Below are 56,915 nucleotides of genomic sequence, written 5' to 3'. Positions count from 1 at the left end.
GGGCGTCGGCTGGCTCTCGCGGTGGCGGGGGCGGGCGTCGTGGCGTCGCTGGCCGCGCCCACCGCGTACACGCTGAGCACCGTGCAGGAGGGGCACAGCGGTTCCATCGTCACGGCCGGTCCGTCCGGCGCGAGCATGATGGGCGGCCCGGGCGGTGGCCGGGGCGGTGGCCCCGGGGGCGGCGGCTTCCCCGGCGGCGGAACCGCGCCCGGGCAGGGCCAGGGGCAGGGGCAGGGCGGTCCCGGCACCGGCGGCTTCCCCGGCGGTGCACCGGGCCAGAACGGCCAGACGGCCCCGAACGGCCAGACGGCCCCGAACGGCCAGACCGCCCCGAACGGCCAGACCGCCCCGAACGGCCAGGCCGCCCCGAACGGTCGGGCCGGCGAGGGCGCCCGCATGGGTGGCGGTGGCACGGTCGGCGGCATGGGCGGTCTGCTCAACGGCGCCCAGGTCGGCTCCGAGGCAAAGAAGCTGCTGGAGGCCGACGCCGACCGGTACACCTGGGTGGCGGCCGCGATCGGCTCCCAGAACGCCGCGAGCTACCAGCTCAGCACCGGCGACCCGGTGATGGCGATCGGCGGCTTCAACGGCACGGACCCGTCGCCGACCCTGGCCCAGTTCAAGAAGTACGTGGCGGACGGCAGGATCCACTACTTCATCGGAGGCGGCGGCATGGGCGGTGACTCCGGTACCTCGTCGCAGATCACGTCGTGGGTCGAGGCCGGCTTCAAGGAGGTCACGGTCGGCTCGGCCACCTTCTACGACCTCACGCAGCCGACGGCCTGACCGCGGGAAAGACCGTGCTGTACAGCGTATAAGAAGCCTTATACGCTGTACAGCATGACGACGTCCTCCCGGGCACAGGAAACCGCGCCCACGGTCCAGGGCCATCCGCAGCGCTGGCTGATCCTCGGTGTCATCAGCCTCGCCCAGCTGACCGTGGTGCTGGACAACACCGTGCTGAACGTGGCCATCCCCTCCCTCACCAGCGAACTGGGCGCGGCGACCGCGGACATCCAGTGGATGATCAACGCCTACTCGCTGGTCCAGTCGGGCCTGCTGCTCACCGCGGGCAGCGCGGCCGACCGCTACGGCCGCAAGAAGATGCTGGCCACGGGCCTCGCCCTGTTCGGCCTGGGCTCGCTGGCGGCGGGGCTGGCGGAGACCACCGGGCAGTTGATCGCGGCGCGGGCCGGGATGGGTGTCGGCGGCGCGCTGCTGCTGACCACCACGCTCGCCGTGGTCATGCAGATCTTCGCGCCCGCGGAGCACGCGAAGGCGATCGGCATCTGGAGCGCGGTCAGCGCGCTCGGCTTCGCGTGCGGGCCGCTGATCGGCGGCTTCATGCTGGACCACTTCTGGTGGGGTGCCATCTTCCTGATCAACCTGCCCGTCGTGGCGCTGGGCCTGCTCGCGGTCGTGACCCTGGTCCCCGAGTCGAAGAACCGGCAGGGCGACCGTCCCGACCTGGTCGGCGCCGTACTCTCCACGATCGGCATGGCCGCACTGGTCTACGCGATCATCTCCGGCCCCGAGTACGGCTGGACGTCGGGCAGGGTGTCGGCCACGGCGGCCGTCGCGGTGGGTGTCCTCGCGCTCTTCGCGTACTGGGAGAGCCGTATCCCGTACCCCATGCTCGACCTGGCCTTCTTCCGCAACCAGCGGTTCACGGGCGCGGTGGCCGGGCTGGTGCTGATCACCTTCGGCATGGGCGGCGCGCTGTTCCTGCTCACCCAGCACCTGCAGTTCGTGCTCGGGTACGGCCCGCTGGAGGCGGGGCTGGCGACCGCGCCGCTGGCACTGACCGTGGTGCTGCTGAACTTCTCCGGGGTGGCGGCGAAATGGCTGGCCGGGCTGGGTACGCCGGTAGCGGTGCTGCTGAGCATGGTGCTGATGTCGGCGGGCCTGGTGGTCATCGCCACGCTCACCGGTGAGGGCTACGCCGGCACGCTGCTGGGCCTGCTGCTGATCGGCGTGGGCTGCGCGCTCGGCAACCCGGCCATGGCACACGCGATCATGAGCGCGATTCCGCCGGCCAGGGCGGGGGTCGGCGCGGGCATCAACGGTACGTTGGCGGAGTTCGGCAACGGGCTGGGCGTGGCCGTGCTGGGCGCGGTGCTGAACTCGCGGTTCGCGGCGCTCGTGCCGGTGGCGGCGGCGTCGTTGCCGGCGGCGCTGGCCTCGGCGGAGGGGGAGGCGGAGCGGGACCGGGTGATCGACGCGTTCTCCTCCGGACTGGAGCGCAGTCAGCTGGTGGGAGCGGTGGCCGTGCTGCTCGGCGGTGCTGTCGCGGCGGTGCTGCTGCGGCGGGCGGAGAAGGAGAGCGCCCGCGGGGCGGGCGCGGGTGGGCCGGCCGGCGTGTGACGAGCGAGGAGAATGTGCGCATGGCGAACGCAGGGCGGCAGGGGCCGCGGGCCAGTGTCTGGCTGGCGGGCGAGGGGCGTCGTGGCGGGCGGCGCGGCGGGCAGCCGTCCGGGCTGGACCGGGATCGGATCACCGAGGTCACCGTCCGGCTGCTGGACGCCGAGGGCCTGGCCAAGTTCTCCATGCGCCGCCTGGCCGCCGAGCTGGACGTCACCGCGATGTCCGTCTACTGGTACGTCGACACCAAGGACGAGCTGCTCGAACTCGCCCTGGACGCGGTCTTCGGCGAGCTGCGCCCCGTCCCCGAGGACGGCGAGGACTGGCGCGGGCAGCTGCGCGCGCTGGCCCGGCAGAACCGCACGCTGCTGGTGCGGCACCCCTGGCTGTCCCAGCTGACCGGCACCTACCTGAACATCGGGCCCCACTCGCTGGCCTTCTCCCGGGCGGTGCAGGGCGTCATGCGCCGCAGCGGCCTGCCCGCGCACCGCGTGACCGGCGCCATCGCCGCCGTCTTCCAGTTCGTCTACGGGTACGGCACCGTCGAGGGCCACCTCCTCGCCCGGGCCGCGGGCACCGGTATGAGCCCGGACGAGTACTTCCAGGACTCCATGAGCGCGGTGGCCGAGTCGCCGGACACCGCGGGCGTCATCCAGGAGTCCCGGGACATCGTGGCGGCCCGCGGTGGCGACACGGTCGGGGAGATGCTGGACCGGGACTTCGAGTTCGCGCTCGACCTGCTCGTGGCGGGCATCGAGGCGATGGTCGAACGAGGGTGACGGCCGTGGCCCACGCCGTGACGCCGTGGCCCACGCCGTGACCGGGCCCGCCGCCTCCGTGGTCAGTCGCCCGACGCCTGCCGCGCCGGGAAACCCCCCGTCGCCACCGGACCCCACTTCTCGGGTGTCACCCGAATGATCGACTTTCCCTGCTCCACCATGGCCCGCCGGTACTCGTCCCAGTCCGGGTGCTCGCCGGCGATGTTGCGGTAGTACTCCACGAGCGGCTCCACGGCCGCAGGCGCGTCGATGACCTCGGCCGTGCCGTCGATCTGGACCCAGGGGCCGTTCCACTCGTCGCTGAGCACGATGAGGCTGACCCGTGCGTCACGCCGCGCGTTGCGCGTCTTGGCCCGCTCCGGGTAGGTGGAGACCACGATCCGTCCGGAGTCGTCGACCCCGCAGGTCAGCGGCGATCCCTGCGGGCTGCCGTCGGCCCGCCGGGTCAGCAGGATCGCCCGGTGCCGGGGGCGTACGAAGTCCAGCAACCCGTCCAGCGAGACCCGGGTGTTCGTCGCGATGTTCGGTGCCATGCGGCCAGCCTAGGCCGCGCTCCCGCTCCCCGCCCCGCCGCCGGGTCCGCCCGTCGTACCGCTCCGCGGGCGCAGCGCCTCCGTGAGGCTGTCGTACACCGGCACGTCCCGGCGCAGGCCGGACAGTTCCAGGACGCGGCTCGGTACGCCCTGCGGGGCGGCCACCACCCGTAGCCGGGCCCGGCCGGGCAGGCGGCGGCGCACCTGGTCGAGGAGGCGTACGCCCTGGGAGTCCATGAAACGGGTCGAGGTCAGGTCCAGCACGAGAAAGCGCAGGTCGTCCGAGCGGTGGTCCACCGCGGTCATGATCAGGGGCAGCAGCCCCTCGGCGTTGCAGAAGTCGATCTCGGGGGGCAGTGCGAGCACGGCGTAGCCGGGCGGGTCGCACGGCTCGCACGGTTGGGGGAGGAAGGTCACGTCACTCACCTGACAGACGTCCGACGGCTTCCGGTCGAAGGCCGCTTCCTGACCCGTCTCCCATTTCACCACGCCGGTGACGGGGCGCGGAAGGAGCCGGCCCGGTCCTTCGGCCGGGCGTCACCGGCACGCAATCAAGCAGCTAAAGTGCTGTTCGTCCTGTGCTCGCAGTCGGGAATGTGCTGCGGAGCTCTCCTGCGCACGGCCGTTTGGCCGCGCATGCCGAAGAGGTTCGTGGTGGCTACGTCCGAATTTACTGATTTGCCATGTTTTCCGGCTGGCTTCGAGCTGGCCGAGGCCCTGACGGCAGCAGCCCGGCAACTGCACGGGACAGGCACTCCGGACGACACCCTGAGCACCGCGGTCGCGCTGGCCGTGCGCCTGCTGCCCGGCGCGGAGCACGCGGGCATCTCGGAGATCCAGCGCGGCAGCCGGCTGCGCACACTCGCCTGCACCGACGACGTCGTACGGTTCGCCGGCGAGCCCCGGGCCGGGGCGCGCGAGCCGCACCCGGACTGGGAACACCTGTGGACCACCCCCGTGGTCCGGATAGACGACAGCGAGGCCGACGGCGGCGGCAACGCCCTGTGCGGCCTCGGTCTCCGTTCCGCGCTGTCGCTGCGACTGCGCGCCGACCGGCGCCGCCTGACCGTGCTCACGGCGTACGCCCGCAAGCCACAGGCCTTCGACGAGGACGCCACCCGCATCGGCCGGCTGTTCACCGCGCACGTCTCCTTCGCCCTGGACTCGGCGACCGTGCGCGAGCAGCTCACCGAGGCCATGCGCACCCGGGACCTGATCGGCCAGGCCACCGGCATCCTCATGGAACGGCTGGCCATCGACGCGGCCGGTGCCTTCGACTCCCTGGTGAAGGCCTCCCAGCGGGAGAACGTGAAACTGCGCGACCTCGCCCGCCGCATCGTCGACGCGAACACCGGTGCGGGAGGCCGAGGCGTGAGCGAGCGGTGACGGGATATCCGTACGGTCATGACCTCGGAGATCCCTGACACGCTCGACCGTGCGATAGCGCGCAGCCAGGGCCTCGACACCCTCCTGCGCGACCTGACCGACCGCGCGGTCGCCCAGGTGCCCGGCGCCGCCGCCTGCTCGGTCACGGTGCGCCGCGCCGACCGGCTGATGACCCTGGCCGGCAGCACCGGCCTGCCCAGCGGTCTGGACCTGCGGCAGTACGAGAACGGCTCCGGCCCGTGCGTGGACGCCGCCGAGACGCAGAGCGCCCGGTACGCACCCGACCTGGCCACGGAGACCCGCTGGCCCGCGTACACGGAGTACGCGCTGGCCACCGGCGTGCGCTGCGTGCTGGCGCTGCCGCTGGCCGTCGAGGGCGAGACGGGTGCCGCGCTCAACCTCTACGGCACCGAGCCCGACGCGCTGGCCCAGGGACTCGACGCGGCCCGCAGCTTCGCGGAGCGCGCCTCGCACGCCGTGAACGAGGCCCTGCGCCTGGAGCGGCGGCAGGCCTGTGCCGCCGATGTGCGTACCGCCCTGCTCTCCCGCAGCGTCATCGACCAGGCGGTCGGCATGCTCATGGCCCGGGAGCGGATCGACGCCCACCGGGCCCTGGAGCGGCTGCGCCGGGCCTCGCAGCACCGGAACGTCAAGCTCCGGGACCTGTGCGGCGAGCTGGTGGCCCGGGCGTCCGGCGGCGCCTCACGCGTCCGACGGTGACTCAGGCGGCCGGCAGTGACTCCCCCTGGACCGCCTGGATGTCCAGCTCGACCCTGAGCGTCGTGCCGATGGCGGCGATGCCGGCCTGGAGGACCTGGTTGTAGTTCATGGCGAAGTCCTCCCGGCGCAGCTCCGTCGTCGCGCGGAACGCCGCCCGGGTGCCGCCCCACGGGTCGGCGCCGGTGCCCAGGTAGGCCAGGTCCAGGTCGACCGGGCGGACGACGCCGTGCAGGCCCAGCTCGCCGTGGACGGTCCAGCGGTCCGGGCCGGCCTCCGTGACGCCGGTGGAGCGGTAGGTGATCTCCGGGTACCGCTCGACGTCCAGGAAGTCGGCGGAGCGCAGGTGGGTGTCGCGCATGCCGTTGCCGGTGTCGACGGAGGCCGCCCGGATCACCGCCTCCACCCGGGACTTGGTGACGTCGTCCGGCGCGATCTCGACCGTGCCGGCGAACTCCGTGAACCGGCCGTGCACGCTGGAGATGCCCAGGTGCTGGGCGACGGCGGCCACGCTGGAGTGCGCCGGGTCGACGGTCCACGGCCCGGGCGGCGGCAGTTCGGTGCCGCCCTGGCGGGCCAGCGTCACGGTGCCGACCTCGGCCCGGCCGCTCGCGGTGACGATCGCGCTGGACGCGGCGGGCGCGTAGCCGACGGCGGTGACGATGACGGTGTACGCCCCCGGCGTCAGCGGTGTGGTGTCCCGCACGGTGCCCTCGGTGTCCGCCTCGGCGCGCAGCACCTGCGTGCCGGTCATGTCGGTCACCGTGACGACCGCGTGCGACACGGCCCATCCGTCCCGCGTTCGGATCCTCGCGGTCAGTCCCATCCCGTTTTCTCCCTGCAAAGGCTCAGAAAGTGGTCGTGAAGAAGGTCGTGGAGAAGTTCGTGAAGAACGTCGTGAAGCAGTTCGTGAAGAAACCGGCCCGTGGTGGGCGGGCGCACCTCCGCTCAGAGCGCGCTCGCCACCACGGGCCGGGGTCTCGCTACTCGCCCGGGTGGGCGAGCTCGATGTCGTGGCCGTCGGCACCCGGGCCGGCGACCGTCAGGGACGTCGCCACCGGCGGGTAGCCGGTCGCGATGACGGTGTACTCACCGGCGTCCAGGTCGGTGAAGGCGTACGCCCCGTCCGTGCCGGTGGTGGCCGTGCCGGCCACGTTGCCCGCCGCGTCGACGAGCGTGACGCGGGCGTCGGCCAGCGGACCGTGCGGGGCCCGCACGATGCCCTGGACCTGCGCCCCGGCCTGCAGGTCGACCTCGACCCGGGTGACCCCGGTGCCGCCGACCTCGACGGGCAGGGCGCGCGGCCGGTAGCCGGCGGCGTTGACCGCGACGGTCACCGTGCCCGGGACCAGCTCGGCGAAGGAGAAGTCGCCCGCCTCACCGGTGGCGGCGGTGGCCAGCAGGTCCCCGCGCACGTCGGTCACGATCACCATCGCGTCCTTGACCGGCAGCCCGTTCTCCACGGCCCGGACCAGGCCGGTCAGCCCGCTGGTGCCGCTGAGCAGGATGTCGTAGGCGACCGGCTCGTCGTTCACGACGATCGTCGACGCCTGCGGCTGGAAGCCGTCGGCGGAGGCGATCAGGACGTACGATCCCGCGCCCGGCACGTCGACCGCGTAGGAGCCGTCGGCCTGGGCGACCGACCGGCCCAGCTGCCGGCCCGCCAGCGAGATCAGCGTGACGGCGGCCTGCGGGACCGGCGCCGACTCGGCGCCGCGGACGAAGCCGCGGACCGCGATGCCACCGGAGACGGGTGCCCCCGGCGTACCGGAGCCGGTCGCCGTGGCGACGGCGGCGAGCCGCTGCGTGGTCTCGGTCCGCGTACCCGGGTCGGTGACCGGGCCGGTCGCCGTCACACCGGCCGGGACCGGCTCCGGCGCGACGCGGGTGGCCTCGGCCGGGGCCGGGGCGGCCGGGGAGGCGGTCCCGGCGGTGGCCTCCGCGGCCTGGGCCAGGGCGCCCGAGGTACGCAGCGGGACCTCCTTGATGAACAGCGTCACCAGGAAACCGAGCAGCGCGATCGGCGCGACGTACAGGAAGATGTCGGCGATGCCGTGCCCGTAGGCGCTCTCCAGCCATTCGCGGATGCCGGGGGGCAGCAGGTCCATGTCGGGGATCGCACCGCTGCCGGAGGCCTTGGCGGCCGCCGCCTGCTCCTGCGGGCTGAGCCGGCCGATGGTGTCCTGGGAGTAGTGGCTGATCCGGGACGACATCACGGAGCCGAGCACCGAGACGCCGACCGCGCCGCCGAGGGACCGGAAGAAGGTCACGACGGAGGAGGCCGCGCCCAGGTCGCTGGGGGCCACCTGGTTCTGCGTGCACAGGACCAGGTTCTGCATCATCATGCCGACGCCGAGACCCATCAGTGCCATGAAGATGGCGATGTGCCAGTACGGGGTGTCGTACCGCATGGTGCTGAGCAGGCCCAGGCCCGCCGTCAGCAGCACACCGCCGGCCAGCAGCCAGCCCTTCCACTTGCCGGTCTTGGTGATGATCTGACCGGAGACCGTGGACGAGACGAACAGGCCGCCGATCATCGGGATGGTCATGACGCCCGACATGGTCGGGGACTTGTCCCGGGCCAGCTGGAAGTACTGGCTGAAGTAGACGGTGCCCGCGAACATCGCGATACCGACGAACAGCGAGGCCAGCGAGGCCAGCGTGATGGTGCGGTTCCTGAACAGGCGCAGCGGGATGATCGGCTCGCTGGCCTTCGACTCGACGAAGAGGAAGATCAGCGTCAGCACGATCGCGCCGCCGACCATGGCGCCGGTCTGCCAGGACATCCAGGAGTACTTGTCGTCCGCGAAGGTGACCCAGACGAGCAGCAGGCTCACGGCCGCGGTGACGAAGAAGGCGCCGGCCCAGTCGACCTTGACCTTCCGCTTGACGACGGGCAGGTGCAGCGTCTTCTGCAGCACGATCAGCGCGAGGATCGCGAAGGGCACGCCGACGTAGAGGCACCAGCGCCAGCCGAGCCAGCTGGTGTCCGTGATGACACCGCCGAGCAGCGGACCGCCGACGGTCGCGACGGCGAAGGTCGCGCCCAGGTAGCCGGAGTAGCGCCCGCGCTCACGCGGGGAGATCATCGCGGCCATGATGATCTGCGCCAGCGCGGCCAGACCGCCGGCGCCCAGGCCCTGGATGCCTCGCGCGGTGATCAGCATGCCGGGGTTCTGTGACAGACCGGCTATGACGGAGCCGATGACATAGACGATCAGGGCTATCTGGACCAGGGCCTTCTTGCTGACCAGGTCCGCGAGCTTGCCCCACAGGGGGGTGGAGGCGGTCATCGTCAGCAGCGAGGCCGTGACGACCCAGGTGTAGGCGCTCTGGCCGCCGCCGAGGTCCCCGATGATCTCGGGCAGGGCGTTGGTGACGATGGTCGAGGACAGGATGGCGCAGAACATGCCGAGCAGCAGCCCGGACAGCGCCTCCATGATCTGCCGGTGCGTCATCGGAGCGTCTCCGGTGGAGCCTCCCCCGTGCTTGGCATGAGCCCGCACACCGGCTGGTGTGGTCGTTGCCATGGACTTCCTTTGCTTACGTGGTGGTCGCGGGTGTACGGGTGGACTGTTCGTCCCCGGACGGTGCGGGTGGCCGGGGAGCGGGTCCCCGGCAGTCGTCGAAGCTGGCCCTGAGGCGGGCCATGAGCAGGGAGAGCTGGCCGACCTCGTCGTCGGACCAGTCGCTCAGCCGGTGGGCGAGCATCTGGCTCGTCCGCTCGCCGATGTCGTCGAGCCGGCCCTGACCCTCGGGCGTCAGGCGCAGGATGCGCGAGCGCTTGTCCGCGGGGTCGGGGGACCGTTCGATCCAGCCTCGCTCGGCGACGTGGGCGACGTGGCGGCTGGTCACCGACATGTCCACGGCGAGCAGCTCCGCGAGCTTGCTCATGCGCATGTCCCCGTGGCGGCCGAGCAGCGTCAGTACGGCGGCGGATCCGCTCGGGCAGTCGGACGGCAGCAGCCGGCCCATCTCCCGCTTCACGGCACCGAAGGCGCTGAACTGGCGGACCAGCTCCTCGTACTGAGCCTTCTCGGCCATACGCACCTCCCGTTTCGTTGCTTAGGGCAACCATAGGATCGGTTGGTTGCTACAGGCAAATAAAAACGGTCATCACGGCATAAAAAGTTGGCAAAGGCAAGTATTGCGATAGTAAACGTGCAGGTGGCGGGTGGTGGGCGGGCGGCCGGCGGGGGTGGCAGGCGCGTGGCGGGCGCGTGGGACGGGCGGGCGGCGGGTGTGCGGGAGCAGGCGGCGGGTGTGCGGGACGGGCGGGCGGCGGGTGTGCGAGACGTGTGCGGCGGGCGGGGTCAAAGGGTCTCGGGAGCCCCGCACTTGGGCCGCATCGGCGGATTCGCTAGTGTCTCGGCCCATGGCTAACAACCAGGGCCCCCAGGGCAATAACGACCCCGCAGGCAGCACCCAGATGTTCCGCGCGTTCGTCGACGACGCCCCCCAGGCCCGTCAGGCGGCTCCCGCCGCCTCCGCCGGGCCCCGCATCGGCCTGATCGTCGGCATCGTGGTCGCCGTGGTGATCGTCGCGGCCGTGGCCTGGCTGGCGCTGAAGTAGCACCGGTGCCGGAGAGGGACCCGGCGCCGCACGGACACGGCACACACGGCACATACGGCACACGACGTCGAACCGCCGCGGCACCCCCGAGGTGCCGCGGCGGTCGCCGGCCCGTCCCGCGCCGGACTCAGTCGGAGATGAGGCCCTCGCGCAGCTGCGCCAGGGTCCGGGTCAGCAGGCGGGAGACGTGCATCTGCGAGATGCCGACCTCCTCGCCGATCTGCGACTGGGTCATGTTGGCGAAGAAGCGCAGCATGATGATCCGCCGCTCCCGGGGCGGCAGCTTGGCCAGCAGCGGCTTCAGGGACTCGCGGTACTCCACGCCCTCCAGCGCCGTGTCCTCGTAGCCCAGGCGGTCCGCCAGGGAGCCCTCGCCGCCGTCGTCCTCCGGGGCCGGGGAGTCCAGCGAGGAGGCGGTGTAGGCGTTGCCGACCGCGAGGCCGTCCACGACGTCCTCCTCGGACACGCCCAGCACCGTGGCCAGCTCGCCGACCGTCGGGGAGCGGTCCAGCTTCTGGGAGAGCTCGTCGGTGGCCTTCGTCAGGGCCAGGCGCAGTTCCTGGAGCCGGCGCGGGACGCGCACCGACCACGAGGTGTCGCGGAAGAACCGCTTGATCTCGCCGACCACCGTCGGCATGGCGAACGTCGGGAACTCCACGCCCCGCTCGCAGTCGAAGCGGTCGATCGCCTTGATCAGGCCGATGGTGCCGACCTGGACGATGTCCTCCATCGGCTCGTTGCGGGAGCGGAAGCGGGCGGCGGCGTAGCGCACCAGCGGGAGGTTGAGCTCGATCAGGGTGTCCCGGACGTAGGCGCGTTCCGGACTGTCCTTGTCGAGGGCGGCGAGCCGCAGGAACAGGGAGCGGGACAGGGTGCGGGTGTCGATGGCCTCCGTGGCCGGAAGGGCCTGGGCCGGCACGGCGTCGAGGGTCGGTACGGCTTCGATGGCCTGTGCGTCATCGACGGGGCCGAGCGCCTCGAGCGTGTCGGGCGCGGTCTCGCTCTCGGCGAGCGTGAGCACCTTCGAGCTGCCCTGGTCTGCGGACATGCCACCCCCTTTGGGTCGCGGGACGGTCACGGCGCACGCTCCCACGCCGGGAACGCAGCCTCCACCTGAATACCGGAGCCGGAGCTCCGGCAAACGCGTCTCCGGCAGAATGTCACATGTCGGCAACGCGCTGTAGTGACATGTCGACATCCGAGACGCGAAAACCCCCTGGAAACAGAGGGTCTGACGGGCTTTCGGCTCGATTCCACCCGCAACGGCCCTGGTGAGCGATTCGCTCGCACCGGTGACATCTGGCTCGCGCATTCGATATGTGCGGAGGCCGTGTACGGAGACTACGTGTCGATCCGGTTCGCGGACCTCAATCGCTGGAAACTACGCGCCAGTAGCCGCGACACGTGCATCTGGGAGACGCCGAGTTCCGCACTGATCTGCGACTGGGTGAGGTTGCTGTAGTAGCGCAGCAGCAGAATGCGCTGTTCGCGTTCCGGGAGCTGGACGAGCAGGTGCCGGACCAGGTCGCGGTGCTCGACCCCGTCGAGGGCGGGGTCCTCGTAGCCGAGCCGGTCGAGCAGCCCGGGCAGCCCGTCGCCCTCCTGCGCGGCCTCCAGTGAGGTGGCGTGGTACGACCGTCCCGCCTCGATGCAGGACAGCACCTCCTCCTCGGTGATGCGCAGCCGCTCGGCGATCTCGGCGGTCGTGGGGGAGCGCCCGAAGGCGGTCGTCAGGTCCTCGGTCGCGCTGTTGACCTGCACCCACAGCTCGTGCAGCCGGCGCGGTACGTGCACCGTGCGGACGTTGTCGCGGAAGTACCGCTTGATCTCGCCGACGACGGTCGGCATCGCGAACGTCGGGAACTGCACGCCCCGCTCCGGGTCGAAGCGGTCGATGGCGTTGATGAGCCCGATGGTGCCGACCTGGACGACGTCCTCCATCGGCTCGTTGCGGGACCGGAAGCGGGCGGCGGCGTAGCGCACCAGTGGGAGGTTGGCCTCGATGAGCGTCGCTCGTACCCGGTCGTGCTCCGGTGTGCCCGGCGTGAGGCCCTTCAGCTCACCGAAGAGCACCTGGGTCAGGGCCCTGGTGTCGGCGCCCCGGCTGCGCTGCGGCGCGGCTTCCCGCTCGGGGGGGTCCTGGGGCTCCTGGAGCTGGGGGGCCGGTGTGGCCTGTGCGGGCTGTGTGACCGATGTGGCGTGTGCGGTCGGGGTGACGTCTGCGGCTTGGTCCTGTGCGGCCTGGGAGGCCTGTGCGGCTTGTGAGGCCTGCGGGGCCGGTGTGGCCTGTGTGGGCGGTGCGGGCGGTGCTTGAGGCGCAGTACTGGCCGGCACGGTCAACTCCACCTCGTGATCGGTCAACTCTTCCGTAACTCATCCGTCAAAAGCGGTCATAGCATCACAAGACATGTGCACTGTGTGCAAGCACCGCATAACCTCGTGTTGAGTGAACGCGGGAGTGGACGCGAAGCGGCCCCGCACCGTGCGCGGTGCGGGGCCGGAGCACTGCCGCCGGGCTAGAACTCGTAGTCGGCGATCACCCAGGTGGCGAACTCACGCCAGAGCGCGACGCCCTCCTGGTGCGCGGGGTGGTCGACGTAGCGCTTGAGGGCGTCGGTGTCGTCCACGGCCGAGTTGATGGCGAAGTCGTAGGCGATGGGCCGGTCGCTGATGTTCCAGGCGCACTCCCACAAACGCAGCTCCTCGATCCGGCCGCCGAGCGCCCGGAAGGCCTCGACACCCTTCACGACGCGCGGGTCGTCGCGGTCCACACCCTCGTTCAGCTTGAACAGCACCAGGTGGCGGATCATCACTCTCCTCCGTTGGCGGCCCAGGTCATGAAGTCGCCGACGGCTGCCGCCGCGTCGGAGATGCCCTGGAAACCGATCTGGACGTAGTCGGCGGCCTTCGCCGGATCCGTGATGATCACATAGAGCACGAAGACCACGAGCACATAGACGGCGATCTTCTTCGCGTTCACCGCCACTGCGGCCTCCCCTGCTGCCGGTTCCTCCAGGCCTTCTGCGCCGGCGGCGAGTGTAACCTTTCTGCGTTTCTCCCCTCGCGGGCCCTCAGGGACGCCCGGCCGGCAGCGCGATCGGAGCGATCCGCGGGGCCACCAGTTCGCGGTAGCAGGCCGTGCGCAGCGCCACCGACTCGTCCAGCCGGCCGGTGTTGAAGAAGATCTCCTCGTGCTCGAAGAGCGCCGGGTCGGCCACCACCTCCAGCTCCGGGTCGAAACTCAGCGGCATGATCGACCCGCTCACGCACCCCGTCAGCTGTTCGGCCACCTCCCGGACCGCGAAGGACGCCTCCTCGCCCGCGTACAGCGCGCTGAGCGCGGCCCGGTCCACCCGGCGGTCGCCGGGGACCACCGCGATCACGTACCGGCGCCGCTTGCGGCTCAGCGCCACCCTCATGACCAGGCTCTTCGCCGCCTGCTCCAGGCGGTGGCCGCGCAGGGTGCTGGCCAGGTCGGTGCGGCCCTGCGGCGGGTGGCTGAGGAGCCGGTAGTGGGCGCCGCCCTCGACGAGGAGGTCGAGCAGACGGGCGCGGCTGTCCACGGTCGCGGGCGTGGAGGACATGGCGATCCTTTCCTGACGGTGGAGCCGTCCGGCGGGACGGCTCCTTCGGGAGGACTGCGCGGTCGGCGGTGCTCAGCGGTCGCGGAGCTCCAGCGTGCAGCACTTGACGCTGCCGCCCGCCTTGAGCAGCTCGGTGAGCTCGACGCCGATGGGCTCGAAGCCGCGGGCGCGCAGTTGGGCCTGGAGGCCCTTGGCCGCGGTCGGCAGCAGTACGTGCCGGCCGTCGGAGAAGGCGTTGAGCCCGAACGCGGCGGCGTCCTCGGCGCTCGCGATCACGGCATCCGGGAACAGGGACCGCAGGGCGGCCCGGCTGCCCGGCGTGAAGGCCTCGGGGTAGTACATGATCTCGTCGTCGGACAGCACCGCGAGCGCCGTGTCCAGGTGGTAGTGCCTCGGGTTGACCAGCGTCAGCGAGGTGACGGGCAGCCCGAAGAACTCCTGCGCCTCGGCGTGCGCGCGGATGTCGGTGCGGAAACCGGTGCCGGCCAGGATCCGCCGGCCGACGGTGAGGAGGTCGCCCTCGCCCTCGTTGATGTGCTCCGGCCAGAGGAGTTCCTGGTAGCCGTGCTCCTCGAACCAGCGCAGGTACGCGGGGCCCTCGGCGGTGCGCTCGGCATGCCGGAACCGGGCACCGAAGACCTTGCCGTCGATGACGGTGGCCCCGTTGGCGGCGAAGACCATGTCGGGCAGGCCCTCGATCGGGCTGATCTCCTCGACACTGTGGCCGAGTTCCAGGTAGAGGTCCCGCACCCGCTCCCACTGACGCAGTGCGAGGGCGGTGTCGGTGCCGTGGGAGGGGTTCATCCACGGGTTGATCGAGTAGGTGACGTCGTAGTGCCGCGGGCGGCACATCAGCAGCCTGCGCCGGACGGCCGTCCGGACGGGCCGCGCGGCCGGGTCCGGGACGCGGTAGGTGGAACCGGTGGGCGAGATGGTGTCGGTGACCGGCACGGGTGCTCCTTGGGTGCTCATGGGTGGTGAGGGGCGGGCGGGCTCGGGGGTGGCGAGGAGGCGCGCCCGGCGGGCCGTGGGGGTGGACGGACGGCCGGGAGGGGCGGAGGGCGCGGCGGGCCGGTCGCGTACGGGAATCCCGCCGCGGGGCGCTCTTGCTAGGGGATGGGGGTCTGCTCGCGTACGGAGCCCTTGCCCGGTACGGAGCTTGTTTCCGGAGCTGAGACGTTGTCCGGTGCTGAGCCGTTGTCCGGTGCTGAGCCGTTGTCCGGTGTGGAGACGTTGTCCGGTGCTGAGCCGCTGACCGGTGCCGGGTCTGCGGTCTGTGCGGGGTCCTCGCCCGGTGCGGGGTCCCCGGCTGCGTGAGGAACCGCTTCCGCGTCCCCCTCCGTGGTGTCGCCCGCCGGTTCGTCCGACGGGCGCAGGCCGGCCAGGGCCATGGCGGCGGCGACCACGCCGAGCACTCCGCAGGCCACCCAGACGCCGTCGCCGTAGTGGGTCCACATCAGCATGCCGAGGGCCGGGCCGATGGCCGAGCCGAGGCCGAAGACCGCCTGGGAGGCGGCGATGTAGCGGCCGCGGACCTTCTCCCCGGCCTTCGCCGGGTGCGCCCACAGGGTCGGGCCGCTGACCATCAGGCCGCCGACGCTGACCGCGGTGCAGAGCAGGATCACCGCGGGCGCGCTGCCGGGCAGGCCGTACCCGGCGATGCCGAGGCAGTAGAAGAACGTGCCCACCGCCGCCGCCGTGCTCGCCCGCCACCGGCTGATCCGCGCGGTCACCGCCAGCTCGAAGCTGATCAGCAGCACCGAGGACAGGGTGAGCACCGTGCTGTAGAGGGCGGTGGAGCGGCCCGCGTCGTCCAGGTCGACCGGCAGCACCGCGAAGAACTGGGCGTAGACCAGCGCGCTGAGCAGCATGGAACCGAGGTAGAGCAGGAAGCGGTGGTCGCGGACCATCACCCCGTACGCCGATCGCTGCGCCTGACGGGAGGCGGCGTCGGCGCGCTCTTCCGGCGCCTTCGCCGCCGGGCGGGGCAGCAGGAACGCGGCGAGCACCGAGTACGCCAGGGCGGTCGCGCCGTCCACCCAGAACAGCAGGTTCCAGTCGATGTGGATGAGCGCGGCGGCGAGCAGCGGGCCGGCCGCGGCGCCGGTGTTCATGGCGATCCGCATCATCGAGAAGCCCATGACCCGGTACTCGTCCGGCATCAGCTCGCTCAGCAGCGCCGAGGCCGCCGGGCGGTAGGACTGCGTCATCAGGCCGAGCAGGACGACCAGGACGAGCAGGAACGGGTACCGCCCGGGTTCGGCCAGCCAGGGGATCAGGAAGACCAGGACGGCGGAACCGCCCATCGCGGTGACGATGGTGTTGCGGCTGCCGAGCCGGGAGGTCAGCTCCCCGCCGAGGACGGTGCCGAGCACCGCGCCGACCCCGTACGCGCCGAGCAGGAAGCCGGCCTTGTCGACGCCGTAGCCGCGGTGCGTCAGGTACAGCACCAGGAAGGTCTGGACGAAGGCGCCGAGCTGGTTGAGCAGCACGCCGCCGAGGAGGTACTGGACCGAGCGCGGTGTCGCGCGCAACGCGTCGAGGACGCCCGGGGTGGCGTCGGCCCTGGGTTTGGACGGACTCATGTGCGTCACCTTCGTTGGGGGGATGGGTAACGGGTCGGGAACCCGGTCGGGAGCCTGGTCAGGAACCGACGGCCTGGTCGAAGGAGAAGACACCCTCGGGGTCGTACTTCTGCTTGACCTGCACCAGACGGGCGTAGTTGGCGCCGTAGTACGCCTCGCGCCAGTCCGTCAGTTCCGGGTCGACGAAGTTCTGGTAGGCGGAGCCGGTGACGTGGGGGGCCATGGCGGCGTGCAGGCCGTTCAGCCAGTCGAGGTTCGCGGCGACGCGGTCGGGGCCGTCGTCATCGGTCCAGGAGGTGTCCATGGAGACCAGGAACAGCGTGTCCCGGTGGACGAACGCGGTGGCGTCGGGGGCCACGCGGTTGATGGCGCCGCCCCAGGAGAACAGGCCCGCCCCGCCGCCGTCCGGGTTGTGGCTGCCCGGCCAGCGCTCGACCCAGGACAGGAGGGTGTCGACGCCGTCGCCTCGGAGCGGTTCGCGGATGTAGTTGGAGCGCAGCGCGAACTGGTCGCCGGAGGTGGCGTGCACCATGTACTTGTTGGCCTCCCAGAACGTGCGCTCGGTGACGTCCCGGGTGGCCGGGGCGGCGGCGGACAGGACCGGGTCGAGAATCTCCAGGCAGGCGTCGGCCGGGCCGAAGAACTGCCCCTGCAGGGTGACTTCGGCGTTGTCACGGATCGCGCCGAGGCCGGTGCCGTGCGTCCACACGCCGAGGCGGGCCGCGAAGTCGTCCGGGGCCTGCCGCACCATGCGCTGGCCGGCGTCCAGGACGGCCGCCGCGTCCGCCCACTTCCAGGTCAGGCTGAAGGTGGTGACGTCCGGGACCGGATGGGCCTGGAAGGTCAGGGAGACGTTGATGCCGAAGTTGCCGCCGCCGCCGCCCTTGCAGGCCCAGAACAGGTCTGGGTTCTCCCGCTCGTTGCAGACGGCCAGGGTGCCGTCGGCGAGGACCACGGTGGTCTCCACCAGGGCGTCGGCGGTCAGGCCGTAGCGGCGGGCGGCGAACGCGGCACCGCCGCCGAGGGCGAGCCCCGCGACGCCGACGGTGGGGCTGGTGCCGGTGGAGAACACCATCTCGTGGGGCTGCATCGCGTCGTAGACGTGGCTGATCTTGGCGCCGCCGCCGGCCACGACCAGGCCGGTGGAGCCGTCGGCGCGGGTCTCGGTGAGCCGGCTGAGGTCGATGACCAGGCCGTCGCCGACGGAGTAGCCGGCGAAGCTGTGACCGCCGTTGCGGGCGACGACCGGGACGCCCTCCTCGCGGGCCCAGAGCAGGGCCCGCCGGACGTCCGCGGTGTGCGCCGCGGTGAGCACGGCCGCCGGGGCGCGGTCGCGGTAGCGGGTGTTGAAGAGCTTGGAGCCGACGCGGAAGCCGGCGCTGCCGGGCAGGAACACGCGCCCGTCGACCGCGCGGGCCAGTGCGGCGTAGTCGACGCCGTCCACGGTCACCGCACCTCTTCCAGGTACGAGACGCCGCTGTCGGCGTGGGCGCCGTAGCGCTCCCAGCGCTCGTGCAGCCGTATCCGGCCGTCGGCGAGGAGCTCCGGGGTGTTCACGCTGTGGCCGGAGACCACCCGGCCGTCGCCGAGGACCATGCTGTACGAGAAGCTGATCACCCCGTCCGTGTCACGGGTGCCCGCGAGGGAGCCGCGCCTGACGTCGCCGCCGGCGAACTCGGCCCAGACCAGGTCGTCCTGCTGCCGGTACAGCGCGGCGGGGGCGTCGTCGGCCGGATCGGCGAGGACCTTCCGGAATCGTTTGCCGTCGTAATTGATCACACCGGTCATGGAAGCGTCGGGGCGGGTTGTCCGAAAGGACCCGGCCGGACGGCCAATCAACCGGGCGCGGCGGCCTGCGGTTCTTCCCCCGCGGACCGCGCCGGCGCCGGACACGGACGCCGGCCGGCGGTGTCGGCCACGGCCGGCTCCGTCCGGTTCCGCACCGCCGTCCTGCCGTCCTGCCGTCCTGCCGTCTCGCTGTCTCGCCGTCCTGCCGCCGCGCCGTTTCGCCGAGCTGTCGTCCCGCCGAGCCGTCGGCCGCAGTCGGCGCCGGACACGACCACCGCCCGGCGGTGTCGGCCACGGCCGGCTGTCCGGTTCCGCACCGCCGTCCGGGGCGTGGTGCTGGTGGGGAAGGGGCGGGTCCTGCGCCCGTCCCGTCCCGCCCGTCCCGTTGATTGTCCGTTCCGGACAGGCCTTTCGGGCAACCCCCGAGCCCCGTGGAATCGAACTGTCATCGGGCCACCGGAACTCAGGAGGCGAACAACGCGTGGACGACAACGACGCCAGGGACGGCGTGATCCTGCTCATCGGCTGCGGTTTGCGGACGTACCGCGAGTATCTGCTGGCCGGTGCCGCGCGGACCCGCCCGGTGTGGCTCTTCACGCCCGCCGAGCCGGACTGGCAGGAGCCGTACCTGACCGGGCACACGGTGGTGGACGTCATGGACCGCGAGGCCGTGCTGGCGGCGGCGCGGGAGCTGGCCGGGCGCGTCACCGTGCGCGGAGTGCTCAGCTGGGACGAGACCCTGATCGTGACGACCGCGCACGTCGCCGAGGCGCTCGGCCTGCCCGGTGCGGGCGTGGACGGGGTGGAGGGCTGCCGGGACAAGTTCCGCAGCCGCCGGCTGCTCGCCGAGGCGGGGGTGGACCAGCCCCGGTACGCCTGGGCGGACACCGCCGAGGAGGCCCTCGCCGCGGCGGAGGAGATCGGCTACCCGGTGGTGATCAAGCCGCGCGGCATGGGCGCCAGCATCGGCGTCGTGTTCGCCGCCGACGCCGGTGAAGTGGTCGAGGCGTTCCGGACCGCCGACGAGGCCAGCCGGATCGGCGCGGTCTCCTACCGGGGCGGCGCGCTGGTCGAGGAGTTCCTGGACGGTCCCGAGATCAGCGTCGACGCGGCCGTCGTGGCCGGCGAGTACCACCCGATGTTCGTGGCCCGCAAGCAGGTCGGCCACCACCCGTACTTCGAGGAGACCGGCCACCACGTCGACGCCGCCGACCCGTTGCGCACCGACTCCGGACTGCTGGGGATGCTGCGTGCCGCGCACCGCGCCATCGGCTACGGCCACGGTGTCACCCACACCGAGGTCAAGCTCACCGCCCGCGGCCCGGTCATCGTCGAGATCAACGGGCGGCTCGGCGGCGACCTCATCCCGCGCATCGGCCAGCTGGCCACCGGCATCGACCCGGCCCGCGCCGCCGTCCTCGCCGCCTGCGGCGAGCTTTCCGGCCTCACCGACACCGTCCACCGCACCGTCGGCATCCGCTTCGGCTACCCGCCCGAGGACTGCACCGTCCGCTCGGTCACCCCGCCGGCCCACGCCGAGGGGCTGCTCGGCGCCGTGGCGATCGCCGAGCCCGGCACCGAGCTGCGGCTGCCGCCGAACGGCTACATCGCCCGCCACACGTACGTCATCTGCGAGGGCGCCGACCCGGCACAGACCGCGGCCCGGCTCGACGCGGCGACCGCCCTCGTCGTCCTCGACCACGAGCCGCTGAACGTGCCCGTACCGGCCTGACCGGGCGCGGCGACGCACTCCGCGACCGGCCCGGCCGGGCGCGGCGACGCGCTCGCGCCCGGTCCCGGACCGTACCGTGTCCCACTTTCTCTGGAGTACTTCCATGGCACACCGCACCGTCGAACTGCTCGCCGTCGGCGCCGGCCCGGCGAACCTCGCCCTCGCGGTCGCGCTCGAGGAGCTGGCCCCCGAGCTCGCGGGCCGCACCCTCGTCGTCGAGCGCGAGGAGAACGTCGTATGGCAGCGGGGCATGCTCCTGCCCGACGCCCTGAGCCAGGTGTCCTTCCTCAAGGACCTGGTCACGATGCGCAACCCGCGCAGCGAGTTCTCGTTCCTCAACTTCCTGCACAGTCGCGGCCGGCTCGACGCCTTCGTCAACCTGGGCAGCTTCGTGCCGTACCGCAGCGAGATATCCGAGTACCTCCAGTGGGTCGCGGACTCGCTGGAGCGGGTGCGCGTCGAGTACGGCGGCGGGGTCACCGACCTCACCCCGGTGCACGGCCCCGACGGCGAGGTCACCGGCTGGACGGCAGGGCTCGCGAACGGCGACACCGTCGGCTGCCGCTACCTGGTGATCGGCGCCGGCCGTGAGGCGCACGTACCGGAGGTCTTCCAGGGGCTGCCGGCCGAGCGGGTCATCCACTCCACCGAGTACACCCGGCGCATCGCGGAGCTGGACGCGGACCGGCCGCTGCGGGTCGCCGTCGTCGGCGGGGCGCAGAGCGCGGCCGAGCTGTTCGGCGCGGCCCTGCGGGACCTGCCCGACTGCCGGCCCACCATGATCATGCGCTCCATCGGGCTCAACGGCTACGAGAGCAGCAAGTTCACCAACGAGCTGTTCTACTCGTCCTTCGTCGACGACTTCTACGAGGCCACGCCCGAGGCCCGCCGCCAGCTCCTCGCGGAGATGCACCGCGCCAACTACGGCGGACTCGCACCGGCCACCCTGGACGGGCTGTACCGGCAGTTCTACCAGGACCGCCGGCACGGCACCGACCGGCTCGACATGATCACCATGGCCGACGTCACCGGCACCGCAACGGACGGCGACGACATCGTCCTCACGCTCGCCGACCGCCGCACGGGCACCACCCGGGAGCTGCGGACCGACCTGGTCCTGCTCGGCACCGGGTTCGAGCGCCGGATGCCCCGCATGGTCCGCGACCTCGGCGACGCGCTCGGCCTGGACAGCATCGACGTCACCCGCCGCTACCGCGTGGAGCTGGGCCGCCCGAGCACCGGCGCCCTCTACCTCCAGGGGGTCAACGAGGCGACGCACGGCATCGCCGACTCCCTGCTCAGCGTCCTGTCCGCCCGCTCGGCGGAGATCACCGAGGACATCCTCAAGCACCGCGCCGACCACCCGGCCGACGACGGCGCGGACGACCGCGAACCGGCCCTGGCCGCCGCGTGAGCGTTCCGCGGACCGGCCCTGGCCGCCGCGTGAGCGTTCCGCGGACCGGCCCCGGCCGCCGCGTGACCGACCCGCGCCCTACAGCGTGACCCGCCCCGTGATCCGACCCGCGCAGAGAGACGACACGTCACCCATGTTCCTCAAGCACCTCGACCGCTCCCACCTCACCCACGAGAACGGCCTCGACGCCCAGCGCCTGCTGCCCTGGCCCCAGCTGAACGCCCCCTTCGAGGGCTCCTGGTGCGTGATCCGCCCCGGCACCGCGTCCACCGCCCACGCCCACCACGAGTACGAGATCTTCATCGCCCTGCGCGGCGAGGCGTTCCTGGAGTCCGAGGGCGAGCGCGTCCCGTTCAACGCCGGGGACATCGTGCACTTCCCGCCGCACCGCGAACACCGCGTCGTCAACGAGTCCGACGCCGACTTCGAGATGTACAGCGTCTGGTGGGACGCCGACATGGCCGAGCGCTTCACCGCCCGGCACACCGAGGGGGTCCACGCATGAGCCAGGTGACGGACCAGCGCCGTACGGTCATCATCGGACCGCCCCCCACGCCCAACGGCGACCTGCACGTGGGCCACATCGCCGGCCCCTACATGGCCGCCGACGTGCACGCCCGCTACCTGCGGGCGACCGGGCAGCCGGTGCTGTACACGACGGGCACCGACGACAGTCAGACCTACGTCGTCTCCAGCGCCGCGAAGCTGGGCACCACGCCCGAGGCGCTGGCCGACCAGTCCTGGCACGACATCCGCCGGACCCTGGAGCTGATGGGCGTCTCCGTCGACGGCTTCGCCCCGTTCGACGACGGGTACCGGGCGATGGCGCTCGACTTCCTCACCCGCCTCCACGAGGCCGGCCGGTTCCGGCTGCGCACGGTGCGGCTGCCGTACGTCGAGGCCACCGGCGAGTTCCTGATGGAGGGCCTGGTCAGCGGCGGCTGCCCGGTCTGCCTGGCCGTCAGCCGGGGCGGCCTGTGCGAGGGCTGCGGGCACCCGAACAACTTCACCGAGCTGACCGACCCGCGCTCCACGGTCGACCCGGCGGCCGAGGTCACCTACCGCGAGGCCGAGATCCTGGTGCTGCCGCTCGAGGAGTACCGCGAGCAGCTCACCGCCTTCCACGAGGCCAAGCAGTCCACCTGGCGCCCGCACATCGTGCAGCTGATGCGCGAGCTGCTGGCCCGCCCGCTGCCCGACTTCCCCATCACCTACCCGACGGGCTGGGGCATCCCCGCCCCGTTCCCGGAGACACCCGGCCAGGTCATCAACGCCTGGGCCGAGGGCATGCCGGCCTCCATGTACTGCACGGCCGTCGCCCAGCGCGCCCACGGCGAGAACCCCGCCCGCGACGACGAGCTGTGGCTCGCGGAGCACGACATCCGGCTGGTGTACTTCCTCGGCTTCGACAACGCCTACTTCTGGGGCCTGACCCACCTGGCGCTGCTGCTCGCGCACGACGGCCGGTACGTCGTCCCGGACGCCATCGTCTGCAACGAGTTCTACGAGCTGGAGAACGAGAAGTTCTCCACCAGCAAGGGCCACGTGGTGTGGACCCGCGACCTGGTCCGCGAGGTCCCGCGCGACCTGGCCCGCTTCCACCTCGCCCTGACCGCGCCCGAGCACGCCCGGACCAACTTCTCCCGGGCCGCCCTGGAGAAGATCACCGGCGAGCGCCTGGTCGAGCCGTGGAACCGGCTGGGCGAACGGCTCGGCAAGGCGGTCGCCGAGCTGGGCCTCCAGGGGCAGGAACTGCCGGTGTCCGAGGCGGCGAACGCCCGCCGGGCGGCGATGGCCGAGCGGTTCGCGGCCGGCTACCGGCTGACCGGGTACAGCCTCAGCCGCACCGCCGACCTGATCCCGCTGCACATCGAGCGCCTCCTGGGCCGGGCCGAGGAACTCGCGGCCGGTCCCCTGGCGGCGGACCAGGAGAGCCGGCAGGCGTCCGCCGCCGCGCTCGGCGACCTGTTCGCGGAGGTGCGCACCCTGCTGGCGGCGGCCTCCCCGATCCTGATCGACCTCGCCGAACGGGCGCGGGTGGAGGGCGGCTTCGACGGCACGTTCGCCCTCGCCCCGGCCGAGCGGACGACGACACCGTTCACCGTCCCGCCGCTCGCGGTCGCCGCCGCGGACAGCTGACCGCCGTAACCCCGCCAGCCACAAGGCCAGAAAGTCAGAGAGGGAGGTGCCCGATGCGTGTGACCCTGGTGGGCGGTGGCGTGATCGCTCTGCTGACCGCCGTGGAGTGCGCCCTGGGCGGACACCGGGTCACGGTCGTCGACCAGGGGCCGATCCCGTACCGCCGGGCCACCTCCTTCGACCAGCACCGGATCATCCGGGCCCTGCACCCGGCCGATCCGCCCGCCACCGCCGCCGGACTGCGGTCCCACCACCGCTGGCTGGAGCTGGAGGAGCTGCTCGCCGCCCGCTTCTACGAGCGGGTCGGCGCGCTCACCGTGCTCCCGCCGGCCGAGGCGGACGCGGGCACGCTGCTCCTCACCGGCGCCGGCGGCCACGCCCGCAGCCTGACGGCGGGCGCGCTCGCCGACCGCTACCCGCACCTGCGTCTCGGCGACGCCCTCGGCGCCGTACTGGAGGACGAGGCCGGGGTCCTGCTCGCCGACCGGGTGCTCGCCGCCTGCGTCGCCTGGCTGCGCTGGCAGCCCGGCGTCGACCTGATCGAGTACTGCCCGGCCGTCGCGGTGGACGGCGACCGCGCCCGGGTCCGCCTGGCGGACGGGCGGGTGCTCGACGCCGACGGCGTCCTGGTGGCCGTCGGCCCCTGGTCGCGGTCGCTGCTGCCGGAGCGGGTGGCGAAGTCCCTCACCCTGCACCGCCAGTCGCTGCTGTACTGCCGGGTGCCGAAGGCGCAGGCCGAGGCCTGGGCGGCCACCCCGGCCGTGCCCGCCCTCGGTACCCGGCACGGCGCCTGGCTGATCCCGCCGGTGGCCGGCACCGCGCTCAAGCTGAGCTCGGCCGCCGTCTGCCGGGACGCCGACGACCTCACCGACCACGCCACACCCGAGGAGCGGCGGCAGCAGCTGGCGGCCGAGTTCGGCGATCTGCTGCCGGGGTTCTCACCGGCCTGGGTGCGGGACAGCCGGGACTGCTACTACCTGTCGTACGCCGAGACCGGCGGCCCGCTGGTGGTCGCCCTCGGCGGTACCGGACACGCGTACGCGGCCTGCGGCGGTACGTCCTTCAAGTTCGCGCCACTGATCGCCCGCACCCTCGCCGACCGGATCCTCGGCCGGGCCCCCGAGGCCACCGGCCTGACCGCCCTGGACACCGCGCCCCTGGACGCCACGCCCTGACCCCTCCGCTCCTTGCGTCCGCCCGCCCACTCCTCCCCGCCCGTCCCTCCCGCCGGGAGGCATCCGAGAGGAACGAACGCCGTGAAACTGCTGGCGATCGAAGCCCGACAGAACGCCACCTACTACGTCACCCGCTACGAGCAGGTCACCGCCCTCGGCGCCGACCTGTACGTCCTCAACGGCGAGGGCACCGAGGACTTCTGGCCGGCCGGCCGCTACCGCGTCGCCGGTTCCCGCGCCGTCGGGGACCTGATCGCCGCCGCCAAGGAGTGGCACGCCGAGGAGCGCTTCGAGGGCGTCATCACCTTCTCCGAGTCCGCGGTGCTCGCGGTCGCCGCCGTCGCCGAGGCCCTCGGCCTGCCCGGCATCGGCGTCGAGGCCGCCCGCGCCAGCCGCAACAAGCTGCTGATGCGCCAGGCGCACGAGCGTGGCGGCGCCGCCCACCCGTCCTTCCGGTTCGTCACCGACGAGGCCGAGGCGCTCGCCGCCGCCGAGGAGTTCGGCTACCCGGTCATCGTCAAGCCGACCCTGGGCGCCGCCTCCAACTACGTCTTCCGCGCCGACGACGAGCACGAACTGCGCGAACGCCACGCCCAGGCCGCCCAGGGACTGACCGAGCTGTCCTGGTACGCCATGGAGGCCGACGGCCTGGACCTCGGCCCGCACGGGCTGCTGGTCGAGTCCTTCCTCGACGGCGACGAGTTCCTCATCGAGGCGCTCGTCTGGGACGACGAGGTCTTCCTCGGCTCGATCGTCGACCGGGTCACAGCCGAGGGCGACACCTTCGACGACGACGTCCACCACGCGCCGACCGCGCTCACCGAGGAGCGGATCGCGGCCGTGCACGAGGTCGTCGCGGCGGGCGCCCGCGCCCAGGGCCTGACCCGCAGCGTGCTGCACGCCGAGGTCCGCTTCCACGAGGACCGCCCGCACCTGGTGGAGATCGCCGTCCGCCCCGGCGGTGGCGGCCTGGACCACATGGCCCGCGTGTCCGCCGGGTACGACCCGATCGCCGCCGTCGTCGACGTGGCGCGCGGCGTCCGCCCGCAGGCCGGCCCCTACCGGCCCACCGGGGTGCACACGGCCGCCCTGTGCCTGCTGCCCCCGTCCTCCGGCCGTGTCGAGCGCGTCCACGTGCCCGACGGCACCGCCGACCGCGACGACGTGTTCTTCCTCAAGGTCACCGCCCGCCCCGGCGACCTGGTCCGCCGCCCGCCCGAGGGCAACAGCATCCTCGGCTTCCTCGGCGTGACCGGCACGTCGTTCGAGGACGCCATGACCACCGCCGAGCACCTGGCCGCCCAGGTCCGTGCCGACCTGACCACCCCGGACGCCTGAACCGCCGACGCGGTCGACCACCGACGCCTGAACCGCCCGTGAAGGAGACAGACATGACCGAGCGCCCTGTGATCATGGTGGGCTTCGTCGCCGTAGCCGTGGACTCGCTCGCCGAGTTCCAGCCCGAGGGATCACTGATCGTCATCGACGAACCCGACGTGGTGCGCAAGCGCGACCTCGCCGCGAAGACCGGCGAGGCCGCCGTCGTGCGCGAGCTGATCCCCTGGGAGTACCGGCTCGAGGGCGCCGCCGACGCCTTCTACAACGCGCACCCCGACCTCGACCCGGCCGCCGTCGCCCCGCTCCAGGAGTACGCCACCCCGTTCGCGGCCCGCCTCGCCGAGCGCTACGGCCTGCCCACCGGCGGCTACGGCGCCCTGCGCGTCCTGCGCGACAAGGCCATGCTGCGCCGGGTCAGCCGGGCCGCCGGCATCCTCAACCCCGAGTTCGCCGAGGTCGAGGGCCCCGACGAGGTCCGCGCCTTCATGGCCGGGCACCCCGGCCCGGTCGTGCTGAAGCCGGCCAACCGCCAGGCCGCCCTCGGCACCCGCGTCCTCGACTCCGCCGACGAGATCGACGAGGCGTGGGCCGAGACCACCGCCATGGACGAGGGCGTGATGGAGACCGACCGCGGCTTCGAGCTGCAGATGCTGGTCGAACGGTGCGTCCAGGGACCTGAGTTCAGTGTGGAGCTCCTCGTGGAGCGGGGACGCGTGCTCTTCGGCAACGTCACCGGCAAGGACCTCTACCCCGGCGGCCGGCCGATCGAGCTCGGCCATCTGGTGCCCGCGGACATTCCGGCGGACCTGGACGCGCTGCTGCGCGCCGAGACCGAGCGGGTGCTGAAGGCGGTCGGGTTCGGCACGGGCGTCGTGCACTGCGAGTGGATCGTGGAGGACGGCCGCCCCTACCTCGTGGAGTGCGCGGGCCGCTTCCCCGGCGACGGCATCGTCGACCTGATCGACCGGGCGTACGGTACCGACCTGGTGCGCGCCTACTGGGCGCTGATGAAGGACGAGCCCCTCCCCGCCCCGCTGCCCGAGCGGGCCACCGGTGCCGCCGCCGTCCGCTTCCTGCACGCCGGCTCCGGCGTCGTGGAGTCGGTCACCGGGGTGGAGGAGGCCCTCGCACTGCCGGGCGTCGCGCTGTGCTCGGTGACCGTGGAGCCGGGCGCCGAGGTGGGCGAACTGCGCAGCTCCTGGGACCGCATCGGATCGGCCGTCACCGAGGCCGCCACCGGCGCGGAGGCGCTCGCCACCGCCGTACGCGCCCTCGACACCGTCGACGTCAAGATCCGCCCGGCGCAGGGCTGACCCGCGTACACCGGACACGGCCCGCGTACGCGGCACGACGCGGCACGACGCGGCACGACGCGACGCGACACGACACGACACGACACGACAAGAAGAAACCGGAGGGACGACGCGTGACCGCTCTCGAGGACGTGCGGCGCCTGGCACTCGCGCTGCCGCGCACCGAGGAGCACCTGATCCGGGACCGGGTGAAGTTCCGCATCGGCCGGATCGTCTACCTCGCGCTGTCCCGCGACGAGACCACCCTGGGCTTCGCCTTCCCCAAGGAGGAGCGCGCGGCGCTGGTGGCGTCGGACCCGGTGAAGTTCTCCCTGCCCCGCACCTCGGACCTGCGGTACGACTGGGCCCAGGCCTCCCTCGCCGCCCTGGACCTGCCCGAGCTGACGGAGCTGGTCACCGAGGCGTGGCGCATGTGCGTCCCCGCGCGGCTCGCCCGCGCCCACCTCGGCCCCGACCCCGAGCCGCCCGTGCCGCCGGCCCCGCCGCTCGCGCGGCTGCGGGCCTCCGCCGAGGTGTTCGCCGCCTACCGGGGAGTCGACCGCGCCTGGCTCCGGCTGCGCGAGCTGACCGCTACGGGACCGGGGCAGGGGCCGGGAGCGGCACACGAATCGGGACCGGGACAGGGGCCGGGAGCGGCACACGAATCGGGACCGGGACATGAACCGGACCCGGTCCCGGACACCGGCCCGGACCTCACCCGTCCCGCCCACCGCACGGCCCTGCACCGCTGGCTCAACGCCTGGGGGTGCCGGCTGCCCTACCCGCGCGAGGGCGACCCGGACCTGCTGGGCGACGGCCTCGCCGCCTGGTCCGCGCGGCACCCCCTGCCCGGCACCCCGCTGCACGGCCTGACCGACAGCGCCATCGACGCCATCGGCGCCGCGTACGCGGAACTCGCGGCGCTGCCGGTCAAGGCCCCGCCCCGGCCCCGCACCCTGGGCCCGACGGCCGCGGCCAAGGCCCTGTACGCGCTGCGTCCGCACACCGTGATGCCGTGGGACGCGGCCATCGCCACCGAGCTGTACGGCGCCCGGGACGCCGCCGCCTTCGCCCGCCACCTGCGCACCGGCCGGGCCTGGGCACGGGCCGCCCTCGCCGAGAGCGGCCTGGCCCACGACGCGCTGGCCGCCGAACTCGGCCGCCCGGCCGTCACCCTGCCGAAGGTCCTCGACGAACACCTGTACGTGACCATCACCCGGGGTGCGGCCCCGTGACCGTGTGCCCGGGTCGTCCGAATACCGACCCCCGCCCCCACTCGCGTGTGACGATCGCTCATCGTCGCCCGTAGCCCGAAAGGCAAGGAAGAACATGCCAGTTGACCAGAACACCAAGGACAAGGCCCAGCGGCTGCGCGCCCTCGGCACGGACTCCGTCCTCGTGCTGCCCAACGCCTGGGACGCGGGCAGCGCGGCCGTGATCGCCGCCGCCGGCGCCCAGGCCATCGCCACCACCAGCGGCGGTGTCGCCTGGTCCCTGGGCCGCGGCGACGGCGAGCAGGCGAGCCGCGACGAGATGCTCGCCGCCGCCGCGCGCATCGTCGCCGCCGTGGACGTACCGGTGACGGTGGACGTCGAGGGCGGTTACGGCGCGGACCCGGCCGAGGTGGCGAAGACGGTCGCCGCGGTGGTCGCCGCCGGAGCGGTCGGCATCAACCTGGAGGACTCCCGGGCCGCCGGCGGCCCGCTGTTCACCCCCGAGGAGCAGGCGGCGCGGATCGCGGCGGCACGCCGGGCGGCGACCGAGGCCGGACTGCCCGAGCTGCTGATCAACGCCCGTACGGACGTGTACCTGTTCGGCATCGGTGAGGAGTCCGGCCGCCCGGCGGACGTACTGGCCCGGGCCACCGCCTACGCCGAGGCGGGCGCCGACGGCCTCTTCGTGCCCGGCCTGCTCGACCTGGCCGCCCTGGGCGAGCTGTGCTCCCGCTCCCCGCTGCCGGTCAACGCCATGGCCGGCCCCGGAGGGCCCGGCGTGGCCGAGCTGTCCAAGGCCGGGGTGCGCCGCGTCAGCGTCGGCACCGGCGTGGCCCAGGCCGCGTACACGGCGGCCCGCCGCGCCACGCAGGAACTGCTCGGCACCGGCACGTACGGGGAACTGGACGGCTCGCTCGACTTCTTCCAGATGAACGGCCTGTTCAGCGGCTGAGCGGACCCCCGGCCCGCACCGGGCGAGGGCCCGCTGCGGGCTGGGCCGGGCGGACGCTCAGCGCCGCCCCGCCCAGCGCGTGACCACCTGGCCCAGCACGTCCAGCGGCAGCGACCCCTGGCCGAGCACCAGGTCGTGGAAGGCACGGATGTCGAAGGCCGGTCCCAGCTGCTGGGCGGCGCCGGTCCGCAGTCGCTGGATCTCCAGCCGGCCGGTCATGTACGACAGCGCCTGGCCGGGCCACTCGATGTAGCGGTCGGTCTCGTTGCCGATCTCGACCTCGGCGAGGACGGTGTGCTCGCGCAGGAACGCCACCGCCCGCTCACGCGGCCAGCCGAAGTGGTGCAGCCCGGTGTCGACCACCAGCCGGGCTGCCCGCAGCGAGTCCATCGCGAGCATGCCGAGCCGCGCCAGCGGCCCCGAGTACAGGCCCATCTCGTCGGCGAGCCGCTCCGCGTACAGCCCCCAGCCCTCGATGTAGGCGTTGATCCAGGCGATCCGGCGCAGGCGCGGCAGTCCGGTCAGCTCCTGGGCGAGGGACAGCTGGACGTGGTGGCCGGGCACGGCCTCGTGGAAGGCGGTGGCCTCGGCGAGCACCCGGGAACGCTCCGTCACCCGCTCGGTGTTGGCGTGGTACGTCCCCGGCCGGGAGCCGTCCGGCGCGGCCGGCATGTACCAGGCCTGGGGCGCCCCCGGCACCTCGCTGCCGACCAGGACACAGGGCCGAGCGGGCAGCCGGCCGAAGCGCCGGGGCGCTGCGAGCTCCGCCCGTCCGACGGCCGTTCGGGCGGCCGTGAGCATCTCCCGCGCGCTGCCCCACCGCAGCCGGGCGTCGCCGCGCAGCCGTTCCCGCACCTCCTGCGCGCCCGGTGTCCCGCCGAAGGCCTGGGCGCCGGTGCGCGCGTACTCCTCGTCGAGGTGGGCGAGCAGCTCCACGCCGGTGTCGTGCAGCTCCTTCGGGGAGTTGCCGGTGGTGGTGTGGACACGGGCGAGGGTGGCGTAGTTCTCCTCGCCGTCCGGCAGATGGCACAGCCCAGGCCGCTCCTGGGGGCGGCCCGCGGGGGCCAGTTCGGTGTGCAGTACGTCCCGGTAGGCGGCGAACGCCGGACGCACCTGTTCGTCGATCAGCCGGTCCCGCTCGGCGTGGTGCCGGGCCGTGAGGGGCACGGCCCGCAGCGGGTCACCGGCCGGGTCGGCGAGGTACGCGTCCAGCCGGGCGACGGCGGTCCGGACCCGCTCGGCCACCGGCAGCCGCCCGGCACCCAGCCCGGCGCGGTGCCGCTCGGCCGCCGCGGCCAGATACGCGGGTACGGCCGCCAGCCGTTCCAGATGGCCCGCCTCCTGCTCCGGCCCCGTCGGCCGCACCTCGGGCAGGGAACCGAGCAGGCGGCCGATCGGCGAGGTCTGGTAGTCGGCGACCGTGTGCTCGACGAGCCGTACCGACAGCCGGTCGGCGACCGCCCGCGCCTGCTGCGCCACCACGGCCCGGGTCACCTCCTCGGCGGCGTCCGCGGCCGGCACGGCACCCGCACGCCCGGCCACCTCCGCCGCCCGCGCCCGCAACGCCTCCTGCGCCTCCCACGCCGGATCCCCGAGCCGCCCGACGCCCTCCGGGCACCCTTCGAAGGCGTCGTCCAGCGGATCCTCCGCGACGATGATCCCGACGGCCTCCTCGGCGAGGGCGGCGACGGGGGTCGGGGTGTGGGCGGGGGTGGCGAGAGTCGGGGCGGTCATGCGGGGCCTCCTGCGATCGTGGGTCGGGACGGGTCGGGACGGGTCGGGTCGGGCGTCGGTGGTGCGGGGCCGCGCCGGGGGATGCGGGTCCGGTGCCGGTCCGGTTCGCGCCCGGTCCGGCGCGGGTCCGGCGCGGGTCCGGTGCGGGTTCGCCGGTACCGGAGGGCGCCGCCGGCCGGGTGCGGCGGTACGGGTGGTCCCGGCGGTGCGGGCGGCCCGGGCGTGCGGGCCGCCCGAGAGGAGTGCCGTCGTGTGCGCTCCGGGCCGCGCGGCCCGTCCCTGCGGCCTTGGGCACCGGAGCCCCGGGCCCCCTCCTCGGGCCGAGGGCGGGGCCCGCTTCAGGGCGTGGGGACCGCGCGACGGCTCCTGGCCGGGGCGGACACGGGCTCCGTCAGGTCCGTCCAGAGGTCCGTGGTGGGGTCCGCGGGGATCGGCCGGGACAGCACGTACTGCCGGACCAGTCGCGGCATCCCGTACTGCCCGGGCACGTCGGTCCGTTCCAGCAGACCGGCGTCGACCAGGCGCTCCAGGAGGTCCTCGACGGGTTCCGCCGGGTGGTCCAGGACGCGGGCGAGGGCGGTGGCCGTCCCGAGGGCCGGTGCGGTCGCCGCGAAGCGGTACAGGGCGAGCCGGGCCCACGGGCCGAGGGCGCGGCAGGCGTCGTCGTGGCGCCCGGTCAGGGACTCGTCACCCACGCGCAGCCTGGCGGACAGGCCGTCACCGGCGGTCAGTTCGGCGACCGCCTCGCCGAGATGGGCCTCCGGACGCGCGGCCAGTCGCCGGCCGGCGAGGGTGAGGGCGAGCGGCAGATCGCCGCAGGCCTCGGCGAGCAGCAGCCCGGCCCGGGGAGCGGCGGCCAGCCGGTCCGTGCCGAGGAGTGAGCCGAGCAGCTCCATCGACTCGTCCCGGTCGAGGACGGGCAGCTCCAGCCGCCGTACCCCGTCCAGGCCCAGCAGCCGGGACCGGGCGGTGAGGACGAGCCGGCTGTGCGCGGCGGCGAAGAGCAGCTCACGCACCTGGCGCTCGTGGCGCACGCCGTCGAGGACCACCAGCAGCCGCCGGTCGCTCAGCACCGAGCGGTACAGCCCGACGCGCTGCGCGGGGTCGTCCGGGATGTGCTCCGGCGCGATGCCCAGCGACCGCAGCACCCCGCCCGCGATGCCCGGCGCGTCCTTGCGTCCGTCGGCGTCCGGGTCGAGCCGGACGTACAGCTGCCCGTCCGGCAGGTCCGCCGCCAGCTCGTGGGCCAGCCGCAGGGCCAGCGCGGACTTGCCGGCACCGGTCAGGCCGTGGATCAGCAGCGGCGGGACGGCGAGCCCGTCGTCCCGGCCCGTCAGCGCCCGCGCCTCGCGCAGCTGCCGGCTGCGGCCGACCAGCGGGCGCGGCTGTGACGGCAGTTGGGCCGGTACCGGTGGCAGTGCCCGCACGGCGGCGGCCCGCAGCCGCGTCTCGTCCGTCTGCCGCACGGCCTGCGTGGCGGGCCCGGCCGCCCCGCCCGCCTCCCGCGCCGCCTCGCGCCACCGCCGTTCCCAGGTCGCCCGGTCCCCGCCACAGGCCTCGGCGAAGGCGAGCGCCACCTGGAGGGACGGCAGCCGGTGCCCGGCCGCCGCGTCCGAGAGCACCGAGGCGGAGAACAGGGCCCGGTGCGCCAGCTCGCGATAACTGGGGGAGCCCGCCGTACCCCGGAGCCGACGCAGCTCCCGGGCGAAGGCGGTGGCCGGGCCGGCGTCCTGTGCCAGCGGTTTTTCCGGTCTGCCCACGCTCATGCTCCTTGGGATGACTCCGACGATCAGGGGCGGTGTGCCGCGGGTTCGCCGCCGCACCACCGCTGCCTCCTGCCTGCCCGAGCAGGATCCGGCGGGCCGTTCCCGATCCCGTCCCGCGGCGGTACCGTCCGCCCGCCCGGGGATTTCGTCGCAGCCCGTACCGATCGCTGTGCCAAGCGTTATGATCCCGCTGGCCTGGGGCCCGGCCGGGGCGGGCCGCATATGGCAGGGGGAGCCGATGGCAGTCACACACGTGGGGAACGGCGGGTACAGAGCCGCGCACGACCCGGCGGGCGAGGCTCACGAGCCTGCCGGGGAGCCGGTGCGCGGTCTGTCCTTCCGGCTGCTCGGTCCCCTGGAGGGCTGGTCGGACGGGAGCCGGCTGCGTCTCGGCGGTGCCATCCAGGAACGCGTTCTGGCCATGCTGCTGCTCGAACCCGGCCGCCTGGTCCCGGTCTCCCGGCTGGTCGAGGCGGCCTGGGCGGAGCACCCGCCCGCAACCGCCGGCCACCAGGTCCGCAAGGCCGTCGCCGACCTGCGCCGGCGCATCCCCGCGGGCAGCGCGTTCATCGTGACCGACGGCCCCGGCTACCGGGCCGTTCCCGACGGGGTACGTCTGGACCTGCTGCTGTTCGGCGCCCATCTGCGCGCCGCCTCGGCCGCCGAGTCGGGCGGTCGCACGGCGGACGCGGTACGGGAACTGGGGGCGGCGATCGCCCTGTGGCGCGGGCCCGTCCTGGCCGGGACGGGCGGCGCGGTGATCGACGCCGCGGCCGCGGTACTGGAGGAACGCCGGATCACCGCCGCCGAGCGGCTGTTCGAGCTGCGGCTGTCCCGCGGCGAGGGCAGTACGCTCGTCGCCGACCTGCGCGACATGGCCGCCGCGTACCCGCTCCGGGAGACGCTGCGCGGCCACCTGATGCTCGCCCTGTACCGCTCGGGCCGGCAGGCGGAGGCGCTGGAGGAGTACGGCCGGGTCCGTGCCCTCCTCGTGGAGGAGCTGGGCGTCGACCCGGGCCCGCGGCTGGCCCGGTTGTACGAGGACATCCTGCGCGACAGCCCGGATCTGGACGCACCGCCCGCCCCTGCAGAACCGTCACTGCGCGAGGTCGGGGACGGAGCCCGGGGCGTCCCGGACGCGGGACGGGAGCAGCCGCCCACCGGGACCGCCGGGACCACTGGGACCGCCGGGACCGCCGGGCCCGCTGGAACAGAGGATTCCGCCGCCGCGCCCGCACCACACGCCCCGAGCCCGCCCGACAGACCCGGCCTCTTTGGCCCGCCGGCGGCCGCCACCCCCGACCGCCCCGCCCCGGAGACCCGCCCCACCGAGATCCGCTCCACCGAGATCCGCTCCACCCTCCCCTACGACCTCTCCGACTTCACCGGCCGCCGTACCGAGCTGGCCCGCATCATCGACCTGGCCACGGGCGTCGGCCGCCCGGCACCCGCCCGGGTCATCGCCATCGACGGCATGGGCGGCACCGGCAAGACCTCGCTGGCCGTCCGCGCGGCCCACCAGGTCGCCGCCGACTACCCGGACGGACAGCTCCACCTCGACCTGCGCGGCTTCACCCCGGGCGAGGAGCCGATGCGTCCGGAGAACGCCCTCGACGTGCTGCTGCGCGCGCTCGGCACCCCCGGCGAGCGCATGCCGCAGGACCTGGCGAGCCGGGCGGCCCTGTGGCGCTCCTCGCTGGCGGGCAAGCGCGTGCTCCTGCTGCTGGACAACGCCGTCGACACCGTCCAGCTGCGCCCGCTGCTCACCTCGACGCCCGGCTGCCTGGTGCTGGTGACCAGCCGGGCCCGCCTGGTCGACCTGGACGGAGCGGCCTGGCTCTCCCTCGGCGTGCTGCCACCGAAGGACAGCGCGGAGCTGGTCGCGGAGATACTCGGCGGGGACCGGGCCGCCGCCGAACCGGAGGCCGCCGCGGAACTCGCCGAACGCTGCGGTCACCTGCCGCTCGCCCTGCGCATCGCCGCCGCCCGGCTGCGCAACCGGCCCCGCTGGACCCTGGCCTACCTGGTCGACCGGCTGCGTGACGAGACCCGCCGGATGGCCGAGCTGACCTCCGGCGAACGGGGCGTCGCGGCCACCCTGCGCCTGTCGTACCTGGCGATGCCGGAGCGGCACCGCACCGCCTTCCGGCTGCTGGCGACGCACCCCGGCGCGCGGATCGACGCGCACGCGGCGGCGGCCCTGCTCGACCTGGACCTCTTCGCGGCGGAGGACATCCTGGAACACCTCCTGGACGTGCACCTGCTCCAGCAGCCCGACATCGGCCAGTACACCTTCCACGACCTGGTGCGCAGCTTCGCCCGGGAACTGCCCACCACGGGCGAGGAGACGGCGGCCGTGGCGCGGCGGCTGCTCACCTACTACGTCTGCGCCACCGAGGCGGCCTGCCAGGTGCTCTTCCCCGGCCGCAAGCAGCACCCCACCGAGCTGGAGCCGTACGGGGGCGAGCTGCCGCCGCTGGGCGACGGAGCGGCGGCCCGGTCCTGGTTCGCGCAGGAACACGAGGGGCTGCTCGCGGCGACCGCGCTGGCCGTCGGCCATGGCCTGGACCGGCACGCCGCCGTCCTCGCCCGCAACCTCGTCTTCCACCTCAACGCCCGCGGTCACCTCGCCGAGTACGCGGACGTGGCGCGGACCGCCGCGGCGGCCGCCCGCCGCACCGGCGACCTGTGGCTGCTCAGCAACGCCCTGTCGAACCTGGGCGTCGCCTGCTGGAAGCTCGGTCTGTCCGAGGAGGGCATCGCGACGGTCACCGAGGCCCGGGACGTCGCCGTCCGGGCCGGCAACCGGCTCACCGAGGCGCACGCCGAGAGTGTCCTGGGCACCCTGTACGCCACGCGGGCCCGCCACGAGGAGGCGCTGACCCACCTGCGGCGTTCGCTGGCGCTCGCCGGGGAGCTGGGCGCGGTGCGCAACCAGGCCGACATCCTGTGCACCCTCAGTACGGCCTACGAGGGTCTGGGCCGGCACACCGAGGCCGCCGAGGCCGCGGTGGAGGCGGCCGAGCTCTCCGAGCGCCTGGGCTACCTCAACAACCAGGTCGTCTCGCTGACCGACCTGGCCTTCGCCCAGGTCGGCCTGGGCGACCACGCGGCGGCCGGGGCCACCCTCGCCCGGGCCCGCGCCCTGTGCGACGAGCGCATCCCGGCCGGGGACGGGGCCCTGCTGCTCGCCCTGTCCGCCCGGGTCGGCCAGGAACTCGGCGACACCGCCGCCGGGCACCGCTTCGCCGCGCGGGCCCTCGCGCTCGCCACCGAGACCGTCGCGCCCCTGCGCCAGGCCAAGGCGCAGAACGTGGTGGCCCGCTTCCACTTCCACGCGGGGGAGCACGAGGCGGCCCGCGCGCTGCACGAGCGGGCCCGCCGCAGCGCGACCGCGGCCCGCCTGCGCCTGGAGGAATGGCACGCGCTGGCCGGTCTGGCGAGCGCGGCGCAGGCACTGGGCGACGAGGCGGCGGCCGCCGCCCACCGCACCGCCGCCGAAGCCCTGGTCGCGGACCTGGCCATGACCCACCGGCTGCGCGAACGCTGACCGCGCACAGGGACCGGCCCCCACGACGAACGCCGACGACGAACGGCACAACGACGAACGCCCCGCCCGGTGACCCGGGCGGGGCGTTCGCGTCATGCGCCGTGGGGCGCACTCACGCCGGTATCGTGTGCGGGCTGGCCTCGTCGCCGGCGATCTGGTGGACGGAGTTCCCGGCCGGGGCGGAGAGCTCCGCCGCGGCCTCCAGGCCGAGCACCAGGGTCAGAGCCGCGACGATCCCGCTCAGTGCGAATACCTTGCTGCGCATGTGGTGTCCCCCCACGGGTGGTTTGCGGCGGCCGACCGTGCCGGCCGCTCTCGACACCACTGATGCTGCTGGCCGCGGTTCCCGAACCGATCCCTTCTCGTTACCGCCCCCGCGGCCGGCCGTTACCGCGGCTCGGAGCCCCCGTCGGCGCACCCGGCGATCCGGGGCCCCTGTGGCGTGAGGACGACGTCGGTGCACAGCGCCCCGTTGGCGAATCCCGCCAGATCGAGCAACTCCCGTACGCAGGAGCGGATCGCGGACACCGCCTCCGGCGCCGTGCGGTCCCCGCCGCCGTCCCCCGGCAGGCGCACCACGCTCACCACGTGGTGCATCCCGCCCAGCGACAGCGTCCGCATCCGGAACAGCGGCCCGGTCAGCAACTCCTCGACCAGGTGCGGTCCGTCCTCCGCGGTCTTCGCCCACAGGGTGAGGTGCTCCACGTCCCGTACGACGGCGGTCTCCCGCCAATCGGCCCGTGCGCCCCGGGACTTGATCACGACCGGGGGCCCGAACAGCTCGGCCGCCGCTCGCGCCTCGTCCCCGTCGGCTGCCTCCTCGGCCCGCACGGGCGGTCGCGTTCCTCCGAGCAGCAGCCGCCGCAGCGTCACCGGGTGCCTCAGCCGCTCCGCGGCCGGGTCGTGCCAGAGCCTCCCGGACAGCTCCCGCCGGAGCCGTCGTACGACGGCCCGTACGGCGGGCCCGGCATGCGGACCGCACAGCACCTGTCCGATGCCGTACCGCCGCACGAGCCCGGCCAGCAGGGCGTGCAGCGTTCCGTCGGGAGCCGCCGCCGGGCCCGCGACGAACACCCGCTGCACCCGCACCGAGGCGGGCACGGGTTCGCCGGGCTCCTGCACCACCCACAGGTCGAACCCGGAGGTCACGGCGGACCGCAGCAGTTCGTCCCCGGGCCCCACCAACAGCATCCGTTCCGCAACGCTCGCCACGGCATATCTCTCCCGCCGGTCCACTTCGAATGCGGCCAGGATCCTGCCGGGCCTTACCGTTCGCCTCCCGATCCGATCCCGGGCATGCGAAACACCCCCTGGTCCGTGTCGCCACGGTCCAGAGGGTGTCATCAGCGGTAGCGGAGGGATTTGAACCCTCGGTGACTTGCGCCACACTCGCTTTCGAGGCGAGCTCCTTCGGCCGCTCGGACACGCTACCGAGAGAGACCTTACAACAGACTGCGGCGTGGTCGAAATCGATTCCGGGCGGCTTGGCAGGTGCCGGTCAGCGGTCGCGGAAGAAGTCCGTGAGCAGCCGGGCGCAGTCGTCCGCGAGTACGCCCTCGACCACCTCGGGACGGTGGTTGAGGCGCCGGTCGCGCACGACGTCCCACAGGGAGCCGGCCGCGCCCGCCTTCTCGTCGCGGGCGCCGTAGACGACGCGGTCCACGCGGGACTGCACGAGCGCGCCCGCGCACATCGTGCACGGCTCCAGGGTGACGACGAGCGTGCAGCCGGCCAGCCGCCACTCGCCGAGCCCGGCGGCGGCCCGCCGGACGGCGAGGACCTCGGCGTGGGCCGTGGGGTCGCCGGTGGCCTCGCGTTCGTTGTGCCCGGCCGCCAGCACGGTGCGGCCGTCCGGTGCCAGCACGACGGCGCCGACGGGAACGTCTCCGCCCCGTGCGGCCCGCCCGGCCTCGGCCAGGGCGAGCCGCATCGCGGTCCGCCACCGGTCGCGGACCGGGTCGAGCGGCACGTGACGGTCCGCCGGTTCTTCCTCCCGGCCCCCTCCGGCCGGCTCGGCCGGCGCGGTCAGCGGACGGCCTCCAGTACGTCGGAGACGCCCAGGGCCTCGGCGATCTCACCGACCGCGTCCCCGGACATCGAGCGCAGCTCCTTCTCGCTCACGCCGAGGTCGCCGAGGATCTCGGCGTCGCCGACCGGGCCGTGCGGCACGGCGTCACCCGTGCCCGCGGCCGCTTCACCGCCGGCCGCGCCGTCCTCGTCGTCCTCGTCGTCGGAGGTGCCGTCCTCCGTGCCGTCGAGGTCGAGGGCGTCGAGGTCGTCGCCGTCGTCACCGGGCTCCCGGCCGAGCAGTTCGTCGGTGAGCAGGATCTCGCCGTAGCTGCTGCGGGCGGCCGCGGCGGCGTCCGAGACGTAGATACGGGGGTCCTCCTCGCCGTCCACCCGGACGACTCCGAACCACGCGTCCTCCTGCTCGATCAGCACGAGCACCGTGTCGTCGTCGGGTGCGGCCTCGCGGGCGAGGTCGGCCAGATCCGACAGGGTCTCCACATCGTCGAGCTCTGTGTCGCTCGCTTCCCACCCGTCTTCGGTGCGCGCGAGCAGTGCGGCGAAGTACACCGTGACTCTCCCACTGGTCATAGGCGTGCCGGTTGGAGGTCCCCCCGGCGGAGGCTGCGGGCGGGGGAGCGGTGCTCCGAGCCCACCCACTCGGAATCGTGGCAGAAACAAGGCCCTCAGGGGACGTCTTCGGCGCCCTGTGTCCGGCAGTTTCGGCCGGGGTACGGGTCTCGTCGCCGCCACGTGCGGATCGTACGCGGATTCTCGCGGCGCTCGTGTACGTCCGTCGTCGTAACGTCGGCGCGGCGCGCGATCTTCCCCGGCCGGGTCAGGGAAACGCCCAGGGAGCTACCAGCGGAAGGTGCGCATGCGCATCGCCTGGCGCAGCCGGGCGGCCTTGGCGCGGCGCGGCCGGACGCGGTCCCGCAGCTCGCGGGCCTCCGTCAGGTCGCGCAGGAACTGGGCCCGGCGCCGGCGGCGCTCGGCGTCCCTCTCCAGCTCCGTACTCCGTTCCGCACTCCGCTCCGTCCCGCGTCCCGTCCCCGGCTTCTTGCCGGGGGACGGCGTGTCGTGGATATCCCGGTCAGGCACAGTCTCACCACCCAGTGTCCGTCCCTCCCGCCTTCCCCCGGCCGGGGGGTGTGGAACTGCTCGTCTCTGAGTGTGTATGAGTGTGTTCTGGCGTGTGTGAGTGAGTGCGGGTGTGGGTGTGGTCCGTGGGCTGCGCTTTGTTGCGTCCGGGGGAACGGGAGTCCGTGTATCGAATGGGTGACCTTTGGCTGGTCTGCTCGTTGGGTGTGGTGATCGGGTTTTCAGGGTGTGGCGCTTGGCGGGGGTGGGGGATGGGTGGACTGCGGGAGCTGGCGGCGCCGTTCGTCGAGCTGGGCCCGTCGGGGGTTGCGGTCCGGACCCGGCTGGGGCAGCTCACCGCGGTGGATGTGGAGGTGCTGCGGCGGGTGGGCGTGCATCTGGGCACCCTGGCCTCGCGTGATCTCAAGGCGCGCTGCCGGGATGGCCTGGGGCATGATGCCGGGGCGTGGGCGGTGCGTAAGCGTGAGCTGACACCGCAGTCGTCGGCCCGGTGGGCGGGTTCGATCACGAAGGCCACGCATGATCAGTGGGCGCTGGCCCGCCGTTGTCAGCGTGCCCACCTGCAGTCCCTGGAGGCGGGGGTGCGGATGGTGCGGCAGCGGTTGTCGCTGCCGGTCGGTTCGAAGGGTTCGAAGAAGGCCCCGGGTGGTTACCGCAGCAGGCAGGAGTGGCATGCCAAGGCCCGCCGCCTGCGGGTGCTGGAGACCCGGCTGGAGCGGGCACGCGCCGACTGGGCGGCCGGGACCGTGCACGTGGTGCGGGGCGGCAAGCACCTGGCGCGCACCCGGCATCACCTGCCCGCCGCGCAGCTGTCCGTATCCCAGTGGCGTGAGCGCTGGGAGGCGGCACGCTGGTTCCTGCAGGCGGACGGGGAGAGCGGCAAACGGTTCGGGAACGAGACCCTGCGTGTCAGCCCGGACGGTGAGGTCAGCATCAAGCTGCCCGCCCCGCTCAAGGAGTGGGCCAATGCTCCGCACGGCCGGTACGTCCTCACCGGCCGCATCCGGTTCGCGCACCGCGGACAGGAATGGGCCGACCGCGTGACAGCCAACCGAGCTGTCGCCTACCGCATCCACCACGACGTGGTCCGCGGCCGCTGGTATGTAACGGCGTCCTGGCAACAGCCCGTCACCCCCACACTCCCCCTGGCCGCTGCGCTGGCCGGCGGTGTGATCGGCGTCGACATGAACGCTGGCCACCTCGCCGCCTGGCGCCTGGACACCCACGGCAACCCGGTAGGCAGTCCCCGACGCTTCACCTACAACCTCACCGGACCAGCCGAACACCGGGACGCGCAGGTCCGCCACGCCCTCACCCGGCTCCTCAACTGGGCCCGGGCCTGCGGCGTGAAGGCCATCGCCGTCGAGGACCTCGACTTCACCGCCGAGACGACCCGCGAGAAACACGGCGGCAGGAAACAGTTCAGGCAGCTGATCTCCGGCATGCCCACCGGCCGCCTCCGCACCCGCCTGACCTCCATGGCCGACCAGACCGGGATCACGGTCATCGCCGTCGACCCCGCCTACACCTCGAAGTGGGGCGCCCAGCACTGGCAGAAACCCCTCACCAGCCAAACCCGTAAGACGACCCGGCACGATGCCGCGAGCATCGCGATCGGACGACGCGCCCAGGGCTACCCGGTCAGGCGTCGGACGGCACCGCCCCGCACCCACCAGAGCGATGGATGCGGGCATCGGACCGTCCAGGCCCCACCGGAAACCCCTGGGCGTGAGGGACCCCGCCCCCGTATTCCCGGACCACGGACACGATCCGTGAAACCGGACACGGAGCGAAAGCGGGCGACCAGGACACCCAACACCGTTCGGGATGTCCGCAGCGTGCAGGAATGGGTCCAGCACTCACTCCTGCACACTGAATAGGAACGGTTTGACGCGGGCGAACGGGTGGAGCCGTGAGCAGGGGCTTGTCCGCCGCGGGGACGCCGGGCTTCCGGGGCCCGGTTACTGTGGGGGACATGCGTCTCCACGTCGTCGACCACCCCCTGGTCGCTCACAAGCTCACCACGCTGCGCGACCAGCGCACCGACTCCGCGACCTTCCGACGTCTCGCCGACGAGCTGGTCACCCTGCTCGCCTACGAGGCCACGCGCGACGTGCGCACCGAACAGGTCGACATCCACACGCCGGTCTGCCCGACCACCGGCGTCAAGCTCTCCCACCCGCGCCCGCTGGTGGTGCCGATCCTGCGGGCCGGTCTCGGCATGCTCGACGGCATGGTGCGGCTGCTGCCGACCGCCGAGGTGGGCTTCCTCGGCATGGTGCGCAACGAGGAGACGCTGCAGGCATCCACGTACGCGACCCGCATGCCCGACGACCTCTCCGGACGTCAGGTGTACGTCCTGGACCCGATGCTGGCCACCGGCGGCACGCTGGTCGCGGCGATCCAGGAACTGATCAAGCGCGGCGCCGACGACGTGACGGCCGTGGTGCTGCTCGCCGCCCCCGAGGGCGTCGAACTCATGGAGCGCGAGCTGGCCGGCACCCCGGTGACGGTCGTGACGGCCTCGGTGGACGAGCGCCTCAACGAGCAGGGCTACATCGTGCCGGGCCTCGGCGACGCCGGCGACCGGATGTACGGCGCGGCCGAGTAGGCCTTCAGAGCCTCGTACGGTCCTTCAGGGTTTCGTGCCGGTCCGTCAGGGTCTCGTGCCGGCCCGTCAGGGTCCCGTACGGCTGCTCAGCAGCTCTTCTTCTCCACGGCGGGCGTCGGCCGCGGCGCGGCCAGCTTGGCCAGCGCCGCGTCGGCGTCCGCCTTCCTCGTCAGCTCCTTGAAGCCGTTACCGATGATCAGGTCGACGGCGGGGCCCCTGCGGGCCGCGTCGGTACGGCGGTCGGCGGCGGGGAGCTGGGTGCCGAGGACGGGCAGGGAGGTCTTCAGGGCGGCGGCGGGGCCGAGCAGGACGCCCGTGCCGTCGACCTTCTTGTCGTACTCCTCGGTCGCGTTGCCCACGTCGCCGACGCGGAAGCCGCGCTTCTTCAGCTCGTCGGCGGTCTTCTGCGCGAGGCCGCCGCGGGTCGTCGCGTTGAACACGTTGACGGTGACCTGGGCGGGCTTCGGCACGGCCACCGCGGCGGGCGGGGCGCTCGCCTTCGCGGTGGCCTCCGAGCAGCCCGCGGCGCCGGCCGCCGAGGCCTTGTCGCCGCCGGTGAAGACGTCGATGAGCTGCAGGGTGCCCCAGCCGAGCACTCCGAGCACGGTGACGCAGGCGACGCCGGCGAACGCGAGCCGGCCGCGTCGTCGGACCGGTCGCATCCGCGGGTACTTGTCCCCCGTGATCTTGTACCGGCCGCCCATGCCAGGGGGAGTGAGCATGCTCATGGTCGCAGCGTAGTGCGCTCGGGCGACGATGCCTATTAGATGATCAGTCGACGTTCCGGCGTTCGGGGAAACGCAACCCGAACGGGTCAATCCGGAGCGTCGCGAGGGTCGTCGCGACAGCCGGGCCGGGGTCGGAACCGGGGCCGGCGCCGGTTTCGGTCAGTCGAGTTCGAGGACCCGCGCGTGCAGCACCTGGCGCTGCTGGAGCGCCGCGCGCACCGCGCGGTGCAGGCCGTCCTCGAGATACAGGTCGCCCTGCCACTTCACGACGTGCGCGAAGAGGTCGCCGTAGAAGGTGGAGTCCTCGGCGAGGAGCGTTTCCAGGTCGAGTTGGCCCTTGGTCGTCACGAGCTGATCGAGGCGGACCGGGCGCGGCGCGACGTCCGCCCACTGCCGGGTGCTCTCCCGGCCGTGGTCGGGGTACGGCCGGCCGTTTCCGATGCGCTTGAAGATCACACGGAAAGCCTACCGGGCAAGACGTCGCGGGCGCAGCCATGGCGCCGGAGCGCGGCGCCGGAAATGACACCGCAAAACCGGGCAAACGGGAACGAGGGTCGGTGCGAGGGCCGGTGCGGGAGCCGGTGCGGGGTTCGGGGCCTGACGACGGGCCGCCTCGGGTCCGTGGCTCCCGGGGCCGGGGTTCCGGGCCCCTCACCCCGCTACCGGCCGGAGGCCTTCGCGGCCTTCGCCGCCGCTTTCATCTCCTGTTTGTGGGCGCGCACCTTGGCCAGGGACTCCGGCCCGGTGATATCGGCGACGGACCGGAAGGACTTCGGTTCGCCGTAGGCGCCGGCGGCCTCGCGCCAGCCCTCCGGCCGGACGCCGAGCTGCTTGCCGAGCAGGGCGAGGAAGATCTGGGCCTTCTGCTTGCCGAAACCCGGCAGTTCCTGGAGCCGCCTCAGCAGCTCCTTGCCGGTGGTGACGCCCCGCCAGACGGCCTCGGCGTCACCGTCGTAGGTCTCGACGAGGTACCGGCACAGCTGCTGGACGCGCCCCGCCATCGAGCCGGGGTAGCGGTGCACGGCCGGCTTGCCGGAGAGCAGGGCGGCGAAGGCCTCGGGGTCGTGGGCGGCGATGTCGTGCGCGTCCAGGTCCTCCGCGCCCATGCGCCGGGCGATGGTCGACGGGCCCTTGAACGCCCACTCCATGGGGACTTGCTGATCCAGCAGCATGCCGACCAGCGCGGCGAGCGGGCTGCGGCCGAGGAGCTCGTCGGCCTCGGGGTCCTGGGCGAGGTGAAGTGTGACGTCCATGCCCCCGATGATCGCGCGGGCGGGCTCAGGTCGCGCGCCAGTACCCCAGCGCGTTCACCCGCTGCTTGGGCAGCCCCAGCTCCTTGCGGGCGTACGAGGCCAGCGCCCGGGTCGTCGCCGTGTCGCAGGCGATCCAGACGTACGGCTCGGGGGTGGCCCCCAGCAGTTCCGGCAGGGCCTCCTTCACCTGTGCGACCAGGTGGGCGCCGGCGTCGCGGCGCGGGACCGTGCGGACCTCGTGGCGGCCGGGGTCGGTGCGGAACGGCAGGCCGTCGGTGCCGGTGCCGCCGTCCTCGAACCAGATCGTCGCCGGGACCGGCCCCAGCGCGTCGAGGAGGGAGTTGAGGGCGGGCAGGGACGCCGGGTCCGCGACCGCGAAGACGCGGGAGGGGAGCGGCTGAGGGAGCTCGAAGCCGGTGCCCTGGACCGTCGCCTCCACGGTGTCGCCCGGCTTCGCCGCCCGGGCCCAGTCGCTCGCGCACCCCTCGTGCAGGGCGAACTCCATGCCGAAGGTGCCCGTCGCGGGGTCCGGGTCGACCAGCGTGTACGCCCGCTGGTGCGGCTTGCCCGCGTTCTCGAACCACAGCCGCACCCACATCGTCGGGTGGACGCCGGTCGCCGCCAGCAGGCCGCCGTCACTCAGCCGCAGCCGCCGGAAGTGCGGGGTCACGTCCTCGGCGTCCGTCACGGTGAACTCGAAGTCCTTCGCACGCATCAGCTTGAGGACCGCGCCCTCCCAACCCCGCCCCTGCCCCATCGTTTCTTCACCCTTCACGTACTATTCGGCCACGACCAAAGACTTAGGTGAGCCTAACCTAAAGGAAAGTAGGGGCACAGGGGTGAGCGCCGAGACCTACCGCGACGCCTGGGGGATCCCGCACCTGCGCGCGGACAGCGCGGGCGAACTCGCCCGCGCCCAGGGCCGGGTGACCGCCCGCGACCGGGCCTGGCAGCTGGAGGTCGAGCGCCACCGCGCGCAGGGCACCTCCGCCTCCTTCCTGGGCCCCGGAGCCCTGTCCTGGGACCGGCTCGCCAGACGGGCCCGGCTCGCGGACACCGCCCGCCGCTGCTTCGCCGCCCTGGAGGAGAAGGACCCGGAGACGGCCGCCTGGGTGCGGGCGTACGTGGACGGTGTGAACGAAGGGCTGGCCGAGGGGGCCGGGAGCGACGACCCCGGAGGCGACGGACCCGGAGACGACGGACCCCGAGGCGACGGACCCCGAGGCGTCGAGCCCGGAGGCGACGGACCCGCCCCCGAGTTCGCGCGCGCCGGCCTCGCCCCCGGCCGCTGGGAGCCCTGGACCCCGCTCGGCGTCTGGCTCGCCACGCACATCCTCTTCGCGGGCTTCCCCGCCAAGCTCTGGCGCGAGCACATCACCGCGCACCTGGGCCCGGACGCCGTCGCCCTCTTCGCCGCCGACGGCCCCGGCACCGCCGGCAGCAACGGCTGGCTGGTGAGCGGCGAACGGACCGTGACCGGGCACGCGGTCATCGCCGGCGACCCGCACCGCTTCATCGAGGACCCCGGCGTCTACCAGCAGATCCACCTGTCCTGCCCGGAGTTCGACGTCGTCGGCCTCGCCGTGCCCGGCGTCCCCGGCATCGCCCACTTCGGCCACACCGGCACGGTCGCCTGGGCCATCACCAACGCCATGGCCGACTACCAGGACCTGTACCGGGAGCGACTGCGCCGCACCGGCGCCGGCGTCGAGGCGCTCGGTCCCGACGGCACCTGGCACCGCGCCGCCCGCCACACGGAGACCATCCGGGTCGCGGGGGAGGACGACGTCCAGGTCGAGGTCATCGAGACCGACCGGGGCCCGGTCATCGCCGGCGGACCCGAGGGCCTCGACGACGGCACCCCCACCGCCCTCAGCCTGCGCTACCCGCCCCGCGTCACCGCCGACCTCGGCTTCGGCGCCCTGCTGCCGCTGCTGCGGGCCCGCCGGGTCGCCGACGTGGACCGCGCCCTGGACGCGTGGGCCGAGCCGGTCAACGTCGTGCAGGCCGCCGACACCGAGGGCGGGCTGCTGCACCGGGTCGCGGGGCGCGTGCCGGTGCGGTCCACCACCAACGGCCTGCGCCCCGTGCCCGCCTGGGAGCCCGGCCACGAGTGGACCGGCTGGCACACCCCGCCCCGCGCCGGACTCACCGACGGCGTCGCCGTGATGGCCAACCAGCGCGGCCCGGCCGGCCCGCTCGGCGTCGAGTTCGCGCCGCCGCACCGCGCCGACCGCATCACCGCCCTGCTCGCCGCGAAGGAACGCTGGTCGGCCGCCTGCATGCCCGCGATCCACACGGACACCCACCTCGCCTCGGCCGCCCCCCTCCTGGACCACCTGACCGCCCTGGACGCCCTGACCCCCGAGGCCGGCGCCCTGCGCGACCGCCTCCTCGCCTGGGACCGGCGCATGGACGCCGACAGCACCGACGCGGCGGCGTACGCGGCCCTGCGCGCAGCGGTCGTCCGGCGGCTGGCGGCGCACCCGGTCCTCGCCGCGGCGTCCGTGCCGCCCGCCTACCCCGAGGTGCTGCTGCCGTGGCTCGCGCTCGTGCCACGCGTCGGATACGCCCTCGAACACCTGCTGCGCGCCGACGACCTGTACGGCATCGACCGCGCCGCGGCCGTCCGCGCGGCACTGGAGGAGGTGGCCGCCCGCCCGCCCGCGGGCACCTGGGGCGACACGCACCGCCTCGCCCCCTGGCGGGCGCTGCCGGACGCCTCCCCCGAGGAGGAACCCGGCCTGTCCGGCGACCACGACTGCGTGCTGTGCACCTCCGCCGTCCCCGGCCTCACCGACCGCGCCGCACGCGGCCCCGCCGCCCGCTACGTCTGGGACCTGGCCGACCGCCAGGACAGCGGCTGGGTGGTGCCCCACGGCGCCCGGGGCGTACCCGGAACGCCCCACCACCGCGACCAGCAGCAGCTCTGGCTCGACGGGGAACTCGCCCCGGTGGTCACCGACTTCGCCCGGCTCACGAAGGAAACCGATGGCTGACCCGCACACGCCCCCGCTCCCGTCCCCGTACGCCTCCCGCGTCCCCGTCCACGAGCAGGACCTCGACGGCTTCGGCACCGTCCGCGTCCTCCCCCTCGACGCCGCCGCCGACGCCGCCGTGATCCACGGCTGGGTGAGCGAGGAACGGGCCGCCTTCTGGGGCATGAACGGCCTCACCCCGGACCAGGTCGCCGGTATCTACGCCCACATGGACACGCTCGACACCCACCACGCCTTCCTGGTCGTGAAGGACGGCGCGCCCGTCGCGCTGCTCCAGACCTACGACCCCGGAGCCGACCGGGTGAGCGAGTGCTACGACGTCGAACCCGGCGACATCGGTGTCCACCTGCTGCTCGCCCCCGCCGGGACCGAGGGCGCGCGGCCCGGCTGGACCGCCGCGCTGGCGGGGTCCCTCATGGCGTACGTCCTGCTGGGGCTGGACCGGACGCGGATCGTGGTCGACCCGGACGTCGGCAACGAGAAGGCGATCGCCCGCTTCCTCAAACAGGGCTTCACCGCCGGACCGGCGGTCGTGCTGCCGGAGGTCGACCTGCCGGACGTGTTCCTGCCCGAGAAGAAGGCGCAACTCGCGTTCCTCCGCAGGGAGGTAGCGTTCCCGGGGTGACTTCCCCGCCGACCGCCGAGGACCTGATCGCGCACTACGCGCTGGAGCCCCTCCCGCGCGAGGGCGGCCTGTTCCGGCGTACCTGGGCCGGCCCCGAGCGCCCGGACGGACGCCCGGCCGGCTCGGCCATCGTGGCCCTGCTGACCGCCCGTCCGGGTGACTTCTCCGCCCTGCACCGCCTGCCCACCGACGAGGTCTGGCACTTCTACCTCGGTGATCCGCTGGAACTGCTCCTGCTCGCTCCCGACGGCGGCGCCCGTACGGCCGTACTGGGGCCGGACGTCCTGGGCGGACAGCACGTGCAGTTCACCGTCCCCGCCGGGACCTGGATGGGCGCCAGTGTGGTGACGGGCGGCGCGTGGTCGCTCTTCGGCTGCACGATGGCCCCCGGGTTCACCTACGGGGACTACGAGCACGGCGACGCGGCCGCCCTCACGGCGCGCTACCCGGCCGAGGCCGCGCGGATCGTGGAACTGTGCCGTCCATGAACCTCCTCGACGGCCAGGTCGCCCTGGTCACCGGCGCGGGCGGCGGCATCGGACGGGGCATCGCCCTGCGGTTCGCCGAGGAGGGCGCGGCGGTCGCGGTGCACTGCCGTACGGCGGTGGAGGCGGCACGGGACGTGGCGGCGCGGATCCGGGAGCGGGGCGGGCGGGCCACGGTCCTGCGGGCCGACCTCACCGACGCGGACGCCTGCCGTGCCCTGGTCGAGGAGGCCGCCGACTGGGGCGGGGGACGGCTGACGGCACTGGTCAACAACGCGGGCGTGCAGCCGCTGCGGGACCTGCCCGGCATGACGGCCGCCGAGTGGCGGACGGTGGTGGACACCAACCTCACCGGTGTCTTCGCGTGCACGCAGGCCGCCGCCCGGATCATGCGGGCCCATGACGACGGCGGCACGGTCACGCACATCGCCTCCATCGAGGCGGGCGCCCCCGCACCCGCCCACGCGCACTACGGCGCCTCCAAGGCGGCGGTCGTGGCACACGCCCGTTCGGCGGCGCTGGAGTACGGCCCGTGGGGAGTGAGGGTCAACACCGTCTCGCCCGGCCTCATCGACCGGGACGGCCTCACGCAGGCCTGGCCGGACGGCGTACGGCGGTGGCGGGAGGCGGCGCCCACGGGACGGCTCGGGCGCCCGGAGGACGTGGGCGACGCGTGCGTGTTCCTCGCGTCGCCACTGGCGTCCTGGGTCACCGGCCACGACCTCGTGGTGGACGGCGGGGTGACGGCACGCCCGTCGTGGTGAGGACCCGGCCCGGCACCCGGTGAGTCTCCGGTGCGTCTGTGGTGCGTCTGTGGTGCGTCTGGGGTGAGCGGGGCGGCGCCCGCGTCCGTACCTGTCCCGGAGGCAGTGGGCCGCGACGACGGAGATGCGACGTGAGGTGTGGTGGCGGTGCGCGCACCGGAGACCGGGCGCGAGGGGACCGTGGAAACGGACGGGGCCGACGGGGAGCCCAGGGGCCGGCGCTGCCGGGCACCGTGCTGGTCCTGCTCGTCCTCGGCCTCGTCCTCGGCGGCGCGGGACCGGCGTCCGCCCACGCCGCCCTCCGCTCCACCGAGCCCGGCGACGGCACCGTCCTTGAGCGCGCCCCCCGCCACGTCACCCTGACCTTCACCGAGTCCGTCGGCCTGCGCGACGACTCCTTCCGCGTCCTCGACCCGGGCGGCCACCGGGTGCGCACGGGGGAGGCCGGGCACGCCGACGGCCGTTCCGACACGGCCCGCGTCGCGCTGGCGGGCGAGCTCGGCGAGGGCACCTACACCGTGGCCTGGCGGGTGGTGTCGGCCGACAGCCACCCCGTCTCCGGCGCCTTCACCTTCTCGGTCGGCAAGCCCTCCGCGACGACCGCGTCCGTGGACACCGGTCCCACCGAGGACCCGCTGACCGCCACCCTCCACAAGATCGCCCGCTACCTCTCCTACCTCGCCGCCATCCTGCTCATCGGCACCGCCGCCTTCGTCGTCCTGTGCCGCCCGCCGGACCCCGCCCCGCTGCGCCGGCCACTGCTGGCGGGCTGGTGGACCCTGCTGGGTGCCACCGTCGCCCTGCTGGTGCTGCGCGCCCCGTACGAGGCGGGGGCGGGGCCGTCGGCGGCCCTGGACGCCGCCGCCCTCGGCGGCACGGTGGAGACCCGGCCCGGTGCGCTGCTGCTGGTCAGGCTGGCGCTGCTCGTGCCGGTCGCGCTGCTCCTGCTCCGCACGGCCCGCGGCGACCGTCACCGGCGGCGCACCCCGCTCGCCACCGCGGTGGGCGCCGCGTCGGCCGTCGGCCTCGCTCTGACCTGGGCCGCCGCCGAGCACGCCTCCGCCGGGATCCAGGTGCCGGTCGCGATGGCGTCCTCCGTGCTGCACCTGCTGGCCACGGCGGTATGGCTCGGCGGTCTCGTGGCCCTGCTCGCCACCCTCCGCTCCTCCCCGGACGCCGCCACGGTCGCCCGCTTCTCCCGGACCGCCCTCGCCTCCGTGACCGTCCTGGCCGTCACCGGCGTCTACCAGTCCTGGCGCGGCCTCGGCTCCTGGCCGGCGCTCACCGAGACCACGTACGGCAGGCTGCTGCTCGCCAAGCTGGCCGGTGTGGCCGTACTGCTGGCCGCGGCGGCGGTCTCGCGACGGTGGACGACCGCGTGGGTGACGGCGGGGGCGCGTGCGGACACGGCCGTACGCGCGCACGTACGTGAGCGGGCACCGGAGCCGGCGGGTGGGCCGCCGGGCGGACCACCGGCCCGGGCGTCGGAGCCGCCCGAGCCGGCCCTGCCCGAGCCGGAGCCGTCCGCCGACGTGGCCGCCCACCGTCGGGGGCTGCGCCGGTCCGTGCTGGCCGAGGCCGTCGTCGCGGCCGTCGTCCTGGCGATCACGACCGTGCTCACCGGCACCCTGCCGGGCCGGGCGGCGGACGGGGTGGCACGGGCCGTACCGGCGGGCGGGGTGCTGCCCGCCTCCGTCACCACCGTCCCCTTCGACATCGGCACCTCCGGCCGGGGCACGGTCCAGATCACCCTGGACCCCGGCCGCACCGGCGACAACGCGGTGCAGGCCGTGGTCTTCGGCCCCGACGGCAGCCTGGCCGCCGTACCCGAACTGCGCCTCTCCTTCACGCTGCCCGACCGCGAGGTCGGCCCGATCACCGCGGAACTCGTCGACCGGGGCGGCTACTGGAGCGCCAACTCCCTCACCCTGCCCCTCCCCGGCACCTGGACGATGAGGACGACGGTCCGGGTGTCGGAGACCGAGCAGGTGAGCGAGGCGAGACGGATACGGATCGAGCGGTAGCGGGTCCGTGCCCCGCCCCCCGTGTGGAAGCGGCGGCTCGTGCGGGGCGCGCCGGGGCACGGGCCGCGGAGCCCCACCGGTCAGGCCGGGGGAGACGAGGTAGTCCTCGCCGCGGTCAGGACCCGGCTGCCGGGCCGGTCGATGACCGACCAGGGCGGAGGGCGGCGTCCCTCGCTCTCGTACTGGCCATGGACACCGTCCCCGCGCTCGTGCGCCTGCGGCCCGGCGGGCGGATCCGGGGGCGGGACGGCACGAATGCGGGCGCGGTACCTGCACGTGACCGATCCCATGCTCAAGGAGGCGGCCCGGAAGACAGAGCGCGCCATCCGGGGAGCCCCCGAAAAACCTCGCTGTGGACAAAGACCAGGACACCGAGGCGTAGGGAAAACGTCGAAGGGCCCCCTGTTTCCAGGGGGCCCTTCGACTTCGTGCCCGGTGAGGCACTGGCGGAGGATACGAGATTCGAACTCGTGAGGGGTTGCCCCCAACACGCTTTCCAAGCGTGCGCCCTAGGCCTCTAGGCGAATCCTCCGCAGAGAACATTACATGACGTGGGAGAGTGCTTGCGAACTCGTTCTGAGGGCCCCACATCGGGTAACGTGTGGCTCAGCCCCTCACGCGGCGCTATCTGACTGAACTCCCCCAGGGCCGGAAGGCAGCAAGGGTAGGTCGGCTCTGGCGGGTGCGTGGGGGGCGCCTGCGTTTCCGGGGGCGGGCCGGTTGTCGGTGGGCGCCTATAACCTCGTATGCGTGTCGTCTCTCGCGCTCTACCGCCGTTACCGCCCGGAGTCCTTCGCCGAGGTCATCGGGCAGGGGCATGTCACCGACCCGCTGCAGCAGGCGCTGCGGAACAACCGGGTCAATCACGCGTACCTGTTCAGCGGTCCGCGCGGATGCGGCAAGACGACCAGCGCCCGCATCCTGGCGCGCTGTCTGAACTGCGAGCAGGGCCCCACCCCGACGCCGTGCGGCGAGTGCCAGTCGTGCCGCGACCTCGCGCGCAACGGGCCGGGCTCCATCGACGTCATCGAGATCGACGCCGCCTCGCACGGAGGCGTGGACGACGCCCGCGACCTGCGGGAGAAGGCCTTCTTCGGGCCCGCCTCCAGCCGGTACAAGATCTACATCATCGACGAGGCCCACATGGTCTCCCCGCAGGGCTTCAACGCCCTGCTCAAGGTCGTCGAGGAGCCCCCGGAGCACCTGAAGTTCATCTTCGCGACCACCGAGCCGGAGAAGGTCATCGGGACCATCCGGTCGCGGACCCACCACTACCCCTTCCGGCTCGTGCCGCCCGGCACCCTGCGCGACTACCTCGGCGAGGTGTGCGGCAAGGAGGAGATCCCGGTCGAGGAAGGCGTGCTGCCGCTGGTGGTGCGCGCCGGCGCGGGGTCCGTCCGGGACTCGATGTCCGTCATGGACCAGCTCCTCGCGGGCGCCGGTGCCGACGGTGTGACGTACGACATGACGACCGCTCTGCTCGGCTACACGGACGGCTCACTGCTCGACTCCGTCGTCGAGTCGTTCGTCTCGGGGGACGGCTCGGCCGCCTTCGAGGTCGTGGACCGGGTGATCGAGGGCGGCAACGACCCGCGGCGCTTCGTCACCGACCTGCTGGAACGCCTCCGCGACCTGGTGATCCTCGCCGCCGTGCCCGACGCGGCGGAGAAGGGGCTCATCGACGCCCCCGCCGACGTCGTCGAACGGATGCAGGCCCAGGCGCGGTCCTTCGGCGCGGCCGAGCTGAGCCGTGCCGCCGACATCGTCAACGAGGGGCTCACCGAGATGCGCGGCGCCCACTCGCCCCGCCTCCAGCTCGAGCTGATCTGCGCGCGCGTGCTGCTGCCCGCCGCGTACGGCGACGAGCGTGCGGTGATGGCCCGGCTGGACCGGATCGAGCGCGGTGTGCAGTTCTCCGCGGGTGCCGGTGCGCCCGCCATGGGGTATGTGCCCGGGCCCGAGGCGCATGCCGGTGCCGCTGTGGGGGCCGGGGGCGTCGCGGCCGTCGCCGCTCCGGTCCCGCCGGGCGGCGGGCCCGCCGCGGCCCGGGCGGCGGTAAGGGCACCCGGGCCCGGTGGCGGCGGAGGCTCTCCCGCGGCCGGCCAGAGCGGCCGGCCCTCCGAGCCGGCCGCCGATGCCGGTGCGGTGCCCGCTCCTCACCAGGACGGGGGTCCCGCCGGAGGCGGGCAGCCCCAGGCCGCCCCCGCGCCTCCCGTCGCTCCCGCCGCGGCGTCCCCAGCGGCGCCCGCGCCCGGTGCCTGGCCGACCGCGGCTCCCGCCGGCGGCGGTCGGCGTCCCGGAGGGTGGCCCACGGCGGCCCCGGCGGGTGGCGGCCAGCCGTCCCGTACGCCTGCCGCCCCCGGTCCCGCCGCGCCCCCGGCCCCGGCCCCCGAGCCGGCCGCCGCCTCCGCCCCCGCACCCGCTTCTCCGCCGGCCGGCGCCGGAGTGGACCCGCGCACGATCTGGCCCAACATCCTGGAGGCGGTCAAGAACCGCCGCCGGTTCACCTGGATCCTGCTCAGCCAGAACGCCCAGGTGACCGGCTTCGACGGCACCTCCCTCCAGATCGGCTTCGTCAACGCCGGCGCTCGCGACAACTTCCTGAGCAGCGGCAGCGAGGACGTGCTGCGGCAGGCCCTGGCCGAGCAGTTCAACGTGCAGTGGAAGGTCGAGGCGGTCGTCGACCCGTCCGGCGGCTCGGCCCCTCCGTCCCCTGCCGGTCCGTCCGGTGGCTACGGCGGACCCGGACCCGGCGCTGGTGGCGGCGGCGGTGGCTTCGGCGGCGGTGGCGCCGGCGGCTTCGGGGGCGGTGCGCCCGCACAGGGCCCGGCGGCGGCGTCGCCCGCGGCCCGGCCTCCGTCGCCCGCGCCGTCCACGCCCGCCGCGCCGGGGCCGTCGTCCGGCCCGTCGTCCGCCCCCGCGCCCCGGCCCCCGGCGCCCGCGCCGCGCCCGGTCTCCCCGGAGGACGACGTCCCCGAGGACGACGACCCCGACCTCGACGAGTCGGCCCTCTCCGGCAAGGAACTGCTGGTGCGGGAGCTGGGGGCGTCGGTGGTCGAGGAGATCCCGCACGAGTAGTGCACGAGGGGCAGCGGGCGGCGGCGTGCGGGCCCGGGCCCGCGGGCCGGGTCCCGACATGGAGGAACACACAAGCCCTCGCGGCCCGTCCCTTCGGAAGCCCGCACAATCCGTCCGGGCCCGTTCCCATTAGGCTGACCCCGTGAAGGTCCTTGTCATCGGCGGCGGCGCCCGCGAACACGCCCTGTGCCGTTCCCTGTCCCTCGACCCCGACGTCACCGCGCTGCACTGCGCACCCGGCAACGCCGGTATCGCCGAGGTCGCCGAACTGCACCAGGTCGACGCCCTCGACGGCGCGGCCGTCACCGCGCTGGCCACCCGGCTCGGCGCCGAACTGGTCGTGGTCGGGCCCGAGGCGCCCCTCGTCGCCGGGGTCGCCGACGCCGTGCGCGAGGCGGGCATCCCGGTCTTCGGCCCCTCCGGGCAGGCCGCGCGGCTGGAAGGCTCCAAGGCCTTCGCCAAGGACGTCATGGCCGGCGCCGGCGTCCCCACGGCCCGCTCGTACGTCTGCACGAACCCGGGCGAGGTCGACGCCGCCCTCGACGCCTTCGGCGCCCCCTACGTCGTCAAGGACGACGGTCTGGCCGCCGGCAAGGGCGTCGTCGTCACCGACGACATCGAGACGGCCCGCGCGCACGCGAACGCCTGCGACCGCGTCGTCATCGAGGAGTACCTGGACGGCCCCGAGGTCTCCCTCTTCGCCGTCACCGACGGCGAGAACGTACGCCCGCTCCAGCCCGCCCAGGACTTCAAGCGGGCGCTCGACGGCGACGAGGGCCCGAACACCGGCGGCATGGGCGCGTACTCGCCGCTGCCGTGGGCCGACCCCAAGCTGGTCGACGAGGTCGTGCAGAGCGTGCTCCAGCCGACCGTCGACGAGATGCGCCGCCGCGGCACCCCCTTCTCCGGCCTGCTCTACGCCGGTCTCGCCATCACCTCGCGCGGCGTCCGCGTGATCGAGTTCAACGCCCGTTTCGGCGACCCCGAGACCCAGGTCGTACTGGCCCGCCTGAAGACGCCCCTCGCCGGCCTGCTGATGGCCGCCGCCACCGGCAACCTCGCCGACCTGGAGCCCCTGCGCTGGAGCGACGAAGCGGCCGTCACCGTGGTCGTCGCCTCCCACAACTACCCGGCCACCCCCCGCACCGGTGACCCGATCACCGGCCTCGACGAGGTGGCCGCCGAGGACGCCCCGCACGCCTACGTCCTGCACGCCGGCACCCGCGGCGAGGGCGACACCGTCGTCAGCGCCGGCGGTCGCGTCCTGTCCGTCACGGCCACCGGAGCGGACCTCACCGAGGCCCGCGACCGCGCCTACCGGGCCGTCGCCCGCATCGGCCTCGACGGCTCCCAGTACCGCACGGACATCGCGGCGAAGGCAGCCGCCGAAGCCTGACCCGGCTCCGCGGGACGCACGCGCGCACCGAACCCGACAGGCCCCGGTTCCGTCTCAGGAACCGGGGCCTGATCCTTGCTGTCCGTCATCCAGCTTTCCCCAAAGCCATTCCATCGAGTGACCGATCCGCCATACGGCTGACGGGCGCGAAGGCCCCAACTAGGGTGCCGCGCAAGCGTTCCGGCACTTGGCCCACCGGCATTGCGATGTCAGTGGCGGGTGCCACAGTGGGGGAGTGAGCGAGAGCCGGAGAGCAGCGCGAATGTCCAGGGCAGCAAGGAGGGGGTGAGGTCCGGCCGTGACCGGTATCGGTGGTGTGGAGATGGGCGCGCAGGCCGCGCGCTCCCGGGCGCTGGCCGTGCTGCGCATCCGCAGCCGGGCGCTGGCCGTAGCCCTGCTGCCCGCCGCCGCGGCCGTGATCCTGCTCGTGGGCGGCTCCACCGGGCACCTCGCGGGCGGGGGCTGGGACATCGCCCGCTGGACCGTGTCCGTGCTCGCGCTTCTCGTCCTGGCGGCCGCGGCCGCGGTCGCCCTGGTCGTCGCCCGTTCCCGGCCCGCCGTCACCCCGACGGTCACGATCGCCGAGGAGTCGGCGCCGGACCTCTACCGGATGGTGCGTGACCTGGCCGACCGGCTCGACGTCCCCGCCCCCTCCGCGATAGCGCTGACGCCGGACTGCGACAGCTGGCTGGAGGACCGCACCCACCCGGCGCACGGCCCGCCGCCCGTGGAGGAGCACGACGACGTGGCCGGTACGGGCGGACCCGCCCGCCGCCGGACCGCCGCCACCCCCGTCCTCGTCATCGGCTCACCCTTCCTGTGGTGGATGCGCGTCGGTGAGCTGCGCGCCGTCCTCGCCCCGGTCGTCGCGGGTACGGGACCCTCGGCGCACCCCGACATAGCCGCGGCCCGCCGCTTCATACGGGGCCTGGACGCCGCGGTGGCGGTGACCTCGGCGGGCGGTCGAGGCCCGCTGTCCCGCTCGGTGCGCGCGGGCCTCGGCTGGGTGTCCCGGCTCCTGCTGCGCGGCTGCCGTGTGCACGCGGCCGAGATGGAGCGCGGGGTCGCGGCGGCGGCCGCCGAGCGTGCACAGGCTGTGGACTACGGTCTGCGGATCGTCGCGCAGGAGCAGGTCGGGCTGGCGTACGCGGGCTGGGACCGCCTGCTGACCCGGGTCGCGCTGCCCGCCTGGCGGATGGGCCGCTGGCCCTCCCGGCTGGACGTGGGCGTCG

51 protein-coding genes, 2 tRNA genes and 1 other RNA gene (2 of these 54 cut by a window edge) are annotated in these 56,915 nt (G+C 73.8%); 27 read left to right on the top strand and 27 right to left on the bottom strand.

Annotated features, from left to right (window positions below; translation table 11 throughout):
* The 3 genes in view from ACH4F2_RS20890 to ACH4F2_RS20880 are tightly spaced (at most 54 nt apart) and all read left to right on the top strand, a layout consistent with a single transcriptional unit that may run on beyond the window.
* A protein-coding gene (locus ACH4F2_RS20890) for an ArnT family glycosyltransferase (protein ID WP_398134195.1) crosses the window boundary here: on the top strand, positions 1 to 786 show its end. It extends 1,443 nt beyond the left edge of the window; only the last 786 of its 2,229 coding nucleotides appear in the window; the start codon falls outside the window, past its left edge; it ends in the stop codon at positions 784 to 786.
* Positions 787 to 840: 54 nt separating this feature from the next.
* Complete coding sequence (locus ACH4F2_RS20885; protein WP_398134194.1) at positions 841 to 2,364, top strand: MFS transporter; 1,524 nt, start codon at positions 841 to 843, stop codon at positions 2,362 to 2,364.
* Positions 2,365 to 2,384: 20 nt separating this feature from the next.
* Positions 2,385 to 3,140, top strand: a complete 756-nt coding sequence (locus tag ACH4F2_RS20880) for a TetR/AcrR family transcriptional regulator (RefSeq protein WP_398134193.1) — start codon at positions 2,385 to 2,387, stop codon at positions 3,138 to 3,140.
* Between the two features lie 62 nt (positions 3,141 to 3,202).
* Here the strand turns inward: ACH4F2_RS20880 and ACH4F2_RS20875 are convergent, their stop codons facing one another.
* Positions 3,203 to 3,673 (bottom strand): PPOX class F420-dependent oxidoreductase, encoded by a 471-nt coding sequence (locus ACH4F2_RS20875; protein WP_398134192.1) that lies wholly within the window; start codon positions 3,671 to 3,673, stop codon positions 3,203 to 3,205.
* A 9-nt stretch (positions 3,674 to 3,682) separates the two neighbouring features.
* Entirely contained in the window at positions 3,683 to 4,090 is a 408-nt protein-coding gene (locus tag ACH4F2_RS20870; protein ID WP_398134191.1) for an STAS domain-containing protein, read from the bottom strand.
* Positions 4,091 to 4,309: 219 nt separating this feature from the next.
* Here ACH4F2_RS20870 and ACH4F2_RS20865 point away from each other — a divergent pair, with 219 nt between their 5' ends.
* The gene (locus ACH4F2_RS20865; RefSeq protein ID WP_398134190.1) at positions 4,310 to 5,059 is read left to right on the top strand and encodes an ANTAR domain-containing protein; all 750 of its coding nucleotides are present in this window, start codon (positions 4,310 to 4,312) and stop codon (positions 5,057 to 5,059) included.
* A gap of 18 nt (positions 5,060 to 5,077) precedes the next feature.
* Entirely contained in the window at positions 5,078 to 5,779 is a 702-nt protein-coding gene (locus tag ACH4F2_RS20860) for an ANTAR domain-containing protein (RefSeq protein WP_398134189.1), read from the top strand.
* A gap of 1 nt (position 5,780) precedes the next feature.
* Here ACH4F2_RS20860 and ACH4F2_RS20855 read toward each other — a convergent pair whose 3' ends face one another.
* From ACH4F2_RS20855 to ACH4F2_RS20845, 3 genes are all read right to left on the bottom strand, one after another.
* On the bottom strand, positions 5,781 to 6,602 hold the full coding sequence (locus ACH4F2_RS20855; protein WP_398134188.1) for a YceI family protein: 822 nt from the start codon (positions 6,600 to 6,602) through the stop codon (positions 5,781 to 5,783).
* A gap of 157 nt (positions 6,603 to 6,759) precedes the next feature.
* Positions 6,760 to 9,306, bottom strand: a complete 2,547-nt coding sequence (locus ACH4F2_RS20850; protein WP_398134187.1) for an MFS transporter — start codon at positions 9,304 to 9,306, stop codon at positions 6,760 to 6,762.
* A gap of 13 nt (positions 9,307 to 9,319) precedes the next feature.
* Positions 9,320 to 9,820 carry a MarR family winged helix-turn-helix transcriptional regulator gene (locus ACH4F2_RS20845; RefSeq protein WP_398134186.1) on the bottom strand — a complete coding sequence of 167 codons (501 nt, stop codon included), beginning with the start codon at positions 9,818 to 9,820 and terminating at the stop codon, positions 9,320 to 9,322.
* Between the two features lie 331 nt (positions 9,821 to 10,151).
* On the opposite strand from ACH4F2_RS20845, the gene ACH4F2_RS20840 reads away from it, so the two are divergent.
* Positions 10,152 to 10,349 (top strand): hypothetical protein, encoded by a 198-nt coding sequence (locus ACH4F2_RS20840; protein WP_398134185.1) that lies wholly within the window; start codon positions 10,152 to 10,154, stop codon positions 10,347 to 10,349.
* Between the two features lie 127 nt (positions 10,350 to 10,476).
* Here ACH4F2_RS20840 and ACH4F2_RS20835 read toward each other — a convergent pair whose 3' ends face one another.
* The 9 genes from ACH4F2_RS20835 to ACH4F2_RS20795 all read right to left on the bottom strand — a co-directional run bounded on the left by ACH4F2_RS20835 (position 10,477) and on the right by ACH4F2_RS20795 (position 18,297).
* Entirely contained in the window at positions 10,477 to 11,397 is a 921-nt protein-coding gene (locus ACH4F2_RS20835; protein ID WP_398134184.1) for an RNA polymerase sigma factor SigF, read from the bottom strand.
* A gap of 293 nt (positions 11,398 to 11,690) precedes the next feature.
* The gene (locus ACH4F2_RS20830) at positions 11,691 to 12,683 is read right to left on the bottom strand and encodes an RNA polymerase sigma factor SigF (protein WP_398134183.1); all 993 of its coding nucleotides are present in this window, start codon (positions 12,681 to 12,683) and stop codon (positions 11,691 to 11,693) included.
* A gap of 182 nt (positions 12,684 to 12,865) precedes the next feature.
* Positions 12,866 to 13,159, bottom strand: coding sequence for a Dabb family protein (locus ACH4F2_RS20825; protein WP_398134182.1), 294 nt, complete (start codon positions 13,157 to 13,159; stop codon positions 12,866 to 12,868).
* Positions 13,159 to 13,335: a hypothetical protein gene (locus ACH4F2_RS20820; RefSeq protein ID WP_398134181.1), complete on the bottom strand. Its 177-nt coding sequence runs from the start codon at positions 13,333 to 13,335 to the stop codon at positions 13,159 to 13,161. The genes ACH4F2_RS20825 and ACH4F2_RS20820 overlap by 1 nt, the downstream gene beginning before the upstream one ends.
* Before the next feature lie 85 nt (positions 13,336 to 13,420).
* Positions 13,421 to 13,933, bottom strand: a complete 513-nt coding sequence (locus ACH4F2_RS20815; protein ID WP_398134180.1) for a YbaK/EbsC family protein — start codon at positions 13,931 to 13,933, stop codon at positions 13,421 to 13,423.
* 72 nt (positions 13,934 to 14,005) lie between these two features.
* Complete coding sequence (ddaH, locus tag ACH4F2_RS20810; protein WP_398134179.1) at positions 14,006 to 14,884, bottom strand: dimethylargininase; 879 nt, start codon at positions 14,882 to 14,884, stop codon at positions 14,006 to 14,008.
* 158 nt (positions 14,885 to 15,042) lie between these two features.
* Positions 15,043 to 16,518, bottom strand: a complete 1,476-nt coding sequence (locus tag ACH4F2_RS20805) for an MFS transporter (protein WP_398134178.1) — start codon at positions 16,516 to 16,518, stop codon at positions 15,043 to 15,045.
* Positions 16,519 to 16,576: 58 nt separating this feature from the next.
* Positions 16,577 to 17,968 carry an FAD-binding oxidoreductase gene (locus tag ACH4F2_RS20800; RefSeq protein ID WP_398134177.1) on the bottom strand — a complete coding sequence of 464 codons (1,392 nt, stop codon included), beginning with the start codon at positions 17,966 to 17,968 and terminating at the stop codon, positions 16,577 to 16,579.
* Positions 17,965 to 18,297 carry a hypothetical protein gene (locus tag ACH4F2_RS20795; RefSeq protein ID WP_398134176.1) on the bottom strand — a complete coding sequence of 111 codons (333 nt, stop codon included), beginning with the start codon at positions 18,295 to 18,297 and terminating at the stop codon, positions 17,965 to 17,967. The genes ACH4F2_RS20800 and ACH4F2_RS20795 overlap by 4 nt, the downstream gene beginning before the upstream one ends.
* A 490-nt stretch (positions 18,298 to 18,787) precedes the next feature.
* On the opposite strand from ACH4F2_RS20795, the gene ACH4F2_RS20790 reads away from it, so the two are divergent.
* From ACH4F2_RS20790 to ACH4F2_RS20750, 9 genes are all read left to right on the top strand, one after another.
* The gene (locus ACH4F2_RS20790; RefSeq protein ID WP_398134175.1) at positions 18,788 to 20,038 is read left to right on the top strand and encodes an ATP-grasp domain-containing protein; all 1,251 of its coding nucleotides are present in this window, start codon (positions 18,788 to 18,790) and stop codon (positions 20,036 to 20,038) included.
* A 103-nt stretch (positions 20,039 to 20,141) separates the two neighbouring features.
* A complete protein-coding gene (locus ACH4F2_RS20785) occupies positions 20,142 to 21,452 on the top strand; it encodes a lysine N(6)-hydroxylase/L-ornithine N(5)-oxygenase family protein (RefSeq protein ID WP_398134174.1) in 1,311 nt (436 codons plus the stop codon).
* Positions 21,453 to 21,585: 133 nt separating this feature from the next.
* Positions 21,586 to 21,957, top strand: coding sequence for a cupin domain-containing protein (locus ACH4F2_RS20780; protein ID WP_398134173.1), 372 nt, complete (start codon positions 21,586 to 21,588; stop codon positions 21,955 to 21,957).
* Positions 21,954 to 23,591, top strand: a complete 1,638-nt coding sequence (locus tag ACH4F2_RS20775) for a class I tRNA ligase family protein (protein WP_398134172.1) — start codon at positions 21,954 to 21,956, stop codon at positions 23,589 to 23,591. Before ACH4F2_RS20780 ends, ACH4F2_RS20775 begins: the two co-directional genes overlap by 4 nt.
* Before the next feature lie 53 nt (positions 23,592 to 23,644).
* Positions 23,645 to 24,766 (top strand): NAD(P)/FAD-dependent oxidoreductase, encoded by a 1,122-nt coding sequence (locus tag ACH4F2_RS20770; RefSeq protein ID WP_398134171.1) that lies wholly within the window; start codon positions 23,645 to 23,647, stop codon positions 24,764 to 24,766.
* 81 nt (positions 24,767 to 24,847) lie between these two features.
* Complete coding sequence (locus ACH4F2_RS20765; protein WP_398134170.1) at positions 24,848 to 26,104, top strand: ATP-grasp domain-containing protein; 1,257 nt, start codon at positions 24,848 to 24,850, stop codon at positions 26,102 to 26,104.
* A gap of 53 nt (positions 26,105 to 26,157) precedes the next feature.
* On the top strand, positions 26,158 to 27,417 hold the full coding sequence (locus ACH4F2_RS20760; RefSeq protein ID WP_398134169.1) for an ATP-grasp domain-containing protein: 1,260 nt from the start codon (positions 26,158 to 26,160) through the stop codon (positions 27,415 to 27,417).
* Positions 27,418 to 27,530: 113 nt separating this feature from the next.
* Positions 27,531 to 28,631: an MmcQ/YjbR family DNA-binding protein gene (locus ACH4F2_RS20755; RefSeq protein WP_398134168.1), complete on the top strand. Its 1,101-nt coding sequence runs from the start codon at positions 27,531 to 27,533 to the stop codon at positions 28,629 to 28,631.
* A 94-nt stretch (positions 28,632 to 28,725) separates the two neighbouring features.
* Complete coding sequence (locus ACH4F2_RS20750) at positions 28,726 to 29,562, top strand: isocitrate lyase/phosphoenolpyruvate mutase family protein (protein WP_398134167.1); 837 nt, start codon at positions 28,726 to 28,728, stop codon at positions 29,560 to 29,562.
* Positions 29,563 to 29,619: 57 nt separating this feature from the next.
* Here ACH4F2_RS20750 and ACH4F2_RS20745 read toward each other — a convergent pair whose 3' ends face one another.
* Together ACH4F2_RS20745 and ACH4F2_RS20740 are read right to left on the bottom strand one after the other, a co-directional pair.
* Positions 29,620 to 31,296, bottom strand: coding sequence for a DUF885 domain-containing protein (locus ACH4F2_RS20745; RefSeq protein WP_398134166.1), 1,677 nt, complete (start codon positions 31,294 to 31,296; stop codon positions 29,620 to 29,622).
* Between the two features lie 338 nt (positions 31,297 to 31,634).
* The gene (locus ACH4F2_RS20740; protein WP_398134165.1) at positions 31,635 to 33,056 is read right to left on the bottom strand and encodes an NB-ARC domain-containing protein; all 1,422 of its coding nucleotides are present in this window, start codon (positions 33,054 to 33,056) and stop codon (positions 31,635 to 31,637) included.
* A gap of 244 nt (positions 33,057 to 33,300) precedes the next feature.
* On the opposite strand from ACH4F2_RS20740, the gene ACH4F2_RS20735 reads away from it, so the two are divergent.
* Positions 33,301 to 36,612, top strand: a complete 3,312-nt coding sequence (locus ACH4F2_RS20735) for an AfsR/SARP family transcriptional regulator (protein ID WP_398134164.1) — start codon at positions 33,301 to 33,303, stop codon at positions 36,610 to 36,612.
* Between the two features lie 112 nt (positions 36,613 to 36,724).
* Here ACH4F2_RS20735 and ACH4F2_RS20730 read toward each other — a convergent pair whose 3' ends face one another.
* From ACH4F2_RS20730 to ACH4F2_RS20705, 6 genes are all read right to left on the bottom strand, one after another.
* Entirely contained in the window at positions 36,725 to 36,877 is a 153-nt protein-coding gene (locus ACH4F2_RS20730; protein WP_398134163.1) for a hypothetical protein, read from the bottom strand.
* Between the two features lie 122 nt (positions 36,878 to 36,999).
* Positions 37,000 to 37,824, bottom strand: a complete 825-nt coding sequence (locus ACH4F2_RS20725; protein ID WP_398134162.1) for a hypothetical protein — start codon at positions 37,822 to 37,824, stop codon at positions 37,000 to 37,002.
* Positions 37,825 to 37,959: 135 nt separating this feature from the next.
* Positions 37,960 to 38,044: transfer RNA gene (locus ACH4F2_RS20720), tRNA-Ser, on the bottom strand.
* A gap of 66 nt (positions 38,045 to 38,110) precedes the next feature.
* Entirely contained in the window at positions 38,111 to 38,542 is a 432-nt protein-coding gene (gene tadA / locus ACH4F2_RS20715; protein WP_398134278.1) for a tRNA adenosine(34) deaminase TadA, read from the bottom strand.
* Between the two features lie 95 nt (positions 38,543 to 38,637).
* Complete coding sequence (locus ACH4F2_RS20710; protein ID WP_398134277.1) at positions 38,638 to 39,189, bottom strand: hypothetical protein; 552 nt, start codon at positions 39,187 to 39,189, stop codon at positions 38,638 to 38,640.
* Positions 39,190 to 39,477: 288 nt separating this feature from the next.
* Entirely contained in the window at positions 39,478 to 39,720 is a 243-nt protein-coding gene (locus ACH4F2_RS20705; protein ID WP_398134161.1) for a hypothetical protein, read from the bottom strand.
* Positions 39,721 to 39,971: 251 nt separating this feature from the next.
* Between ACH4F2_RS20705 and ACH4F2_RS20700 the strand changes: the two genes are divergently transcribed.
* Positions 39,972 to 41,600, top strand: coding sequence for an IS200/IS605 family accessory protein TnpB-related protein (locus ACH4F2_RS20700; protein ID WP_398134160.1), 1,629 nt, complete (start codon positions 39,972 to 39,974; stop codon positions 41,598 to 41,600).
* Between the two features lie 95 nt (positions 41,601 to 41,695).
* Entirely contained in the window at positions 41,696 to 42,331 is a 636-nt protein-coding gene (gene upp / locus ACH4F2_RS20695; protein WP_398134159.1) for a uracil phosphoribosyltransferase, read from the top strand.
* 86 nt (positions 42,332 to 42,417) lie between these two features.
* Here the strand turns inward: upp and ACH4F2_RS20690 are convergent, their stop codons facing one another.
* From ACH4F2_RS20690 to ACH4F2_RS20675, 4 genes are all read right to left on the bottom strand, one after another.
* A complete protein-coding gene (locus ACH4F2_RS20690; protein ID WP_398134276.1) occupies positions 42,418 to 43,035 on the bottom strand; it encodes a LytR C-terminal domain-containing protein in 618 nt (205 codons plus the stop codon).
* A 183-nt stretch (positions 43,036 to 43,218) separates the two neighbouring features.
* Positions 43,219 to 43,515, bottom strand: a complete 297-nt coding sequence (locus ACH4F2_RS20685) for a type II toxin-antitoxin system VapB family antitoxin (RefSeq protein WP_003999914.1) — start codon at positions 43,513 to 43,515, stop codon at positions 43,219 to 43,221.
* 203 nt (positions 43,516 to 43,718) lie between these two features.
* Positions 43,719 to 44,312: an HhH-GPD-type base excision DNA repair protein gene (locus tag ACH4F2_RS20680; RefSeq protein WP_398134158.1), complete on the bottom strand. Its 594-nt coding sequence runs from the start codon at positions 44,310 to 44,312 to the stop codon at positions 43,719 to 43,721.
* A gap of 25 nt (positions 44,313 to 44,337) precedes the next feature.
* The gene (locus ACH4F2_RS20675) at positions 44,338 to 45,069 is read right to left on the bottom strand and encodes a siderophore-interacting protein (RefSeq protein ID WP_398134157.1); all 732 of its coding nucleotides are present in this window, start codon (positions 45,067 to 45,069) and stop codon (positions 44,338 to 44,340) included.
* A gap of 82 nt (positions 45,070 to 45,151) precedes the next feature.
* On the opposite strand from ACH4F2_RS20675, the gene ACH4F2_RS20670 reads away from it, so the two are divergent.
* The 5 genes from ACH4F2_RS20670 (at position 45,152) to ACH4F2_RS20650 (ending at position 51,209) form a co-directional block, all read left to right on the top strand.
* Positions 45,152 to 47,311, top strand: coding sequence for a penicillin acylase family protein (locus ACH4F2_RS20670; protein WP_398134156.1), 2,160 nt, complete (start codon positions 45,152 to 45,154; stop codon positions 47,309 to 47,311).
* Entirely contained in the window at positions 47,304 to 47,936 is a 633-nt protein-coding gene (locus ACH4F2_RS20665; protein ID WP_398134155.1) for a GNAT family N-acetyltransferase, read from the top strand. The genes ACH4F2_RS20670 and ACH4F2_RS20665 overlap by 8 nt, the downstream gene beginning before the upstream one ends.
* Positions 47,933 to 48,424, top strand: coding sequence for a cupin domain-containing protein (locus tag ACH4F2_RS20660; RefSeq protein ID WP_398134154.1), 492 nt, complete (start codon positions 47,933 to 47,935; stop codon positions 48,422 to 48,424). Before ACH4F2_RS20665 ends, ACH4F2_RS20660 begins: the two co-directional genes overlap by 4 nt.
* Positions 48,421 to 49,185: an SDR family NAD(P)-dependent oxidoreductase gene (locus ACH4F2_RS20655; RefSeq protein ID WP_398134153.1), complete on the top strand. Its 765-nt coding sequence runs from the start codon at positions 48,421 to 48,423 to the stop codon at positions 49,183 to 49,185. Before ACH4F2_RS20660 ends, ACH4F2_RS20655 begins: the two co-directional genes overlap by 4 nt.
* A 233-nt stretch (positions 49,186 to 49,418) precedes the next feature.
* The gene (locus ACH4F2_RS20650; protein ID WP_398134152.1) at positions 49,419 to 51,209 is read left to right on the top strand and encodes a copper resistance protein CopC; all 1,791 of its coding nucleotides are present in this window, start codon (positions 49,419 to 49,421) and stop codon (positions 51,207 to 51,209) included.
* A 444-nt stretch (positions 51,210 to 51,653) separates the two neighbouring features.
* Here the strand turns inward: ACH4F2_RS20650 and ACH4F2_RS20645 are convergent.
* Positions 51,654 to 51,741: transfer RNA gene (locus ACH4F2_RS20645), tRNA-Ser, on the bottom strand.
* Positions 51,742 to 51,815: 74 nt separating this feature from the next.
* On the opposite strand from ACH4F2_RS20645, the gene ffs reads away from it, so the two are divergent.
* The 4 genes from ffs to ACH4F2_RS20625 form a co-directional block, all read left to right on the top strand.
* Positions 51,816 to 51,910, top strand: an RNA gene (gene ffs, locus ACH4F2_RS20640) — signal recognition particle sRNA small type.
* Between the two features lie 49 nt (positions 51,911 to 51,959).
* A complete protein-coding gene (locus ACH4F2_RS20635; protein WP_398134151.1) occupies positions 51,960 to 54,287 on the top strand; it encodes a DNA polymerase III subunit gamma and tau in 2,328 nt (775 codons plus the stop codon).
* Positions 54,288 to 54,429: 142 nt separating this feature from the next.
* Positions 54,430 to 55,683 (top strand): phosphoribosylamine--glycine ligase, encoded by a 1,254-nt coding sequence (gene purD, locus ACH4F2_RS20630; protein WP_398134150.1) that lies wholly within the window; start codon positions 54,430 to 54,432, stop codon positions 55,681 to 55,683.
* Positions 55,684 to 55,981: 298 nt separating this feature from the next.
* A protein-coding gene (locus ACH4F2_RS20625; RefSeq protein ID WP_398134149.1) for a hypothetical protein crosses the window boundary here: on the top strand, positions 55,982 to 56,915 show its start. It continues 1,325 nt past the right edge of the window; only the first 934 of its 2,259 coding nucleotides appear in the window; its start codon is at positions 55,982 to 55,984; the stop codon falls past the right edge of the window.

The organism is Streptomyces sp. NPDC017890 (assembly GCF_044328675.1).
Lineage (GTDB): Bacteria > Actinomycetota > Actinomycetes > Streptomycetales > Streptomycetaceae > Streptomyces.
This window is presented reverse-complemented; position numbering and strand designations above follow the sequence as displayed.

Coding starts and splice junctions, on each gene's coding strand:
- ACH4F2_RS20885 (WP_398134194.1), top strand. CDS start 841: ATGACGACGTCCTCCCGGGCACAGGAAACCGCGCCCACGGTCCAGGGC.
- ACH4F2_RS20880 (WP_398134193.1), top strand. CDS start 2,385: ATGGCGAACGCAGGGCGGCAGGGGCCGCGGGCCAGTGTCTGGCTGGCG.
- ACH4F2_RS20875 (WP_398134192.1), bottom strand. CDS start 3,673: ATGGCACCGAACATCGCGACGAACACCCGGGTCTCGCTGGACGGGTTG.
- ACH4F2_RS20865 (WP_398134190.1), top strand. CDS start 4,310: ATGCCGAAGAGGTTCGTGGTGGCTACGTCCGAATTTACTGATTTGCCA.
- ACH4F2_RS20860 (WP_398134189.1), top strand. CDS start 5,078: ATGACCTCGGAGATCCCTGACACGCTCGACCGTGCGATAGCGCGCAGC.
- ACH4F2_RS20855 (WP_398134188.1), bottom strand. CDS start 6,602: ATGGGACTGACCGCGAGGATCCGAACGCGGGACGGATGGGCCGTGTCG.
- ACH4F2_RS20850 (WP_398134187.1), bottom strand. CDS start 9,306: ATGGCAACGACCACACCAGCCGGTGTGCGGGCTCATGCCAAGCACGGG.
- ACH4F2_RS20845 (WP_398134186.1), bottom strand. CDS start 9,820: ATGGCCGAGAAGGCTCAGTACGAGGAGCTGGTCCGCCAGTTCAGCGCC.
- ACH4F2_RS20840 (WP_398134185.1), top strand. CDS start 10,152: ATGGCTAACAACCAGGGCCCCCAGGGCAATAACGACCCCGCAGGCAGC.
- ACH4F2_RS20835 (WP_398134184.1), bottom strand. CDS start 11,397: ATGTCCGCAGACCAGGGCAGCTCGAAGGTGCTCACGCTCGCCGAGAGC.
- ACH4F2_RS20825 (WP_398134182.1), bottom strand. CDS start 13,159: ATGATCCGCCACCTGGTGCTGTTCAAGCTGAACGAGGGTGTGGACCGC.
- ACH4F2_RS20815 (WP_398134180.1), bottom strand. CDS start 13,933: ATGTCCTCCACGCCCGCGACCGTGGACAGCCGCGCCCGTCTGCTCGAC.
- ACH4F2_RS20805 (WP_398134178.1), bottom strand. CDS start 16,518: ATGAGTCCGTCCAAACCCAGGGCCGACGCCACCCCGGGCGTCCTCGAC.
- ACH4F2_RS20785 (WP_398134174.1), top strand. CDS start 20,142: ATGGCACACCGCACCGTCGAACTGCTCGCCGTCGGCGCCGGCCCGGCG.
- ACH4F2_RS20780 (WP_398134173.1), top strand. CDS start 21,586: ATGTTCCTCAAGCACCTCGACCGCTCCCACCTCACCCACGAGAACGGC.
- ACH4F2_RS20775 (WP_398134172.1), top strand. CDS start 21,954: ATGAGCCAGGTGACGGACCAGCGCCGTACGGTCATCATCGGACCGCCC.
- ACH4F2_RS20770 (WP_398134171.1), top strand. CDS start 23,645: ATGCGTGTGACCCTGGTGGGCGGTGGCGTGATCGCTCTGCTGACCGCC.
- ACH4F2_RS20760 (WP_398134169.1), top strand. CDS start 26,158: ATGACCGAGCGCCCTGTGATCATGGTGGGCTTCGTCGCCGTAGCCGTG.
- ACH4F2_RS20750 (WP_398134167.1), top strand. CDS start 28,726: ATGCCAGTTGACCAGAACACCAAGGACAAGGCCCAGCGGCTGCGCGCC.
- ACH4F2_RS20745 (WP_398134166.1), bottom strand. CDS start 31,296: ATGACCGCCCCGACTCTCGCCACCCCCGCCCACACCCCGACCCCCGTC.
- ACH4F2_RS20735 (WP_398134164.1), top strand. CDS start 33,301: ATGGCAGTCACACACGTGGGGAACGGCGGGTACAGAGCCGCGCACGAC.
- ACH4F2_RS20730 (WP_398134163.1), bottom strand. CDS start 36,877: ATGCGCAGCAAGGTATTCGCACTGAGCGGGATCGTCGCGGCTCTGACC.
- tadA (WP_398134278.1), bottom strand. CDS start 38,542: ATGCGGCTCGCCCTGGCCGAGGCCGGGCGGGCCGCACGGGGCGGAGAC.
- ACH4F2_RS20700 (WP_398134160.1), top strand. CDS start 39,972: ATGGGTGGACTGCGGGAGCTGGCGGCGCCGTTCGTCGAGCTGGGCCCG.
- upp (WP_398134159.1), top strand. CDS start 41,696: ATGCGTCTCCACGTCGTCGACCACCCCCTGGTCGCTCACAAGCTCACC.
- ACH4F2_RS20690 (WP_398134276.1), bottom strand. CDS start 43,035: ATGGGCGGCCGGTACAAGATCACGGGGGACAAGTACCCGCGGATGCGA.
- ACH4F2_RS20680 (WP_398134158.1), bottom strand. CDS start 44,312: ATGGACGTCACACTTCACCTCGCCCAGGACCCCGAGGCCGACGAGCTC.
- ACH4F2_RS20675 (WP_398134157.1), bottom strand. CDS start 45,069: ATGGGGCAGGGGCGGGGTTGGGAGGGCGCGGTCCTCAAGCTGATGCGT.
- ACH4F2_RS20665 (WP_398134155.1), top strand. CDS start 47,304: ATGGCTGACCCGCACACGCCCCCGCTCCCGTCCCCGTACGCCTCCCGC.
- ACH4F2_RS20655 (WP_398134153.1), top strand. CDS start 48,421: ATGAACCTCCTCGACGGCCAGGTCGCCCTGGTCACCGGCGCGGGCGGC.